General features: G+C 63.2%; 51 protein-coding genes and 1 tRNA gene (1 of these 52 running past the window's edge). 22 read left to right on the top strand and 30 right to left on the bottom strand.

What is annotated here, in order from left to right:
• The 8 genes from JOY50_RS24880 to JOY50_RS24845 form a co-directional block, all read right to left on the bottom strand.
• On the bottom strand, positions 1–476 hold the 5' end (the start) of the coding sequence (locus JOY50_RS24880) for a DUF2955 domain-containing protein (protein WP_132846696.1). 547 nt of this gene lie to the left of the window's left edge; the window shows 476 of its 1,023 coding nt (coding positions 1–476); it begins with the start codon at positions 474–476; the stop codon falls past the left edge of the window.
• Complete coding sequence (locus JOY50_RS24875) at positions 466–1,554, bottom strand: HlyD family secretion protein (protein ID WP_243056020.1); 1,089 nt, start codon at positions 1,552–1,554, stop codon at positions 466–468. The genes JOY50_RS24880 and JOY50_RS24875 overlap by 11 nt, the downstream gene beginning before the upstream one ends.
• Positions 1,551–3,065, bottom strand: coding sequence for an efflux transporter outer membrane subunit (locus JOY50_RS24870; protein WP_132846698.1), 1,515 nt, complete (start codon positions 3,063–3,065; stop codon positions 1,551–1,553). Before JOY50_RS24870 ends, JOY50_RS24875 begins: the two co-directional genes overlap by 4 nt.
• A gap of 3 nt (positions 3,066–3,068) precedes the next feature.
• Positions 3,069–4,166: an AI-2E family transporter gene (locus JOY50_RS24865; protein ID WP_019470995.1), complete on the bottom strand. Its 1,098-nt coding sequence runs from the start codon at positions 4,164–4,166 to the stop codon at positions 3,069–3,071.
• 38 nt (positions 4,167–4,204) lie between these two features.
• Positions 4,205–5,401 (bottom strand): monovalent cation:proton antiporter-2 (CPA2) family protein, encoded by a 1,197-nt coding sequence (locus JOY50_RS24860; protein WP_132846699.1) that lies wholly within the window; start codon positions 5,399–5,401, stop codon positions 4,205–4,207.
• A 36-nt stretch (positions 5,402–5,437) separates the two neighbouring features.
• Positions 5,438–6,256 (bottom strand): polyphosphate kinase 2, encoded by an 819-nt coding sequence (gene ppk2 / locus JOY50_RS24855; protein ID WP_132846700.1) that lies wholly within the window; start codon positions 6,254–6,256, stop codon positions 5,438–5,440.
• 93 nt (positions 6,257–6,349) lie between these two features.
• The gene (gene ycaC, locus JOY50_RS24850) at positions 6,350–6,970 is read right to left on the bottom strand and encodes an isochorismate family cysteine hydrolase YcaC (RefSeq protein WP_016484856.1); all 621 of its coding nucleotides are present in this window, start codon (positions 6,968–6,970) and stop codon (positions 6,350–6,352) included.
• 248 nt (positions 6,971–7,218) lie between these two features.
• Positions 7,219–8,208, bottom strand: coding sequence for a Fic family protein (locus tag JOY50_RS24845; protein WP_138737763.1), 990 nt, complete (start codon positions 8,206–8,208; stop codon positions 7,219–7,221).
• A gap of 37 nt (positions 8,209–8,245) precedes the next feature.
• Between JOY50_RS24845 and JOY50_RS24840 the strand changes: the two genes are divergently transcribed.
• The 5 genes from JOY50_RS24840 (at position 8,246) to JOY50_RS24820 (ending at position 13,298) form a co-directional block, all read left to right on the top strand.
• Positions 8,246–8,413 carry a hypothetical protein gene (locus tag JOY50_RS24840; RefSeq protein WP_165931665.1) on the top strand — a complete coding sequence of 56 codons (168 nt, stop codon included), beginning with the start codon at positions 8,246–8,248 and terminating at the stop codon, positions 8,411–8,413.
• Between the two features lie 25 nt (positions 8,414–8,438).
• On the top strand, positions 8,439–8,828 hold the full coding sequence (locus JOY50_RS24835) for a nuclear transport factor 2 family protein (RefSeq protein WP_243056019.1): 390 nt from the start codon (positions 8,439–8,441) through the stop codon (positions 8,826–8,828).
• A 93-nt stretch (positions 8,829–8,921) separates the two neighbouring features.
• Positions 8,922–10,421 (top strand): cytosine permease, encoded by a 1,500-nt coding sequence (locus tag JOY50_RS24830; RefSeq protein WP_243056018.1) that lies wholly within the window; start codon positions 8,922–8,924, stop codon positions 10,419–10,421.
• Positions 10,422–10,434: 13 nt separating this feature from the next.
• Complete coding sequence (locus tag JOY50_RS24825; RefSeq protein WP_132846704.1) at positions 10,435–11,865, top strand: aldehyde dehydrogenase family protein; 1,431 nt, start codon at positions 10,435–10,437, stop codon at positions 11,863–11,865.
• A 215-nt stretch (positions 11,866–12,080) separates the two neighbouring features.
• Positions 12,081–13,298 carry a DUF3422 domain-containing protein gene (locus JOY50_RS24820; protein ID WP_132846705.1) on the top strand — a complete coding sequence of 406 codons (1,218 nt, stop codon included), beginning with the start codon at positions 12,081–12,083 and terminating at the stop codon, positions 13,296–13,298.
• 28 nt (positions 13,299–13,326) lie between these two features.
• Here the strand turns inward: JOY50_RS24820 and JOY50_RS24815 are convergent, their stop codons facing one another.
• From JOY50_RS24815 to JOY50_RS24805, 3 genes are all read right to left on the bottom strand, one after another.
• Positions 13,327–15,738 carry a DUF3772 domain-containing protein gene (locus tag JOY50_RS24815; RefSeq protein WP_243056017.1) on the bottom strand — a complete coding sequence of 804 codons (2,412 nt, stop codon included), beginning with the start codon at positions 15,736–15,738 and terminating at the stop codon, positions 13,327–13,329.
• Positions 15,739–15,794: 56 nt separating this feature from the next.
• A complete protein-coding gene (ada, locus tag JOY50_RS24810) occupies positions 15,795–16,847 on the bottom strand; it encodes a bifunctional DNA-binding transcriptional regulator/O6-methylguanine-DNA methyltransferase Ada (RefSeq protein ID WP_243056016.1) in 1,053 nt (350 codons plus the stop codon).
• A 183-nt stretch (positions 16,848–17,030) separates the two neighbouring features.
• On the bottom strand, positions 17,031–17,657 hold the full coding sequence (locus JOY50_RS24805; RefSeq protein WP_138737759.1) for a DNA-3-methyladenine glycosylase: 627 nt from the start codon (positions 17,655–17,657) through the stop codon (positions 17,031–17,033).
• A 171-nt stretch (positions 17,658–17,828) separates the two neighbouring features.
• Here JOY50_RS24805 and JOY50_RS24800 point away from each other — a divergent pair, with 171 nt between their 5' ends.
• Positions 17,829–18,344 carry a sigma-70 family RNA polymerase sigma factor gene (locus JOY50_RS24800; protein WP_019471006.1) on the top strand — a complete coding sequence of 172 codons (516 nt, stop codon included), beginning with the start codon at positions 17,829–17,831 and terminating at the stop codon, positions 18,342–18,344.
• A complete protein-coding gene (locus JOY50_RS24795) occupies positions 18,331–19,281 on the top strand; it encodes a FecR domain-containing protein (protein ID WP_243056015.1) in 951 nt (316 codons plus the stop codon). Before JOY50_RS24800 ends, JOY50_RS24795 begins: the two co-directional genes overlap by 14 nt.
• Positions 19,282–19,289: 8 nt before the next feature.
• Here the strand turns inward: JOY50_RS24795 and JOY50_RS24790 are convergent, their stop codons facing one another.
• Positions 19,290–20,447, bottom strand: a complete 1,158-nt coding sequence (locus tag JOY50_RS24790; RefSeq protein WP_132846710.1) for an MFS transporter — start codon at positions 20,445–20,447, stop codon at positions 19,290–19,292.
• Between the two features lie 418 nt (positions 20,448–20,865).
• A complete protein-coding gene (locus tag JOY50_RS24785; RefSeq protein ID WP_243056014.1) occupies positions 20,866–22,080 on the bottom strand; it encodes an MFS transporter in 1,215 nt (404 codons plus the stop codon).
• 190 nt (positions 22,081–22,270) lie between these two features.
• Here JOY50_RS24785 and JOY50_RS24780 point away from each other — a divergent pair, with 190 nt between their 5' ends.
• Positions 22,271–23,191, top strand: coding sequence for a FecR domain-containing protein (locus tag JOY50_RS24780; RefSeq protein ID WP_132846728.1), 921 nt, complete (start codon positions 22,271–22,273; stop codon positions 23,189–23,191).
• A gap of 95 nt (positions 23,192–23,286) precedes the next feature.
• Positions 23,287–23,363 (top strand) — tRNA-Met (locus JOY50_RS24775).
• A 107-nt stretch (positions 23,364–23,470) separates the two neighbouring features.
• Here JOY50_RS24775 and JOY50_RS24770 read toward each other — a convergent pair.
• On the bottom strand, positions 23,471–24,085 hold the full coding sequence (locus JOY50_RS24770) for a LysE family translocator (RefSeq protein WP_132846711.1): 615 nt from the start codon (positions 24,083–24,085) through the stop codon (positions 23,471–23,473).
• A gap of 246 nt (positions 24,086–24,331) precedes the next feature.
• On the opposite strand from JOY50_RS24770, the gene JOY50_RS24765 reads away from it, so the two are divergent.
• Positions 24,332–25,249, top strand: coding sequence for a LysR substrate-binding domain-containing protein (locus JOY50_RS24765; protein WP_138765965.1), 918 nt, complete (start codon positions 24,332–24,334; stop codon positions 25,247–25,249).
• Here the strand turns inward: JOY50_RS24765 and JOY50_RS24760 are convergent.
• The 3 genes from JOY50_RS24760 to JOY50_RS24750 all read right to left on the bottom strand — a co-directional run bounded on the left by JOY50_RS24760 (position 25,189) and on the right by JOY50_RS24750 (position 27,067).
• The gene (locus JOY50_RS24760) at positions 25,189–25,764 is read right to left on the bottom strand and encodes a D-Ala-D-Ala carboxypeptidase family metallohydrolase (protein ID WP_243056013.1); all 576 of its coding nucleotides are present in this window, start codon (positions 25,762–25,764) and stop codon (positions 25,189–25,191) included. The two genes, JOY50_RS24765 and JOY50_RS24760, sit on opposite strands and share 61 nt — an antisense overlap.
• Before the next feature lie 65 nt (positions 25,765–25,829).
• Positions 25,830–26,285 (bottom strand): ribosomal protein S18-alanine N-acetyltransferase, encoded by a 456-nt coding sequence (gene rimI / locus JOY50_RS24755; RefSeq protein WP_016484839.1) that lies wholly within the window; start codon positions 26,283–26,285, stop codon positions 25,830–25,832.
• Positions 26,282–27,067 carry an energy transducer TonB gene (locus JOY50_RS24750; RefSeq protein ID WP_132846715.1) on the bottom strand — a complete coding sequence of 262 codons (786 nt, stop codon included), beginning with the start codon at positions 27,065–27,067 and terminating at the stop codon, positions 26,282–26,284. Before JOY50_RS24750 ends, rimI begins: the two co-directional genes overlap by 4 nt.
• Before the next feature lie 238 nt (positions 27,068–27,305).
• Between JOY50_RS24750 and mksB the strand changes: the two genes are divergently transcribed.
• Genes mksB through mksF form a run of 3 tightly spaced genes read left to right on the top strand, consistent with a single transcriptional unit; the run spans position 27,306 to position 32,120 of the window.
• Positions 27,306–28,595 carry an Mks condensin complex protein MksB gene (gene mksB, locus JOY50_RS24745; RefSeq protein WP_132846716.1) on the top strand — a complete coding sequence of 430 codons (1,290 nt, stop codon included), beginning with the start codon at positions 27,306–27,308 and terminating at the stop codon, positions 28,593–28,595.
• The gene (gene mksE / locus JOY50_RS24740; protein ID WP_016484836.1) at positions 28,585–29,292 is read left to right on the top strand and encodes an Mks condensin complex protein MksE; all 708 of its coding nucleotides are present in this window, start codon (positions 28,585–28,587) and stop codon (positions 29,290–29,292) included. Before mksB ends, mksE begins: the two co-directional genes overlap by 11 nt.
• Positions 29,289–32,120 (top strand): Mks condensin complex protein MksF, encoded by a 2,832-nt coding sequence (mksF, locus tag JOY50_RS24735; RefSeq protein ID WP_028614149.1) that lies wholly within the window; start codon positions 29,289–29,291, stop codon positions 32,118–32,120. Before mksE ends, mksF begins: the two co-directional genes overlap by 4 nt.
• Positions 32,121–32,267: 147 nt before the next feature.
• Here mksF and JOY50_RS24730 read toward each other — a convergent pair whose 3' ends face one another.
• The 5 genes from JOY50_RS24730 to rplU all read right to left on the bottom strand — a co-directional run bounded on the left by JOY50_RS24730 (position 32,268) and on the right by rplU (position 35,955).
• Positions 32,268–32,729: a CreA family protein gene (locus JOY50_RS24730; protein WP_019470641.1), complete on the bottom strand. Its 462-nt coding sequence runs from the start codon at positions 32,727–32,729 to the stop codon at positions 32,268–32,270.
• On the bottom strand, positions 32,726–33,844 hold the full coding sequence (proB, locus tag JOY50_RS24725) for a glutamate 5-kinase (RefSeq protein ID WP_132846717.1): 1,119 nt from the start codon (positions 33,842–33,844) through the stop codon (positions 32,726–32,728). Before proB ends, JOY50_RS24730 begins: the two co-directional genes overlap by 4 nt.
• Before the next feature lie 85 nt (positions 33,845–33,929).
• Positions 33,930–35,156: an Obg family GTPase CgtA gene (gene cgtA / locus JOY50_RS24720; protein ID WP_243056012.1), complete on the bottom strand. Its 1,227-nt coding sequence runs from the start codon at positions 35,154–35,156 to the stop codon at positions 33,930–33,932.
• A gap of 188 nt (positions 35,157–35,344) precedes the next feature.
• The gene (rpmA, locus tag JOY50_RS24715; RefSeq protein ID WP_003247464.1) at positions 35,345–35,602 is read right to left on the bottom strand and encodes a 50S ribosomal protein L27; all 258 of its coding nucleotides are present in this window, start codon (positions 35,600–35,602) and stop codon (positions 35,345–35,347) included.
• Positions 35,603–35,640: 38 nt separating this feature from the next.
• Entirely contained in the window at positions 35,641–35,955 is a 315-nt protein-coding gene (gene rplU, locus JOY50_RS24710; protein WP_003247466.1) for a 50S ribosomal protein L21, read from the bottom strand.
• Between the two features lie 244 nt (positions 35,956–36,199).
• On the opposite strand from rplU, the gene JOY50_RS24705 reads away from it, so the two are divergent.
• From JOY50_RS24705 to JOY50_RS24695, 3 genes are all read left to right on the top strand, one after another.
• The gene (locus JOY50_RS24705; RefSeq protein ID WP_016501544.1) at positions 36,200–37,168 is read left to right on the top strand and encodes a polyprenyl synthetase family protein; all 969 of its coding nucleotides are present in this window, start codon (positions 36,200–36,202) and stop codon (positions 37,166–37,168) included.
• Between the two features lie 185 nt (positions 37,169–37,353).
• Positions 37,354–37,695 (top strand): zinc ribbon domain-containing protein YjdM, encoded by a 342-nt coding sequence (locus tag JOY50_RS24700; protein ID WP_043198767.1) that lies wholly within the window; start codon positions 37,354–37,356, stop codon positions 37,693–37,695.
• 84 nt (positions 37,696–37,779) lie between these two features.
• On the top strand, positions 37,780–38,025 hold the full coding sequence (locus JOY50_RS24695; RefSeq protein WP_016484829.1) for a hypothetical protein: 246 nt from the start codon (positions 37,780–37,782) through the stop codon (positions 38,023–38,025).
• Positions 38,026–38,160: 135 nt separating this feature from the next.
• Here JOY50_RS24695 and JOY50_RS24690 read toward each other — a convergent pair whose 3' ends face one another.
• The 5 genes from JOY50_RS24690 to JOY50_RS24670 form a co-directional block, all read right to left on the bottom strand.
• The gene (locus JOY50_RS24690) at positions 38,161–38,778 is read right to left on the bottom strand and encodes an FKBP-type peptidyl-prolyl cis-trans isomerase (protein WP_132846719.1); all 618 of its coding nucleotides are present in this window, start codon (positions 38,776–38,778) and stop codon (positions 38,161–38,163) included.
• An 85-nt stretch (positions 38,779–38,863) separates the two neighbouring features.
• Positions 38,864–39,169 (bottom strand): DUF6482 family protein, encoded by a 306-nt coding sequence (locus JOY50_RS24685; RefSeq protein WP_243056011.1) that lies wholly within the window; start codon positions 39,167–39,169, stop codon positions 38,864–38,866.
• 128 nt (positions 39,170–39,297) lie between these two features.
• Entirely contained in the window at positions 39,298–39,786 is a 489-nt protein-coding gene (locus JOY50_RS24680; protein WP_016501546.1) for a TIGR00645 family protein, read from the bottom strand.
• A 195-nt stretch (positions 39,787–39,981) separates the two neighbouring features.
• Entirely contained in the window at positions 39,982–40,320 is a 339-nt protein-coding gene (locus JOY50_RS24675; RefSeq protein WP_016484826.1) for a hypothetical protein, read from the bottom strand.
• A 161-nt stretch (positions 40,321–40,481) separates the two neighbouring features.
• Positions 40,482–42,920 carry a Lon protease family protein gene (locus tag JOY50_RS24670; RefSeq protein ID WP_138737564.1) on the bottom strand — a complete coding sequence of 813 codons (2,439 nt, stop codon included), beginning with the start codon at positions 42,918–42,920 and terminating at the stop codon, positions 40,482–40,484.
• A 260-nt stretch (positions 42,921–43,180) separates the two neighbouring features.
• Between JOY50_RS24670 and JOY50_RS24665 the strand changes: the two genes are divergently transcribed.
• The 4 genes from JOY50_RS24665 (at position 43,181) to JOY50_RS24650 (ending at position 46,656) form a co-directional block, all read left to right on the top strand.
• Positions 43,181–43,669: a DUF3015 domain-containing protein gene (locus tag JOY50_RS24665; protein ID WP_016501548.1), complete on the top strand. Its 489-nt coding sequence runs from the start codon at positions 43,181–43,183 to the stop codon at positions 43,667–43,669.
• A 72-nt stretch (positions 43,670–43,741) separates the two neighbouring features.
• The gene (locus JOY50_RS24660; RefSeq protein WP_138737562.1) at positions 43,742–45,595 is read left to right on the top strand and encodes a DUF4105 domain-containing protein; all 1,854 of its coding nucleotides are present in this window, start codon (positions 43,742–43,744) and stop codon (positions 45,593–45,595) included.
• Between the two features lie 138 nt (positions 45,596–45,733).
• Positions 45,734–46,090, top strand: coding sequence for a hypothetical protein (locus JOY50_RS24655; RefSeq protein WP_243056010.1), 357 nt, complete (start codon positions 45,734–45,736; stop codon positions 46,088–46,090).
• A 68-nt stretch (positions 46,091–46,158) separates the two neighbouring features.
• Positions 46,159–46,656, top strand: coding sequence for a GreA/GreB family elongation factor (locus tag JOY50_RS24650; RefSeq protein ID WP_138737560.1), 498 nt, complete (start codon positions 46,159–46,161; stop codon positions 46,654–46,656).
• Positions 46,657–46,788: 132 nt separating this feature from the next.
• On the opposite strand, the gene gdhA is transcribed toward JOY50_RS24650, so the two are convergent.
• From gdhA to JOY50_RS24635, 3 genes are all read right to left on the bottom strand, one after another.
• Positions 46,789–48,129 carry an NADP-specific glutamate dehydrogenase gene (gdhA, locus tag JOY50_RS24645; protein ID WP_019471674.1) on the bottom strand — a complete coding sequence of 447 codons (1,341 nt, stop codon included), beginning with the start codon at positions 48,127–48,129 and terminating at the stop codon, positions 46,789–46,791.
• 220 nt (positions 48,130–48,349) lie between these two features.
• The gene (ettA, locus tag JOY50_RS24640; protein WP_016501553.1) at positions 48,350–50,017 is read right to left on the bottom strand and encodes an energy-dependent translational throttle protein EttA; all 1,668 of its coding nucleotides are present in this window, start codon (positions 50,015–50,017) and stop codon (positions 48,350–48,352) included.
• A 302-nt stretch (positions 50,018–50,319) separates the two neighbouring features.
• On the bottom strand, positions 50,320–50,733 hold the full coding sequence (locus tag JOY50_RS24635) for a hypothetical protein (RefSeq protein ID WP_243056009.1): 414 nt from the start codon (positions 50,731–50,733) through the stop codon (positions 50,320–50,322).
• Positions 50,734–50,980: 247 nt separating this feature from the next.
• On the opposite strand from JOY50_RS24635, the gene JOY50_RS24630 reads away from it, so the two are divergent.
• Together JOY50_RS24630 and glyA are read left to right on the top strand one after the other, a co-directional pair.
• The gene (locus JOY50_RS24630; protein ID WP_138737558.1) at positions 50,981–54,811 is read left to right on the top strand and encodes a bifunctional diguanylate cyclase/phosphodiesterase; all 3,831 of its coding nucleotides are present in this window, start codon (positions 50,981–50,983) and stop codon (positions 54,809–54,811) included.
• Between the two features lie 285 nt (positions 54,812–55,096).
• Positions 55,097–56,350, top strand: coding sequence for a serine hydroxymethyltransferase (glyA, locus tag JOY50_RS24625; RefSeq protein ID WP_234229725.1), 1,254 nt, complete (start codon positions 55,097–55,099; stop codon positions 56,348–56,350).
• The last annotated feature ends 163 nt before the right edge of the window (positions 56,351–56,513 follow it).

The following is a 56,513-nucleotide window of genomic DNA, read 5'->3' as shown; positions in this document are numbered from 1 at the left end:
GCTCCCGCAGGTTCGGGAAACAGCACATGCGCCAGCGCCGTGCCCAGCACTGCCAGCAGCATGCCTTTGGCCAGCGCTTCGACCACCGACAGCGCCAAGGTGAAGTCGCTGGTGCCGGCGGCCGCGATCATGGTCAGGCCGACCACCATCAAGTTCGCCAGCAGGCCGTTGCCGCCCTTCAGCGCGTAGCGCAAGGTGAGGAAAACACCCACGCCCACCAGCAATACCCCGCTCACCGGCGCGTGACGCAACAGCGGAACCAGCAATAGCCCGCTGCCACAGGCGAGCAGTACCAGCACCGCCAAGGCCGGCGCCGCTCGCAGAGGCAGTGGCTGGCTGCGCATGGCCAGCAGCAGCACGGCGAACACCGGTGCCAGGATCGGCACCGGCAAGCCGATGCCAAAACTCACTGCCAGGCACAGCGCCACACCCCAGGCCAGGCGCAGGGCCCGCAAGCGGCGCAACTCAATAGGCATAGGACAACCAGCTCATCAGCCACATGAACAGCCGGCCCAGCAGGTTCAGCGGGTTGCCTTCGCTGGGCAGCGCCATGACCTCGGCCTGCCCGCCTACCCGCAGCCCGCGCTTGTCTGACAGCTGATCACGCTCCAGCTCGACAATCACCGGAAAGCGCTGGGCCGAACGCAGCCACTCGCGGCTGTTCTGCACGGTGGGCAATGTGCCCGGCGGGGTGCCCTGGCCCACGCTCACGCCGTAGCCGATGCTGCGGATACGCCCCTTCAACACGGTGCCGGGCAATGCATCAAGCACTACCAGCACCGGGGTGTCGGGGCGCAGGCGGCCGAGGTTGTTCTCGGTCATGTCGGCACTTATCCACACGTCATGGATACTGATCAGGGTCATCATCGGGCTACCCGCCCCGACATAGTGGCCAACGTCGGTGCGCAGGTCGGTGATCAGCCCGTTGGCATCGGCGCGCACCACGGTGCGAGCAAGGTCCAGGCGGGCCTTTTCCACATTGGCCGCGGCACTGCGCAGCTGGGCGTTGTCATCCTGTGCCCCGCCCTGCTGTTCACGGGCGCGCTGCACTTCGGCACGGGCCGCTGCCACCTGGCTGATGGCCTGGTCGCGGGTGGCCTGGGCGCCTTCCAGGCGGCGCACCGATACCGTGCCGGGGTCCTCATCGATCAGGCGCTTGAGCCGCTCGGCATCCTGTCGCGCCTTGCGCTCGTTGGCCTGAGCGGCCACCAGCGCTGCCTGGGCCGAATCGATGCCGGCGGTACTGGCGCCGATCTGCCGGCGCACCGTATCGAGGTCTGCTTCGGCGCGGGCCAAGGCAATGCGGTACTGCTCCTGGTCCAGTTCGAACAGCACATCGCCCTGGCGCACTTCCTGGTTGTTGCCTACTGCCACGCGCTTGATCTGCCCTGCCACCTCGGCGGCCACCGGTACCACGTAGGCCTGCAGGCGGGCCTGCTGGGTGTATGGCGTGAAGCGGTCGGCCAACAGGTACCAGAGCAGGCTCACGGCGATCAGCAGCAGCACCCAGCGCATGCCGCGATCAGGGGCTGACGGGGGCGTGGCGTCGCTCATTGGCTTTCACCTTGTGCATGTGCGGTGGGGGCTGGCGGGCCGAGCAGGTCGCCCCAATCAGTGCGTTGCTGCATCTGCTGACGCGTGGCCGGGTCGATCGGTGCGCGGCGGGTGTCCCAGCCACCGCCCAAGGCCTTGTACAAGCTCACCAGGCTGCTGACGGCGTTGCCGCGGCTGACCAGGTAGCCATCCTGTTGTTGCAACAGCAGTTGCTGGGCGTCGAGCACGCGCTGGAAGTCGGCGAAGCCTTCGCGGTACTGCGAGCTGGCCAGGTTCAGCGAGCGTTGCGCAGCTTGGGAGGCCTGGTCGCGAATGGTTGCACTCTGCAGCGAGCGCACCAGCCCGCTGGCGGCATCGTCGGCCTCACGGGCGGCTTCGCGCACGCTCTGGTGGTACAACTCGATCAGTTGCTGCAAGCGGGCATCTTCTACCCGCACGGCATTCTTGCGCCGGCCATAGTCGAACGGGTTCCAGATCAGGCTGGGCCCGGCGGCGATGTCGAAGGTATTGGGCAGGTGGCTGGCCGAGACGAAGCTCCAGCCGATGCTGCCCAGCAGGCTCAGCTGGGGATAAAGATCCGCCTCGGCCACGCCGACCAACGCCGATTGCGCCGCCACTGCCTGCTCGGCGGCGCGGATATCCGGGCGGCGCTGCAGCAGGCTGGCAGGTACGCCCTGCAGCACTGCGCGGTCTGGCAGCGGCAGCTGGCCATGGCCGGGCTCCAGCTGCGGCAGCGGCCCGGGTGGGCGGCCCAGCAACGAGCACAGCACGTTACGCAGGGCGTTGAGCTGGTTCTCGAATTCGGGGATGGTGGCCAGGGTTGCCAGGTATTGAGTGCGCGCTTGCTGCCAGTCGAGTTCGTCATTTTCGCCATGGCGGAACAACCGTTCGGTGATCTCCAGGCTGCGCGCCTGGCGCTTGCCGTTCTCTTGCGCGATAGCCAGCCGCGCCTCCGCAGTACGCAGGGCAAAGTAGGTGTCGGCCACTTGTGCACGCAGCAGCAGCATGGCGTCGGCATAGTTGGCCTGAGAGGCGAAGTACACGGCATCGGCGCTTTCTATGGCGCGACTGAAGCGGCCCCAGAAGTCGATTTCCCAGCCAATGTCGAAGCCGACACTGGATTGCCAGAACACCGAGTCGCGCGCAGTGGCAGTGCCGGACTGGTTCTGCTTCAGGTACAGACTCTGCGCACTCAGCTGCTGCAGCTGTGGATAACGCCCGGTCTGCACGATGGCCAACTGGGCGCGGGCTTCAGCAATGCGCAGGCCAGCCACGCGCAGGTTGGTGTTGTTGGCATCGGCCTCGGCAATCAGCGCATCCAGCTTCGGGTCGGCGAATACCGCCCACCACTGGCGCAGGTCGGGTGTTGCGGCGCTGCGCCCTGCCTGCTCCAGCAAAGGCGTGCTCCAGCCGTCCAGCCACGGGTGTTGGGGCTTTTCGAAATCCGGGCCGACTTGGGTGCAGCCGGCCAGCACCATCAGCAACCCCAGGCCATAGCAGTGGTTGGGCATGGTTCAAGCAGCAGGGGGTGCCGGTTGCTCCGGCACCTGCAGCGCTACCCATTGCCAGAACAACACGTAGGTCACACCAAGGATCACCGGGCCGATGAACAAGCCAATGATGCCTTTGACCACCATGCCACCCAGTGCTCCAATCAGCACCACCGGCATCGGTACGTCCACCCCGCGCCCCAGCAGCAGTGGTTTGAGCACGTTGTCGGCCAGCCCGGCGACAAAGGTGTAGATGGCAAAGATGATGGTGGCCACAGTGAAGCCTTCGACGTTGAACACGTAGATGATCACCGGCAGCGTGACCAGGGTGGCGGGTGCCTGGGCAATGCCCAGCATGAGGATGACGATGGCCAGCATGCCGGCCCCGGGCACACCTTTGATCACAAAGCCAACCCCGATCAGCAGCATCTGGATGAAGGCGATGCCGATCACGCCCTGCGCCACCGCGCGAATGGTGGCGGTACACAACTTGGCCAAAGGTTTGCCGCGCTCTTCGCCCGATACCCGCATGGCGATACGCTGCGCGGCGACTTCACCGCGGTCACCGAAGGCCATGATGACTCCGGAAATGATGATCGCACCGATGAACAGAAAAAAGGCCGCACCGGCGCTGGCCGCAGCGCCTAACACCGTAAGCCCGGCACCCTTGATTTGCGGCATCCACTGATTCAGTACGCTGGCCATGTTTTCGGAGGCCGCCAACCATAGCGCATGCACCTTTGGCCCGATCAGTGGCCAGGCGGCCACAGACTCAGGTGGCGTCGGCACGCTCCAGGCCCCGCTCTTGAGCAACGTCACCAGGCTGTCCACCGACTCGCCGATGGACATTACCACCAGGTAGATCGGCACCAGCAGCACCACCAATACCAGTAGCACCACCAGCGTTGCCGCATAGCCATGCTTGAGCCCGGTACGGCGCTGAAGGCGGCAATGCAACGGGTACAAGGTAACCGCCAGGATCACCGCCCACAGCATCAGCTCAAGGAACGGCTGGAACACCTCGAACGCGAATATCACCAAGGCAGCCACCAGGCCAGCCTTGATCAACACATCGAGCAAGCCCCGCGACAGCGCACTGTCCAGCTTGATACCCGGTTGCATGCTGCACCTCCGAACATTCAGTTCGCGTGTGTCTCGATTCAGGGGTCCGTTTCCGGGGTTGCCTGCGCGGGGGGGACGTCGCGCAGCCGCCGCGCCAAAGCCATCATCACCAACGGCACCACGGCCATCGACAGGGTGATGGCCAGTACCAGCAAGTCATGCACCTGTGGCGACAACACCTGATGGTCCCGCGCCAGCTTGAACACCACGAAGGCAAACTCGCCCCCAGAGGCCAGCACCACGCCCAGGCACAGCGCCTGGGATGGGTTGAGGCCTCCGGCCATGCGCCCCAGGCCATACAGCAACGGCAGCTTGATACCCACCAGCAGCAGCGTCAGCCCCAACACCGCCAGCGGCATGCCCAACAGCAGGTGCAGGTCGGCGCTCATCCCCACGCCCACGAAAAACAGCCCCAGCAGCAAGCCCTTGATCGGTTCGACCTGGGTTTCCAGTTCGTGACGAAACGGCGACTCGGCCATCAGCACGCCGGCCAGAAATGCCCCTAGCGCCATCGATACGCCCACGTGCTCCATCAACCAGGCAGTGCCCAGCACCACCAGCAAGGCCGTGGCGGTCGACAGCTCGGGCAGGCCAGAACCCACCGTCCACTTGAACACCGGGGTCAACAGATAGCGACCAAAGATAATCAGCACACCAATGCCCGCAGCCACAGCCAGCAACGGCCAGGCCCCTTCGTCGGCGGTGCTGACATTGCCACCGAGCAGCGGCACCACGGCAATCAAAGGAATGGCTGCGATGTCCTGGAACAACAGGATGGCCACAGCCAGGCGGCCGTGCGGCTTGCCCAGGTCCTTGCGCTCAGCCAGTACCTGTAGGCCAAACGCGGTGGAAGACAGCGCCAGGCCCACGCCCAGCACGATGGCGGCCGGACGCGACTGGTCGAACAGCCAATAGGCCAGTAGCCCAAGCAACACGGCGCTCAGCCCCACTTGCAGCGTACCCACACCGAACAGCGCCCGGCGCATGGTCCACAAGCGCCGGGGCGATAGCTCCAGGCCAATGACGAACAGCAGCATTACCACGCCCATCTCTGAAAGACGCGCCACGTTATCGGGGTTGTTCAGCAGGCCGAGCACCGAGGGGCCGATGAGCATGCCGGCCAGCAGATACCCAGGCACAGCGCCCATCCGCAAACGCTGCGCCAGTGGCACCAGAAGCACCACGGCCAGCAGGAACACCACCGTCGCCTGCAACAGGCTGCCGTCATGTGGCATGAGCTCTTACCCTCGCAGCTCCCCGCAGGGAGGGGTTCAGAAGCGTTCTTCAACGACCTTGAACGGGTAGGCCACAGCCTTGTACTTGCCGATCTTGCCGCGCTTGGGCAGCTTCACCACCTGGTCACGGGTGATGTCCTTGTACGGAATCCGGCTGAGCAAATGGCTGATGATGTTCAGGCGGGCGCGACGTTTATCGTTGGAATGGGCCATGAACCAAGGCGCCCAGGCGGTATCCGACGCGGCGAACATGTCGTCACGCGCCTGGGTGTAGTCATCCCAGCGGGTATACGACTTGAGGTCCATGGGCGAAAGCTTCCACAGCTTGCGGCCATCGTTGATGCGATCCTGCAGGCGGAGGGTCTGCTCCTCGGCGCTGACCTCGAGCCAGTACTTGATGAGGATGATCCCCGACTCGACCATGACCTTTTCGAACACGGGCACACCGGTGAGGAACTTGTCGACGAGTTCGTCGGAGCAAAAGCCCATTACCCGCTCGACGCCTGCACGGTTGTACCAGCTGCGATCGAAGATCACCACCTCGCCCGCTGCGGGCAAATGCCCCAGATAGCGCTGCAGGTACATCTGGGTTTTTTCCCGTTCCGTCGGTGCCGGCAGCGCCACTACGCGAAAAACCCGCGGGCTGACCCGCTCGGTAATGGCCTTGATGGTGCCACCCTTGCCCGCGCCATCACGGCCTTCGAAGACAATACATACCTTCAACCCCTTGGCCACCACCCACTCCTGCAACTTCACCAGCTCCACATGGAGGTGCTTGAGCGCTTTCTCGTACGCCTTGCCGCCCAGTTTTTCTGGCTGTTCCTGGGGGGATTTCTTCCTGGACGGCTTCGACATGACTTTCTCCTGAAGGCGAATGAAGAGTCAGTATGGTCGATTCATGACGGTTTGCCGCTTCGATGCGGGGCTGCGTGCAGCCCCGAAGAGGTACTATTTGGCCAGCTTGTTGTAACTGGTCATCAGGTTGCGGTAGTCCGGGATATGGTTGGAGAACAGGGTACCCAACCCCTCGACGTCGTTACGCCAGTCCCGGTGCAGCTCGCAGGCCACGCCGAACCAGGTCATCAGCTGCGCCCCGGCCGCCTCCATGCGCCGCCAGGCCGAATCACGGGTCAGTTCGTTGAAGGTGCCAGAGGCGTCGGTGACGACGAACACCTCAAAGCCCTCCTCCAGCGCCGACAAGGCCGGGAAGGCCACGCACACCTCGGTGACCACACCAGCGATCAGCAGCTGCTTCTTGCCAGTGGCTTTTACCGCTTTGACGAAATCTTCGTTGTCCCAGGCGTTGATGTTGCCGGGGCGTGCGATGTAGGGGGCGTCAGGGAACTGCTCTTTCAGCTCCGGCACCAGCGGGCCGTTGGGGCCGGTCTCGAAGCTGGTGGTGAGAATGGTCGGCAGCTTGAAGTACTTGGCCAGGTCGGCCAGCGCCAGTACGTTGTTCTTGAAACGGTCGGGGTCGATGTCCCTTACCAGCGAGAGCAGACCGGCCTGGTGGTCGACCAGCAGGACGGCGGCGTTGTTCTTGTCCAGACGCTTGTATTGGAAGGTCACGGTGAACTCCTTGCTTCAGCGGGTTGGGAGTATCAGCGTAGGCAAGGATCAAGGGTGGGACAGACCGTCAGTCGGTTCGCTTGTTGTTGCCTGTACCGGCCTCATCGCCGGCAAGCCAGCTCCCACAAGGTACAGTATCTTCCTTGGGCATCAGGCACGGGGAGATGGCAGAAATGTGGCTGAACATTCGCTGCTGTGAGATGACAGTTGGATAACTGAGGCAGATCTCAATGGGAGCGGGACGTAGCCTACTTGGCAACCCGACGATACTGCTGCTTGGGACTGCGAGGTGAATCGGGATCTGTCATTTCGATCAAGCCAGCAGCCAAGGCCGGGTGCAAATAACTCTTACGGAATGTGGCACGGTGCGAGAGACCCAGCTGATGCATGAGATCACTTGTCTTCAAAGCAACACCAGCGGGCAGCACCTTGAGAAGATTCGCTACTTGGTCGGTTACTTGGTCGGTTACTTGGTCGCTCTCTTTGGCTTCTACAAGCGCACTTAGCAACGCTTCAAGCATGTACTCGACAAACGGGGTAGCTTCAGCAGCCTGGTCAGCCGCAGCCAGCGCTGCGTAGTAAGCGTCCTGCTGCTCACGGATAACGGTTTCGACCGGCAGGTAGGCCATCGCTGGTCGCCACCGGCTAAGCAGCAGGGTTTGCCATAGCCGTCCCATGCGCCCGTTGCCGTCAGCAAACGGGTGGATGAATTCGAATTCGTAGTGGAATACACAGCTGGTAATCAGCGGATGCCAATCGTTGTTCGAGAGCCAATCCAATAAATCGTGCACCAGTGTCGCCACCCGGCTGGCCGGTGGTGCCATATGTAACAGGCGAGAACCCCGATAAATGCCCACACCACCGCGCCGGTAACGCCCAGCGTCGTCTATCAGGCCATGCATCAGCATCCCATGCGCGGCAAGCAGGTCGCTCCAGGACTCGGCACGCCAGTCAGGCATCGCATCGTAGGTAGCAAATGCATTGCGGACCTCCTGAATTTCACGCGGCAGACCTAGAACACGCTTGCCATCCAGCAGCGCGGTTACCTGCTCGACGCTCAGGGTGTTGTTTTCAATGGCAAGCGATGCCTGAATGGTACGAATCCGGTTCCCTCGCCGAAGTTGCGGCGTAAGCGCTGCATTGCGATAGGCAGTCAATAACCCCACTTGCTCACTGACTTCGGCAACCAGAGCCAGAATCCGGGGGGTCACCGTCAGCGGTGGTTGGTAATTGCTCATTGCCTGCAACCTGAAGGGGTGGTGAACGACGCCGGCCATGGAAGAGATCGTCCAAATGCTGGATGCCACAGCTGCAGACACCTTAATCGACACGTTACGCGAGGGTAAAGGAAGCATTGCCATCACTTCACAAATTCCTGAACTGATTATTTGCCTCCAGCGATTTGTCCCCTCTTCAACCACCACCAGAATCGCTTCACCATAATCACAAAAACCGTGAGGCCACTCCCGTGGACCAGACCCTTCAGGTGCGCCAAGCCGCCGCCGACCTCGTTGCGGCGTTTGCCAGCAACGACACCGCCCGCTATTTCACCTGTTTCAGCGAAGACGCCACGTTCCTCTTCCACACCTTGCCGCAATCGCTGCTGTCGCGCCGCGCCTACGAAGACCTCTGGGCGCAGTGGCAGGCCGAAGGTTTTGCCGTGCTTGCCTGCGAGTCGGGCAATGCCCAGGTGAGCCTGCAAGGTGACGTAGCGATCTTCATGCACGATGTGGCCACGCATATCCGCATCGCCGGCGAAGAACACCAGTTGAGCGAGCGCGAGACCATTGTCTTCCGCCGCCAGGGTGACCAGTGGCTGGCCTGCCACGAGCACCTGTCGGTCGTCTCGCCGGCCTGATCACCTTTTTACGCGGCCCTGCCGCCCTGCCATCGCACCCACAAGAAGGCCCGCGCACGCGCAGGCCCACAACAACCGCGCTGGAGCATCACCATGAGCCACTCGACCGGTATCGAGACCAACGGCGTCGAACAGATCCCCGACGATCAACGCGACGCCTCCCCGCTGGACCTGTTTCGCCTGATTTTCGGCGGTGCCAATACCTTCGCCACCGCCGTGCTGGGCAGCTTCCCCGTGCTGTTCGGCCTGTCGTTCCAGGCGGGCGTGTGGGCCATTCTGCTTGGCGTTGGCGTGGGCGCGCTGATTCTTGCGCCGATGGGGTTGTTCGGCGCGCTTAACGGCACCAACAACGCCGTGTCGTCGGGCGCACACTTCGGCGTGCACGGGCGTATCGTCGGCTCGTTCCTGTCGCTGCTCACGGCGGTGGCGTTCTTCTCGCTGTCGGTGTGGAGCTCGGGCGATGCCCTGGTCGGCGGCGCCAAGCGCCTGGCCGGCCTGCCGGAAACCGACCTCACCCTGGGCCTGGCCTATGGCCTGTTCGCGGTGCTGGTACTGGTGGTGTGCATCTTCGGCTTCCGCTTCATGCTGTGGGTCAACAAGATTGCCGTGTGGGCTTCAAGCCTGCTGTTCCTGCTGGGCATCGTTGCCTTTGCCGGGCCGTTCGATGCCGGCTACGCAGGTAGCGTCAACCACGGCCAGGCGGGATTCTGGGCGGCGTTCGTCGGCGCAGCGATCCTGGCCATGAGCAACCCGGTGTCGTTCGGCGCCTTCCTGGGCGACTGGTCGCGCTATATCCCGCGTGAAACGCCCAAGGCGCGCATCATGCTGGCGGTAATTGCCGCCCAGGGCGCAACGCTGATTCCGTTCCTGTTCGGCCTGTGCACCGCCACCTTGGTAGCGACCCAGGCACCGGACTACATCGCCGCCAACAACTATGTGGGTGGCCTGCTGGCGGTGGCGCCAAGCTGGTTCTTCCTGCCGGTGTGCCTGATTGCGGTGATCGGCGGCATGTCCACCGGCACCACTGCGCTATATGGCACCGGCCTGGACATGTCCAGCGTGTTCCCGCGCCTGCTCAGCCGCGCCGGCGCCACGCTGCTGATCGGTGTGCTGGCGATCGGCTTCATCTTCGTCGGCCGTTTCACCTTCAACCTGGTGCAGAGCGTGTCGACCTTTGCGGTACTCATCATCACCTGCACCAGCCCGTGGATGGTGATCATGATCCTCGGCCTGATCACTCGCCGCGGCTTCTACCACGCCGATGACCTGCAGGTATTCACCCGCGGCCAGCGTGGCGGCCATTACTGGTTCCTGCATGGCTGGAACTGGCGCGGCATGGGGGCGTGGCTCCCCAGCGCGGCGGTCGGCCTGTGTTTCGTCAACCTGCCGGGGCAGTTCGTCGGCCCGCTGGGTGACCTGGCTGGCGGCATCGACCTGAGCCTGCCGGTCACCCTGGGGCTGGCCGGCCTGTTGTACCTGGTACTGCTCAACCTATTCCCTGAACCTGCTGGCGTGTATGGCCCCCGGGGCCCGCGTTGGGTGCGTTGCAAAAGCACCGCGCACACGCCTGTGACCACTGCCGAAATGGCCTGACTGGAAACCGACCATGACCAATTCCCACTACATCGCCGGCCGCTGGGTCGAAGGCCAAGGCAGCGACTGCATCAGCGTCAACGACCCTGCGCTAGGGCAACCGTTCGCAGAGTTCATGGCTGCCAGCGTGGCCCAGGTCGACCAGGCCGTAACCGCTGCCCGCAGCGCCCTGCCCGCCTGGAAAACTACCAGCGCGAGCGAACGCGCGGCCTACCTGCGCGGCTTCGCCGAACAGCTCGGGCAACGCCGCGAAGCGTTGATCACCTTGCAAATGCGCAACAACGGCAAGCCGCGACACGAAGCCGAGATCGACCTGGACGACGCCATCGCCACCTTCGGCTACTACGCCGAGCTGGCCGAGCAACTGCCTGCGAAGAATCGCGACGTGCCACTGGCCGCCCCAGGCTTCACCGCGCGCACTCGCCTTGAGCCGGTGGGTGTGGTCGGCCTGATCGTGCCGTGGAACTTCCCGCTGGTGACCAGCGCCTGGAAGCTAGCCCCGGCGCTGGCTGCCGGCTGCACCGTGGTGCTCAAACCATCGGAAGTCACCCCGCTGATCGAACAGGCCTACGGCCAGATCGCCGACGCCCTGGGCCTGCCGGCCGGGGTGCTGAACATCGTCAACGGAAAGGCCGAGACTGGCGCCGCACTGAGCAACCACAACGGCCTGGACAAACTGTCGTTCACCGGCAGCAACAGCGTCGGCAGCCAGGTAATGCGCAGCGCGTCGGCACAGTGCCGGCCGGTGACGCTGGAGCTGGGCGGCAAGTCGGCCATCGTGGTGTTTGACGATTGCGATGTCGATCAGGCAGTAGAGTGGATTGTCGCCGGCATCAGCTGGAACGCGGGGCAGATGTGTTCGGCCACTTCGCGGCTGCTGGTGCAGGACGGTATTGCCGATGCGCTGCTGCCACGCTTGCAGGCGGCACTGGACAACCTGCGGGTTGGCAATCCGCTGACCGAAGAGGTCGACATGGGCCCGCTGACCAGCCAGGCGCAGTGGCTGAAGGTGGCCGGCTACTTTGCCACGGCGCGGGAAGAAGGCTTGCAGTGCCTGGCCGGTGGCAAGGCGTTGGACCGCGACGGCTGGTTCGTCAGCCCTACGCTGTATACCGATGTGCCGAAACATAGCCGCCTGTGGACCGAGGAAATCTTTGGCCCGGTGCTGTGCGCACGCCGGTTTGCCAGTGAGGAACAGGCGATTGCCGAGGCCAACGACAGCCGCTTCGGGCTGGTCGCGACGGTTTGCTCTGCCGACCTGGCGCGCGCTGAGCGCGTGGCCGATGCGCTGGAGGTTGGCCATGTGTGGATCAACTCGGTGCAGGCGGTGTTCGTCGAAACCTCGTGGGGCGGTACCAAGGGTAGTGGCATCGGCCGCGAGCTGGGGCCTTGGGGCTTGTCCGCCTACCAATCGGTCAAGCATGTGACCCGGTGTTTGGGCTGAATTATCAGGGGCCGCTTTGCGGCCCTTTCGCAGGCAAGCCAGCTCCCACCTCGACCGCATATACCTCAAGCTGGGTGCTCCCCTGTGGGACCGGGCGTGCCCGCGAAGAGGCCGGCACAGGTGGAACAAAACTCCGCCCCACGTGACTTTCCCCGCCCGCTGCAAAGTCCCACTTCCTGGTACCCCAACAATCACAACACCAGGCCGGACCACCCATGCACCCTCAACGCACCGCCTTGCACAACGAACTGCACGCCCGCCCGTCGCTGTACTTCGACGGCCCGGCGCATGTCTTCCACCTGGCCTTGCTCGGCGGTGATGCTGCCTGTGCAGCGCTGCTGCAACGCTGCTGCCCGGATGCCCTGGACACCGCTGCCGCGCAAGGCATCACCCGCCTGGATGGCCACCCGTTCAAGTGGGAACGGCACACCGAGTTCTTCACCCTGACACTGGTAGTGCCGTGCGCTGCCGCAGACACCGAATGGCAGCCCCTGCCCCACGTGTTGGCCGAAGCCATCGCCCCGCAGGCGGCGCAGGTGATCAATGCAGTGCAGGTGCTGGTGCGTGACGAACAGGGGCTGGACCTGCCTCGCTATGGTTTCAAAGACCCGTGCGGCTCGTGCGTTGGCGGGGGCGATGCGGTGGTGTGGAGCGATTTCCGCCTGACAGAAGATGGCACCAACCGCTTCCTGTTCATCAATCGCCGCCTCAATGCCTATCGGCAGGGCCGCATGATCCGCCGCCTGCTCGAAATCGAGACCTACCGCATGATGGCCTCGCTGACCCTGGCCACGGCCAAGGCCCTGAGCCACGAACTGGACACTTTCGACAAGACTTTGGTCAGCCTCTCGGAGCGTAGTGCCGGGGGGGACGGCCATGACTCCAAAGGGCTGCTGGACGCCATTGCCCACTTGTCACGCCTGGTGGTCAGCCACACGGTAAAGACCCGCCACCGCTTCGGCGCCACACAGGCCTATGCGCAACTGGTGTTCGAACGCTTGGGCGAGCTGCGCGAAAGCCATGTAGGCGACTGCCAGCGTCTGGGGGTGTTCATCGAGCGTCGGTTCAAACCGACTGTGCGCTATTGCGCGGCTACCGAGCAGCGGCTGGAGCAACTGGCGAAGAACGTGGCAAACCTGGGCGACCTGTTGCAGGCGCGGGTGCAGGTAGAGATGGAAGAACAGAACGCCGAAATCCTGCGCAGCCTCAATGCCCGCGCTGATGCCCAGGTGAAGATCCAGCGGGCGGTAGAGGGGCTGTCGATCATTGCCATCACCTACTACCTGCTGAATTTGTTCAAGCTGCTGTATGGCGGGCTGAATGTGCTGGGGTTGGGGCTGACGGCGCGCGATGGATTGCTGGCCATGGCGCCGCCGGTGCTGCTGGTGTTGTTGGTGATTCTGCTGCGGATCAAGCAGGCCAAGCAGCATTGAATTCGGGGGCGCTACGCGCCCCCGCTCTTTACACCGACTCGTCAGCGGGGCGCGTACCCTCTTGCACCAGCACCATGCTCTGCGGCGAAGACAGCGGAATGCCTTCATCACGCAGGCGACCAAGAATGGTGAACAGCAGGTCGCTGCGGGTACCTGATACCTGCCGCGGCCCCGCCACGTAACCACTGACGCCAATCACCATGCCACTGGTAGTCAGGTCCTTGAACGAAACCGAGGTGGCGGGCGCCTCCAGAATGGCCTCATGCTCGTGGTACGCCGCCAGCAGCAACTCGCGTAACCGGTTGGCATCGGTCTCCAGTGGCAGGGTCAGGGTAATGCCGACCACGCCCAGCGCATTGCCCATGGTCACGTTGCGCACGTTCTGCGAAATGAACTGCGAATTGGGCACGATCACCGTCGAGCGGTCGGACATCTGGATTTCGGTGGCCCGCACATTGATGCGGCGGATATCACCCTCGACACCCGCCAGGCTGACCCAGTCGCCCACCTTGACGGGGCGCTCGGTGAGCAGGATCAGGCCGGAGATGAAGTTTTGCACGATCTGCTGCAAGCCAAAACCGATACCCACCGACAGCGCACTGACTACCCAGGTGAGGCTGGTGAGGTTGATGCGCAGGGTCGACATGACCAGCATGGCCAGGAACAGGAAGCCCAGGTAACCCACCAGGGTCACCAGCGAGGCGCGCATGCCGGCGTCCATGTCGGTTTCCGGCAGCAGGCGATCACTCAGCCAGCGCTTGACCACGCGAATGGCGAACAGGCCGCCGAAGAAAATCGCCAGGGCCAGCAGGATGTCCTGCGGCACGATGTTGAGGTTGCCAAGCAGCTTGCCGCCGGTGCCGTCCCAGTCGCCCAGGCTCATCAGCAGCTCGCTGGGGCTGGTCCCCGACGGCATCAGCGTCAGCAATAGTGCCAGGAACAGCACGATGGTACGGCCGATGCCGGCCAGGATGGTGCTGGCCTGCGCCTGGTGGCGAGGCGCCAGGCCCAAGGTGGAGGCCAGCGCCAAACCACCTGGCTGACGTGGCGACAGCAAGGTTTCGCACAGGTCACCGAAGAAGGTGGTCAGCAGGTACGCACAGGTGACCACCAGGCTGACCCATAGCAATTTGGCGGTGAGGAAGTAGGCGAGCGTCAGGTAGCCGGCGAGCAGAGCCAGCAAGATCAGCGTCAGCCAGATGACCATCACGAACGGGATAAGCCCGGCGAGGCCCGTGGGGCGCTCCAGGTCATGCTTGCGCAAGGTTCGGCGATAACGCAGCAGCGCGCCGGCAAAGATGAATGCCACGACCAGCGCGGTGAGGCCATTGACCGCCACGGTCAGCGCCAGACTGGCGCCGATGACGCTGTTGATGCGCTCCAGGGTCATCATCACCATCAGCGCCAAGGCCAGTACCTTGGGGAACCAACCGAGCGCACTGGCCACTTCGTCATGGATCGACGGCAGGCGCCAGGACGGACGCTGCAGCATCAGCATGGCGCGGCCCAGGCCGGTAATGAAGGCGCTGAACACCACCAGGGTGAGAATGTGGTTGGTGAGGCTGGCGATATCAGAACCTAGATCGGCACTGCTCTCCAGCCCCCAGCGCAGCAGCGATACAGAACCGGCAATGGTACCCAGGGTTGCCAGGCTGACGCCCAGGGCCAAGGCGCTGCGGCGCAAGCGGCCTTCGGGCAACCAGCCGACCATGGCACTGGCCAGCAAACGCTCGAGCACGCGCCGCACCAAGGTCCAGACCAGAATCGCCGCCACCAGGCTGGTAATGAACAGCCAGCGGTTTTCAGCGCTGAAGGCACTGCCGATGGCATCGGCCGCCTCGCCGCGCAGGTCACGCAGACGCGCCACGTCGTCCTGGGTGGGGCGAATGATGCTCTGCCAGAACGCCGGGGTCAGTGGCGAGGCCGCACGGCTGGTAATTTGCGAGTTGAACTGGCTACGGCGCAGGTTGACGATTTGCGTGGAAAGGTCGCGGGCCGACTGATTCAGCTTGGTGGCCTGGTCCTGCTGGGCTACCAGCGCTTTTTTCTCGGCCTCCAGCGCTTTGCGCTGCTGGGTCAGGGTGGCGGCCTCGTCCGGCTGCACCGGGCCGATGACCTTGAGCTTGTCCTCAAGCTTTTCTATGTCGGCGGTGCGCTGTGCACTCAATGCATCAGCCTGGCGCTGAACCTGCATCGCCGCCAGGCGCAACTGCGACAGCAAGTCGTCGTTGGCCTCGCTGGTGACGCCCTGGCGGATCAGGTCCAGCCGGTCGCTCAGCTGTTCGATGCTGGCGTTTTCATCCAGCGCTGGCGCTTCGGCAGCCGCCAGATTGGACAATGGCGTGGCCGGCGCCGACCAGGCCGGGCTGGCAATGGCCAGCATCAGGGCCAGCAGGACCATCAGGCCTGGGCAATAACGGGCAAGGCTGACACGCCTCATCGAAGTATCCTCTTTACAACTCGATTTGGCGGTGGATTCTACGCGGCTTCAGGCAATCAGGAGAGTGCCGTCTCTCGCTTGAGCAGTTGCTGTTTGCGCTCGACACCCCAACGGTAGCCGCTGATGTCGCCGTCCCGACGCACCACCCTATGGCAGGGGATGGCCACGGCGATGTGGTTGGCCGCACAGGCCATGGCCACTGCGCGCACCGCTTTGGGCGCACCGATACGTTCGGCAATGTCGGTGTAGCTGACCCGGCTGCCGGCCGGCACCTCGCGCAACGCCTGCCACACCCGCTCCTGAAACGCCGTACCTTGCACATCCAGGGGCAACGCCAGGCCCAGCGCCGGCGCTTCGACAAAGCCCACCACTTCGGCGACCAACTGTTCGTAGGCGCTATCGCCGCCGATCAGGCGGGCCTTGGGGAACTGGTCCTGCAGGTCGTGCAACAGGGCCTCGGGGTCGTCGCCCAGCAGAATCGCGCAAATGCCCTTCTCGCTCTGGGCCACCAGGATCGCCCCCAGCGAACACTGGCCGAGGGCAAAGTGGATGGTGGCCCCTGCGCCACCGCCGCGGTACTGGCGGGGGCGCATGCCCAGGCGCTGATTGGCGCTTTCGTAGAAGCGGCTGTTGGAGTTGAAGCCGGCATCGTAGATGGCGTCGGTGACTGAACGCTGGCCATCTTCCAGGTGCTCCCGCAGGCGCCGGGCACGGAAGGCGGTGGCATAGGCCTTGGGGGTAACGCCGGTTTCGGCCTTGAACAGGCGGTGCAGGTGGAAGGGGCTGACGGCCAGTAGCGCACTGAGCTGGTCGAGGCTGGGCGCAGGGTCGCTGGTTTCGATCAGGCGGCAGGCGCGGGTGACCAGTTGGCTGTGGCGGGTGGTGCTGGGCTTGCTGATACAACGCTTGCAGGCACGGTAGCCTGCGGCTTCGGCAGCAGCGGGGGTGTCGTAGAACTCGACATTGGTGCGCTTGGCCATGCGTGATTTGCAGCCGGGGTGGCAGTAGACGCCGGTGGTGCGGACGGCGTAGACAAAGTGCCCTGTGGCGGTGGAGTCCCGGGATTCCACGGCTTGCCAGCGTTGGTCGGGGGTGGTGTAGAGATTCATGGGTTAGCATCCAGATAAGTTGTCGCCTGTACCGGCCCTTTCGCGGGTAAACCCGCTCCCACAGGGACTGCACAAGGCTCGAGCATTGGGCAGTCCTGGGACTGCGCAAGGCTCGAACCCGGCAGAGGTACCTGTGGGAGCGGGTTTACCCGCGAAAGGGCCAGTACAGGCGATGCAAAAACCTCAGGCCCGCCACAGGTACCAGGCCGCCACGGTTCGAAACGGCCGCCAGCCGCCGCCCAGCGAGCGCATCTGCGCAGGTGTCGGCGCCTTGTCCAGCCCCTTCAGCCGTCGGTAACCCTCGCGCACGCCAAAATCATCTACTGGCAGAATGTCTGAACGCTCCAGGCTATAGATCAGCAGCATCTCCACCGTCCATCGCCCTACCCCGCGCAAGGCTACCAAGCGTTCGATCAGTGCTTCGTCGGCCATGGCCAATGCCTCTTCCCGCGTCGGCACCAGGCCTTCCAGCCGTGCCTGGGCAATGCCTTGCACCGTGGCCATCTTGCTTGCCGAGAACCCACAGGCGCGCAGGGTTTCCGGGCTGACCGTCAATAGCTGCTGTGGCGTCGGGAACGCAACCTCCGGGAACAATGCCAGCAACCGGCCAAGGATCGCTTCGGCAGCCCGGGCATGCAGTTGCTGGTAGGCGATGGCCCGCACCAATGCCTCGTAGGGCTCACGCCCCGGCGTGGCCTGGTGCAGGCAAGGGCCGATTGCAGCAATGTGCCGCGACCAGTCCGGGTCGAGTGCTGCCAGGTATTCAGTGGCCTCGCAGTAGGCCTCGGGCGAAAGGTCGGCCAGAATCATGACGCCTCCAACAGGTTGAGTGCAGGCCCAGCTTAGCTCAGCCGTTCATCGGGTAAACGCCGGTTCTTGCGCGGCGAATTCCTGGCATACCATTGCCCTGCGCCGCGTTCCCCGCATAGAATTGAGAACTATTCACAATCGCACAGTTCACAGGGCCGGGCCTTCGCTACGATGCAGATCAACGACACGCTCAAGCCGACCGAGGTCGCTCTGCTCTACCAGGCCCACCACAGCTGGCTGCGCGGCTGGTTGCGCAACCGGGTAGGTTGCAGCGAGCATGCCGCCGACCTGGCCCAGGATACCTTCGTGCGGCTGTTGCGGGCCCGCCAGGCTTCACCACTGAAAGAGCCACGCGCCTATCTCAGCAGCATCGCCCGTGGCCTGATGATCGACCAGTTCCGCCGTCGCGCACTGGAACACGCCTACCAGCAAAGCCTGGCCCACCTACCCGAAGCCGAGGTACCCAGCGAAGAGCACCGCCTGGTCATTCTCGATGCCCTGGGCCGCCTCGACCGTGCCCTGCACCAGCTCAAGCCGCGTGTTCGCCAGGCGTTTCTGCTGGCTCAACTGGATGGCTTGAGCATCGTGCAGATTGCTCAGCAGCTGGAAGTGTCGCGGGCCACCGTCGAACGCGACCTGGCCAAAGCCCTGGGCGTCTGCTACCGGTTACGTTATGCCGATGCATGAGCCGGCGCAGGCGCAGGTCGACCAGGCCATCGACTGGCTGGTGAAGCTGCGCTTCGACCGCCCCAGCGCACGTACCGAGCAGCAATTCCAGCACTGGCTGGCCAGCCACCCGCACAACCCGCTGGCCTGGCAACGGGTCAGCCAACTCGGCGACGAACTGGCCGGGCTGCCCAAGGACCTGAGCCGGCGCACCCTGGACGGCAGCCAGCGCCAGCGCAGCAGCCGCCGTGACCACCTCAAGTTACTGAGCCTGCTGGCCGTGGGCGGCAGCCTGGGCTGGGCCACGCGCGAACCTCTGGGCCTGCCGCAACTGCTGGCCGACAGCAGCACCGCCACGGGTGAACGGCGCCAGTGGCAAGTCAGCGATGGCAGCCATGTACAGCTCAACACTGCCAGCGCCATCGACCTGCATTACAGCGCCGAGCAACGCCAGTTGGAACTGGTACGCGGCGAGGTCAGCCTGGACAGCAACCCCAACGATACCCGTCCGTTCTACATCGACACCCGCATCGGCACGCTGACCACCCTCAACGGCCAGTTGCTGCTGCGTGAAAACAACCAAGGCCTGCTGCTGGCAGTGCGTCGTGGTGAAGTTACGCTGTTCCCCACCTCGGCCACACCGCGCCAGGTGCATTCGGGCGAAACGGTACAGATTGGGGCCAATGGCAGTGTCCACACGGTGGCGCTGCACAGCGACCCTTGGGGCTGGACCGACGGTGTGCTCAGCGTGCAGCAGATGCCACTGGGCGAGTTTGTCGCAGAGCTCGCCCGCTACCGCCCGGGCCTGTTGCGCTGCGCCCCTGAGGTGGCGAACTTGAAGGTGTCAGGCACCTATCAGTTGGCCAATACCGGTCAGATCCTGCAGTTGCTCACCCGCAGCCTGCCGGTACGTGTCGACTACAAAACGCGCTACTGGGTAAGCATTGGCGCAGCCTGAAAAGCACATCATTCCGCCACGGCGCGCATGCGGCCCGCGCGTCGGTACGATTGCCGGGCAAAACACACGAACAACCCGGCCATCAGCGCCAGCGCCATGGGCAGGCCATGCGGGGCCACATCCATCGCCGCACCACTCACCAGCGGGCCGATCAGGCTACCAACGCCCCACAACAACCCCACGCTGGCATTGGCAGTGACCAGATCCTGGCCTTTGAAACGTTGCCCGATCAGCACCAACGCCAGGGTATAAATGCCCCCCGCAACCGCGCCCAGCACCACCAGCAGCGGCCACAGCAGCCAGGTCATGTTCAGCAGCCACGGCAGGCCGATGCCAATCGACATCGCCACCAACCCGCACACCAGGTGCAGCCCGGTGCGCTCCACCCGATCGGCCAGCCAGCCCAACGGCAGCTGGAACAGCATGTCGCCGGCAAACACCACCGTCACCATCAGCGCCGCCACGCCTACGGCAAAACCATGGCTGGAGGCGTACACCGGCAACAGCGACAGCACCACGGCATCGAAGAACGAGAAGAACAGCACCGCCACACACAGCGCAGGTGCCACGCGGAAGAAGCCGGCCAGGCCGAAGCTCTTGTCGCCTTCTTCATGCTCGACATGGTCATTGGGTACGGTCAGCACGATGCACAGCAACGCCAGGCCATAGCAGGCGGTGACCACACCGGTGATCCACGGGCTGTTGGCGCCCAGCAGCGCGAGCATGGCCGGGCCGAGCACCTGGAAGCCGGTAAAGCTGGTGGCATAAAGGGCCATGATCTTGCCGCGATTGTGCTCAGGGCACAGCTCGTTGACCCACGACTCGCCGAGGATGATGGCGATGCCCATACCCAGCCCCAGGCCCAGGCGCAGCAGGGCCAGCAACCACATCGAGCCGAAAGCCGATTCGAGCAAGGCGATGCTGACGGTGCACAGGCTGAAGCTCAGCAGGTAGATGGTGCGCCGGGTGAGGTGCCGGCAGCAGGCGTCGACCAGAAACGCCGAGAGCATCATGCCCGCAGCGGGGATGGCCGAGATGATGCCGATTTCCAGGGTACTGGCCCCGGCCTCATGCAGGCGCAACGACACCAGCGGCAGGCTGGCCCCCAGGCTGAAGCCCACGACAGAAACGGCGAACAACAGGCCCGCCAGCAAACGCATGTTCATGTACCACTCCTTGCAAACCAGAAAGACGTGCAGACACAGGCGCGCACGCCGGGGCGGCGAGCGACGCAAAAGCGCAGATCAGTTCAGGCGAGGTGTGGCGAGAAGGTGAAGGCAAACAGCACGCTGCGGCGACGCTTGAGCACCGTATCGCTCGGCCACGCACGACGCAGGGCCTGGAGCGCAGGCTGGCGGGCATGTGGGAGGGACGGGTTACGGCGCATTGCTTTGGCTACTTTGTAGAAGGTTGAAAAGAGGCGGCACTCTAGGCGAAGGGTATCAGGCAGTCAATTGTCGGGGGCCGCTGCGCGCGCCATCGCCGGCAAGCCAGCTCCTGCAGGTTTTGCACATGACTCAAGGTATGTACAGCCGAGGTGGGAGCTGGCTTGCCGGCGATGGGCTGCAAAGCAGCCCCATATAATCAGCGCTTGCCGGTACTTGGCAAGAACACCGCCAGCAACCCGAACAACGGCAGGAACGAGCATAGCCCGTACACATACTCGATACCGCGCAGGTCCGCCACATACCCCAGCAGCGCCGCGCCAATGCCGCCAAAGCCGAACATCAGCCCGAAGAAGATCCCGGCGATCATGCCCACGCTACCCGGCACCAGCTCCTGCGCATACACCACGATCGCGGAAAACGCCGAGGCCAGGATAAAGCCGATCACCACGCTCAGCACGGTGGTCCAGAACAGGTCGGCATATGGCAGCGCCAAGGTGAACGGCGTTACCCCCAGGATCGAGAACCAGATCACGGCCTTGCGCCCTATGCGGTCACCGATCGGGCCGCCAAAGAACGTGCCCGCCGCCACTGCACCCAGGAACAGGAACAGGTGCAACTGCGAGCTGGCCACCGACACATCGAACTTCTCGATCAGGTAGAAGGTGAAGTAGCTGGTGAAGCTGGCCATGTAGAAGTACTTGGAGAACACCAGCAGCCCCAGCACGATCAGCGCCGCGATCACCCGATTGCGTGAAATGCCATGGGTGGCCTGCACCGCCTTGCGCGCCTTGGCCTGGTTGAGGTGCTCCTTGTACCAGCTACGCAGCATCAGGGTTACACCGAGGAAGAACAACCCTGCCAGGCCGAACCAGGCCACGTGGCTCTGGCCGAACGGAATGACGATGGCCGCGGCCAGCAGCGGGCCCAGTGCGGAACCGGTGTTGCCGCCAACCTGGAAGGTCGATTGGGCCAGGCCGAAGCGCCCGCCCGAGGCCAGGCGTGCAATACGCGAGGTTTCCGGGTGGAACGTCGACGAGCCAATCCCCACCAGCGCCGAGGCCAGCAGAATCATCGGGAAGCTGCCGACGAAGGCCAGCATCACGATACCCACCAACGTGCACAAAGTGCCCAGCGGCAAGAGGTTCGGCGTTGGCCGGCGGTCAGTAAAAAAGCCGACCCAGGGTTGCAGCAGCGAAGCGGTGATCTGGAACGTCAGGGTAATCAGGCCGATCTGGGCGAAGCTCAGGTCGTAATTGGCCTTGAGCATCGGGTAGATCGCCGGCAGCACCGACTGGATCAGGTCGTTGATCAAGTGCGCCAGGGCGCAGAAGCCGATGATGCGCATTACCAGCGGCGTCGCTTGGCTCGCCGCTGCGCTGGTGGACGCCGTGGAGGCGCTACTGGTGGCCATGTGCCTGAATCTCCGTCCGCAGTTTGGGATCCGATTATCGGGAAACAAATAGATACATAGCTACCTTTTTTATCCCTCCGTCGTCACGTACTTGAAAATGGTTCTCAATATAATTAGCATCCTTAATCCAATCCCTGTCATCGTTGGGCGAAACGGCCCCTCTCGTGAGCAGACTGAACCCATGAGCCCGATGCCCGCCAAGCAGCTGCAGCCCGACCCACAGCAAGAAGCGCTGGAGTGGTTTTCGCTGTTGCGCCAGCCCGGTTGCGACGAAACCCAGCGCCAGGCATTCGCAGCCTGGTGCCAGGTCCAAGAGAACGCCCACGCCTACGCCGAGCTGGAGACATTCTGGCAACAGCTGCAACCACCCGCCCGCCCTCGCCCACGGCAGGTCACTGTGCGTCGCAGCCACCTGGGCAAATGGATGGCGCTGGTGTTCCTGCTCGGGTTGGGCGCCGCAGCCTACCTGTACTGGCCGCTGATGCAGCGCCTGGCCAGCGAACTGCACACCGATGTGGGCGAGCGGCGCAGCACACGCCTGGCGGATGGCACGACCTTGAACCTGGACAGCGCCAGCGCCATGAACGTCAACCTGCGCGGCCGCACTCGCCAGCTGCACTTGGTGCAGGGCCAGGTGTACCTGGACGTCGTGCTCGACGGTCGGGCCATGGAAGTGGAAGTTGGTAACGCACGCATCCAGGTGTTCGGCACCCGCCTGCAGGTAGCCCGCCATGCCGGTCATGATGAACTTGTGGTACTCAGTGGCAAGGCCATGGTCACCCAGGGGGGTGAACAGCGCATGGTCTCTGCAGGCGAGCGGGTCACCTTCAATGACACACGCATCGACCCGGTGCAGAAGGCTGACCTGAAAACCGCAGACAGCTGGCGCAACGGCCGCCTGAAAGCCACCGACATGCCATTGGGGCAGGTGCTGGGGCGCCTTGCCGGCTATCAGGGGCAGCGCGTGTGGATGATGGATGAACAGATGGCCCACCGACGCGTTAGCGGCGATTTCAACCTCGACCGGGCTGGCGAAAGCCTGCAATCACTGGCGGCGGCCCAGCATCTGCAGCTTCAGGGCGTGCTCGGGCACTGGCTTGTGGTGCACTGAAACCAAGCCCGGCCGCTAAGTTTTTGAAAGCGTGCAAATTTTTTTTGAAATGAGTGTTGACAGAGGGTCCGTTCAAGAGAATAATGCGCGCCATCGGCTACATAGCTCAGTTGGTTAGAGCATAGCATTCATAATGCTGGGGTCCGGGGTTCAAGTCCCTGTGTAGCCACCAAACAAGACGAAGGGCTTACCGCAAGGTAAGCCCTTTTTCTTTGCCTGCGAAAAAGCCCCCACGCTTTAGGGTTGAGCAAACAATGGCACGGAGCACGCAGTCGCCCGTCAACGTATTCCGGTCACCCCCACTGCGAGACCAAGGCCAATCAGCGCCAGCCCGATGACGCGGTCTACCAGCACTTGCCTGTCGATCATCGCCTTGCGCAATACCGCACTTGAGAAAAACACCGCCACCAGGCTAAACCACAGCCAATGGGCAAAGGACATGAACGCGCCGTAGGCAAAATCCAGCGCCAGCGGGCTGCCTGGCTGCACCACCTGGGTGAAAGCGCTGATAACGAACAACATGGTCTTGGGGTTCAGGGCATTGGTCAGAAAGCCCGTGCGCAGGGCGTGCAGCACGCTGCCGGCGGGTTGACTGCCGCCCTCGAGGTGGATGCGCTGAGTGTTGGTAAGCGACTTGTAGCCCAGGTAGATCAGGTAACCCGCACCGAGCACTTTCATGACCAGGAACAGCGCCGGGCTCTGGCTGATGATCACGGCAATGCCCAGCACCGTGTACAGCACGTGCACCTGCACCCCCAACGCGATGCCGACCGCGGCGGCCAGCCCGGCCCTGCGGCCTTGGGCATAACTGCTGCGGGTGACCATGGCGAAATCGGCGCCAGGGCTGATGACGGCGAGCAAGGTGAACAGGGCGACGGCGATGATTTCGGTCATGCTGATGGCTCTCGATAGGCGATGAAAATGCACAGGCCTGGGGATTATCGAGGGCTTATGAACCAGGAAAAATCGATTTATAGTGAGGCATATCTGATAGTTTTTTTCACAGAATAATAACGCCTGCGCCGGCCTCTTCGCGGGCACGCCCGCTCCCACAGGGATCCCACCGCACCGGAAAAAAGCACATTACCTGTGGGAGCGGGCATGCCCGCGAAGAGGCCGGCGCAGGCAAAAAGGGATGCCATGAAGCTGCCGCCACTCAACGCCTTCCGCTACTTCGACATCGCCGCCCAGACCGAGAGCTTCGTGCGCGCCGCCGAGCACTTGCACGTCACCCACGGCGCGGTCAGCCGCCAAATACGCCTGCTTGAAGAAAGCCTTGGCGTGGCGCTGTTCGAGCGCCGTAACCGGGCCATTTTCCTCACCTCCGCCGGCCGTGCCCTGCAAGGCACCACCCAGGCGATCTTCGAACAGCTCGAGGGCGCCGTGCAGCGCTTGCAACAACAGGCCCGCGACAATGTGCTGGTGCTGTCCTGCGAGCCGACCATCGCCATGCGCTGGCTGATCCCGCGCCTGCCCCGCTTCCATGCCGACCACCCCGACCTGCAGCTGCACCTGGTGGCCGCCGGCGGGCCGCTGGACTTCGCCCGCAGCGGTGTCGACCTGGCAATCCGCCGCGACGACTTCCACTGGGACAAACAGCTGTTTAACCAGAAAATCTGTGACGAATGGATCGGCCCGGTGTGCCACCCCTCCTCCCCCACCCAGCTCGACGGCCAACGCCTGCTGCACAGCACCACCCGCCCCGCTGCCTGGCCCACCTGGCTGCGCCTCAGCGGCCAGCAGGCGCGGCACAACGAACGCAGCGACTACGAACACTTCTACCTGACGATCCAGGCCGCCAGCGCCGGCCTGGGCCTGGCCATGGCCTCAGCCCTGATGGTGCGCGATGAACTCGACAGCGGGCAGCTGCAGGCACCGTTCGGTTTTGTGCGCGATGGCTCGGCTTATCACCTACTTAGCCAACAGCCCCTGGACGACAGCGGCAAGCGCCAGCGCTTCGCCGAGTGGGTAATGGGCGAGTGCCAGCGCTGCCTGGCTCACTTGGGTTTGACGCAGAACGACGACCCCGCGCTGCCATCGCCGCCCCAGGTGCGATAGCCAGCGGTATCCAGATGGATGCGCCCCGACGGGTAGCGCCCCAGGCCCATGCTCCACGCCTGGCCATGCTGCTGCCAGAAACGGCACAGCGGGTTAGGGTCGGCCCAGGCCGGCAGCAGGATATCGACGGCGAAGGCGCGGGTATGGGCACTGTTGGCAGCACCGCCTGCACACCTATTGAGACGTGGGTCGCGATAGGCCGAAACCACCTCGAACTGGCGCAGGATCCCTTGGTCGTCGAGCGTCTTGATCAGCGAAAGGGTCGAGCGTACAGCCGGCCAGTTGCTGGCAGGCGGCACGGCGAAGGGAGAGGCGTGGCACAGCTTCCAGTCAGAGGCCGAACGCAGCAGTTGGTGGATAGGCACTACACCGTAAAGACGGGCATCCACCAGCATTTCACGAAAGGGACGGGTTTGATGGTCGCCGGCCCACTGGGCGAACATCCACAGGTCGCGTTGGTCGGCGTGGGCAGTGCCCGCTATCAGCAGGCCTGCCGCCAGAAGCAGTTTTTTCATTCTTCATCCATCCCTGCATAGAGAACAAAGAAAGCTGCGCGCTGGATGGCACCGACTATGCCAGGTCAATCCTCAAGCAGGGTGCAGGCCATCACCAAGGCGTCTTCACGGCCACCGGCAATTGGATAATAGTCGCGGCGGCGGCCGATTTCGTTGAAACCGTAGCGCTCGTACAGACGATAGGCCGACTGGTTGCTGGCGCGAACTTCCAGGAAGCATTCGCGGCCATTGAGCTGGTAGGCCCGGGCCATCAGGTGCTCCAGCAGGCGCAGGCCCAGGCCGCGCCCCTGGTTTTCAGGTTTGACGGTGATGTTGAGCAGGTGCGCCTCGTCGATGATCACGTTGATCACACCATGGCCGACCTGCTGCTGGCCATCGAACATCAGCCAGACTTCGTACGACTTGAGAGCATCCTGAAAGATCCCGCGGGTCCAGGGGTGACTGAACGCGGCATATTCGATCTTAAGTACGGCTTCCAGATCCGCCTCGGTCATCGGGCGGAAACTGATCGATTCACTCATTCAACGCTCTTCCAGCGCGCCATCAGCTGGCGCATGGCTTTCCAGACGTCCGCCTTGCGCTGCGGCTCGTCCATCAACAGTTCAAGGCCCGGCAGCGCCCAGGCAACGCCCAGGCCGCCCAGCTCAAGGGTTTGGTAATAGGCCTCGGCATCGGCATTGGCGGCAAAGCGCAGTGCCGGCAAGCCGATCAGCCACAGGCAGGTACTCGGGGCGTCCTCCAGGCGCGCCTGGACAAAGCCCTGGACGAAGTCGCGCGCGGCTTCGGGGCCCTGGTCCATGTTGCCGCGTACCAGCAACGGCCAGCGCACCGGTTCGCCGATGATCTGCGGGGCGTCAGGCAGGCCGGCGGCGCGCAGCATGTCCTTGAGCAGCAGGTAGGACGGGTCGCGGCTCTGAAACGGCTGGCCGGTGGTCAGTTCGACCAGCAGCAGGCAGCTGCCAGCGCGCAGCAACTGCAGCGAGAAGCGCGGTGGAGGCACCGGGGCCGGCCGTGGCGGTGCGGGCTGCTCCTCGGCCTCGACGGGCTTGGCGGCAGGCTTGGGCGCACTACCCGGGCGCGGGATCTCGATTTTCGGCCGCTCACCGGAGCGGGCCTGGGGGCTGGCGGGCGTTTCGTTTGCAGCCGGTGCCGGCCTGACTTCGAAGTCGATGTCCTCGACCGGCGCCACCGGCAATAGCAGCTCGGGGCGCGACGGTGCGGCGAACGGCAGTTCGGCGCGCGGCAGCCAGTGCACCACTTGCATGGCAGAAAGGTAGGCGCGGCGACGCGGTTCGGTCAGCAAGGGGCGGATATCCGAGGGGCTCAAGACAGTTGGGCATTCTAACGTGTACGCCTTGGGTTTTGCAGCGCCTATCAGACCGAGCGCCGCGCGGGCGGCGCGCGATCTCCACACCACCACAAAAACAACGCCATACACCCACAAACAAAAAGGTTATCTCTCATTACAGACCAAGGGGTGAAAACCTCCCCCCCGGATGCAGTACAATCGCCCCCTTTTTCTTGGCAACGAGTCGAAGCCAATGATCGAACCCAAGCGCGTCCTGCGCGCCCTAGCCGAACACTGGGCCCTGATCGAGCCGCTGTGCGAGCGTTTCGACCAGGGCACCCTGAGCCTGGTCGAGTTGCGCCAGCATGTGGGCCGCCAGCAGCTCGAAAGCACCCCGCAGGACATCACCCAGCTACTCGACGTGTGGATCCGCCTGGATATCCTGGTCCCGGTGGCCAAGAGCCCGAACCGCTTCGAGCTCAACGCGCAGATCCACGACTTCCTCGCCTACCTGCGCCGCGAACACCGCCTGGGCCTGTGCCTGGAGATCGAAGCCTACCTGCGCCACCTCGAACGCCTGGCCGGCCATATCCAGGACGCCTTCGACAACCGCGACAGTGACGACCTGGCGCGCCAGCTGCGCCTGCTCGACATGCGCGTACGCGATGTGCTGAAAAAGCTCGATAACGACGAACAGGCACTGGTTGCCGTGGCCGAGCGGGCCAAGACCAGCAACCGCCAGATCCCGCTGCGCCAGCGTTATGCCGAAGTACTGGCCACCTGGGACGAATACGTCGAGCCGATGATCCAGCTGGTGAACGCCGACGGCGCCTTCGAACAAGGCGTGCGCAAGGTTGAGACCGTGCTGCTGAAGCTGCTGGGCGAACAGGCGCGCCTGGGTCACCTGGTCGATGACGACATGCTGCTGCGCACCCACGCACGCATCCTGGAAATGCAGACCAGCGCCCAGCTGACCCTGCGCCACGCCCGTGAATTGCTGCTGCCGCTGCGTGAAGAAGCCCGCCGACACAACGCCGTGACCCGTGGCGCCGCGCTGGCCTTGTCGGTGATCCGGCGCAAGGGCATCGACGCCGTGCCGCAGGCGGCCATGCCGATGTTCACCCGCCCGCAAAGCACCTTCCTCGGCAGTGCCAGCCAGGTCGAGGCCTATGTGTACGCCCTGGCGCGCTTCGAGCCCAAGCCGGCGCGCTTCCCCAAGGCCCACAAGACCCAGTCCGGCGCCCTGCCCCGTGCACCACGCACGGTCAAGGAAATGGCCGAACGCTGCGAACAGGCCCTGCCACTGCCCGACCTGATGGTCTGGCTGCTGGAACAGGAACCCGAAGGCGCCACCGACGAACTGCTGTACTGGTTCTCGCGCCTGTCGCGGGAAAAGCGCTTCAAGCGCGAACGCCTCGAGCGCCGCGAATACACCACCCAGGAACACCTGGTCAGCCTGCGCTCGTACGCCCTGACCTCCAGCCGCGAAGACGCCACCAGCGCGCCTACCGAACCCAACGCGAGCCCAGCCCATGCATCTTGATCTTTCCGAACTGTCCCAGCTCGCGCCGATCTTCCGCGAGCTGTTCAAAGGCTTCCACGTCAGCCGCCGCGACCCCGAGCTGTACGCCCAGCTGTCGAACTTCCAGGACCAGTACCGCACCTTGTTCAAGGCCCTGGGCTTCGAGCTGGTGTGCGATACCCGCGGCTTCTATTACTTCGTGCCGGACATGACCGCCGCGCAGGTCAACAAGACCGCGCAGCGCTTGTCGCTGTTCACCTTCATCCTGGTCGAGCACCTGGCTGACCAGGGCCGTGACCCAATGGCCGTGCTGGACGGCGGCAGCATCGGCCGCGACGAACTGCCCTCGCTGCTGGACAAGTACCGCGACCTGTTCCTGCAGGCCGAAGTGCAGACCGTGGACGAGTTGGAAGAAAAAATCCTGCGCCGCATGACCCAGCTCGGCTTCGCCCATGAAGAAGGCGGCATCTACCGCTTCCTGCCGCCAATGCACCGCTTCCTCGATGTGTGCCTTTCGGTGCAGCAGGACCGCGACCTGGCCGCCACCCTGCACAGCGTGCTGCCGCTGCCGACCCCGGTGCTGGTCGAGGAAGAAAGCCCCGAAGAACTCAACCGCACCGACGACCCGCTCGACCTCACGCCCTTCGAGGGCGAGGAAAGCGAAGAGGACGCCCTGGCCCGGGCCATCCGCGAAGAGCAACAGGAGATTGACGCATGAGCCAGGAACGCTACGGCATCCGCCGCTTTGCATTGCTCAACACCGCCGGCTACAGCCTTGGCCTGTTCCCGCTGGAGCATCCGCTGTCGGTATACGGTGCCAACAACCTGGGTAAATCGGCGTCGATCAACGCCCTGCAGTTCCCGATCCTGGCGCGTATGTCGGACATGAGTTTCGGCAAGTACAGCCTCGAACAGTCGCGCCGCTTCTACTTCGCCAGCGACACCTCGTACATTCTCTGCGAACTGAGCCTGCCCCACGGCCCGCACGTGATCGGTGTGGTCGGCCGCGGCCCGGGCGGCGGTTTCGGTCACCAGTTCTTCGCCTACAAAGGCGAACTGGACCTGGCCCATTACCAGAAGAACGACACCTGCCTGCGCCAGAAAGAGCTGTTCACCAATCTGGAGCGGCTGGGCATCAAGGCCTATGAGCTGAAGCCGGACGAACTGCGCCGCCTGCTGGTTGGCGGCCACACCTCGGTGCCGCTCGACCTGACCATGATCCCGCTGCGGTCCACCAGCGAGCAAAGCCTGAAAACCTTCCGCGCGCTGTTCATCAACCTGCTACACATGCGCGAAATTACCGCGGCCAAGCTCAAGCAGCTGTTCCTTGATGCCTTCGAGCACAGCCTGCGTTCGGGCAGCGTCGACTACATTGCCGCGTGTGAGGAAGCCTTCCGCGACGTGCGCCGCATGGAGCAGGACTACAACGCCCTGGTCGCTGCCGGCCCATTGGTCGAGGCCCTGGCCGGTGGTGTCGCCCAGCGCGACATTCTGCGCGGCAAGCTGCATCGCATTTCGCCGGTGCTCGATACCCTGCTGGGCACCTGGCAGGAATACGCCATGGCGCGCAAGGAAGAGCTGGTCATCCAGTCCGAGCACTATCGCGGCGAGCAGGACCGCCTGCAGAACGACCAGCGCGGTGGCACTCAGGAGCTGATGCGCCTGGAGCGTGAAATCACCGGTATCCAGCGCTGGCTGGGCGAGCTGTCGGTGCTCAAGCACCGCTTTGCCCTGGTCGATGACGTCAAGGTCCTGGAGCAGCAACTGCTGGCAGCCAAGGATGCCCACGACGAACTGGCCGGCGCCCTGGCGCAGTCTCGCCAGTTCAGTGCCGAAGACCTGGACGAGCGCGTACGCGACCTGGAAAAACGCCTGAAGCAGGTCAAGCAGCAGCTGGACCACGCTGACAACAACAGCTACGCCCGCCTGCGCGAAGAGTTCTCGCAGCAGGACGTCGACCGCCTGATGCGCCTGTTCAACGGTGCACTGTTCAGCCTGCCGCTGGGCGACCGTGGCATCGAGCTGGACGACAGCGCCCTGTGGGTAAAATCGCTGGAAGCGGTGCTGGACGGTTTCAAGGGCGAGCGTTTCGAAGCCCCGGGCCTGTCCATCGACCTCACCCACATCGACCCACCGGCGCTGCAGGCCCTGGCCGACCGCGCCGCCCTGCGCGACCAGAAAGAGCGCCTGGAAAAAGAGCTGAAGCAGCTCAAGACCCAGCAGGCTGTAACCGCCGACCGCACCGCTTCGAAGGCGCAGACCGAAACCCTTTACCAGCAAGTGCTGGACGCGCAGAAGGCGCTGGAAGACTTCCGCCGCAGCGAAACCCTGGCCGCCGAAGAGCCCGAGAAGCTGGAACAGCTGTCGCAACTGGAAGCCGCCCAGGACGAACTCAAGCGCTCCAGTGATGCCTTCACCGAGCGCGTCCAGCAGCTGTCGGCCAAGCTGCAGCTGGTCGGCCGGCAGATCGGTGACCTCGAGTCCAAGCAGCGCACTCTGGAAGACGCCCTGCGCCGTCGCCAGCTGCTGCCGGCCGACCTGCCCTACGGCACCCCGTTCATGGAAGCCATCGACGACTCGATGGACAACCTGCTGCCCCTGCTCAACGACTATCAGGACAGCTGGCAGGGTCTGCAACGGGTAGACAACCAGATCGAGGCGCTGTACGCCCAGGTGCGCCTCAAGGGCGTGGCCAAGTTCGACAGCGAAGACGACATGGAGCGACGCCTGCAACTGCTGGTGAACGCCTATGCACACCGTACCGAAGAAGCCCTGACCCTGGCCAAGGCCCGCCGCGCGGCGGTCACCGACATCGCCCGGACCCTGCGCAATATTCGCAGTGACTATGACAGCCTCGAGCACCAGCTGGCCCTGTTCAACCGCGAGATCAACAAGCGTCAGGTCTCCAACCTGGAGAGCTTCCGCGTGGTGCTGGCGCCGAACAAGGAAGCGCTAAAACACATCGACCAGATCATCCACAGCGCCGGCCAGTACGAAGAAGGCGAAACCCTGTCGGTGTTCGACCTGACCCAGAGCGCCGAACAGGACAACAAGAACGAAGAGGCCAAGGAGTACCTGGCACGCCTGGTGGCGGCCAACCACAACCAGCTGGGCCTGAAAGACCTGTTCGAGCTGGCGTTCGAGATCACCAAGGTCAACGGCCAGCCGATCATCCACGCCGACATCGACGGCGCCGCGTCCAACGGCACCACCATGACCATCAAGGCGCTGACCAACATGTACTTGTTGCTGCACCTGATGGACCGCGACCTGGCCGGGCGCATTCGCCTGCCGTACTACCTGGACGAAGCAGCGGACATCGACGAACGCAACCAGGCCGCACTGCTTGAGACCAGTTTGCAGCTGGGCTTCGTACCGATTCTGGCGAGTGTGAAGCCACAGGTATCGGCGCACGTGGCAATCGACCTGGAAGGCGGCAGCGGGCCGAACGGCATCTACATCGACGAGGCGGACTGGAAGTTCATCAGCCGGCTGGATGAGGTGAAGAAGGTTGTGCGTGAGGATCAGGCCGAGGAACTGGCCTGACATTTGTGTATGGGGCCGCGTTGCGGCCCATTCGCCGGCAAGCCAGCTCCCACAGGTACTGCACAAGGCTCAAGGTCTGCGCAGCACCTGTGGGAGCTGCCTTGCCGGCGATTGGAGGCCGTAGGCCTCCCGCGATTCAACAGGCTATCAATGAGCCCAAGGCAGGATCGGAATCGCGGTCACCGCGTTCTGCGGGCTGCCTTCGATCATGCGGTCGCTGTACACCAGGTACACCAGCGTATTGCGCTTCTTGTCGAGAAAGCGCACCACCTGCATGGTCTTGAACACCAGCGAGGTGCGTTCCTTGAACACTTCCTCGCCGTCTTTCAACTCACCCTTGAAGTTGATCGGCCCGACCTGACGGCAGGCAATCGACGCCTCCGCACGGTCCTCCGCCAGCCCTAGGCCACCCTTCATGCCGCCAGTCTTGGCCCGCGACAGGTAGCAGGTCACGCCCTCGACCTTGGGGTCGTCAAACGCTTCGACCACGATGCGGTCGTTCGGCCCCAGGAACTTGAAGACAGTGGACACCTGGCCGACTTCCTCGGCCCCGGCCAGCATTGGCAGCGCCAGTGCCGCCACGGCAATTACCCGCTTGAACATGCTCATACCAGCACCAGATTGTCGCGGTGTACCAACTCGGGCTCCGCGCTATAGCCAAGGATCGACTCGATGGTATCGGACGACTGACCAATAATCTTCTGCGCCTCCAGGGCGCTGTAGTTGGCCAACCCGCGGGCCACTTCAACACCGTCCGGGCCAACGCACACCACCATCTCGCCACGGCGGAAGCTGCCCTGCACGGTCTTCACGCCAACCGGCAGCAGGCTCTTGTTGGCCTGGCGCAGCGCCTGCACGGCGCCGGCATCCAGCACCAGGGTGCCACGGGTTTGCAGGTGGCCAGCCAGCCACTGCTTGCGCGCAGCGAGCATGCCGCGCTCTGGCGACAGCAAGGTACCCAGGCGCTCGCCCGCCTTGAGGCGGTCCAGCACGCGCTCGATGCGGCCACCGATGATGATGGTGTGGGCACCGGAACGGGCAGCCAGGCGCGCGGCGCGCAGCTTGGTCTGCATGCCGCCACGGCCCAGGGCACCACCGGTACCGCCGGCCACGGCATCCAGCGTCGGGTCGTCGGCACGGGCTTCGTAGATCAGCTGGGCTTCGGGGTTGTTGCGCGGGTCGGCGTCGAACATGCCATCGCGGTCGGTGAGGATCACCAGCAGGTCGGCCTCGACCAGGTTGGCCACCAGCGCCGCCAGGGTGTCGTTGTCGCCGAAGCGGATTTCGTCGGTGACCACGGTGTCGTTCTCGTTGATCACCGGCACCACGCCCAGGTCGACCAAGGTGCGCAGGGTGCTGCGGGCGTTCAGGTAGCGCTTGCGGTCGGACAGGTCGTCATGGGTCAGCAGGATTTGCGCGGTGTGCTTGCCGTGCTCGCCGAAGCTCGACTCCCAGGCCTGCACCAGGCGCATCTGGCCGAGCGCGGCAGCCGCCTGCAGCTCGTTCATCGCGCTCGGTCGCGTGGCCCAGCCCAGCTGGCTCATGCCGGCAGCCACGGCCCCGGAGGAGACCAGTACCAACTCCACGCCTGCCTCACGCAGCGCGACCATCTGCTCGACCCAAACGGCCATGGCACCGCGGTCGAGGCCTTTGCCATCGGCGGTCAGCAGAGCACTGCCAATCTTCACGACCCAGCGCTTGGCGCCCGTCACCTTGCTTCGCATCTTCTTCCAACCTATGTCGAATCTGTAGATACCGTGGATACAAAAACGCCGCTCCAGAGAGCGGCGTTTAGTGTACTGCAACCGGTCAGTCGCGCACGTAAATGATTTCCGGACCGTCTTCGTCGTCCTCGAAATCATCGTCCCAAGCGTCATCGTCGCCGATGTCGTGCACGCTCTTGACGCCAGTACGGCGCAAGGTACGCGCGTCGTCCAGGGCCTGCAGCTGGGCACGGGCTTCGTCTTCGATGCGCTGGTCGAGGTCAGCCAGTTCTTCGGCGTAGGCCGGGTCGTTGGCCAGGCGGTCGGCGCGGTCTTCGAGGTAGCGCATCAGGTCGTGGCTGAGCTTGTCGGTACCCTGCTTGGAGATAGCCGAGATCACGTAGACCGGGCCTTCCCACTCCAGGCGGTCGATCACCTCCTGCACACGCTCATCGCGCTCGTCGTCCATGACCATGTCCGACTTGTTCAGTACCAGCCAACGCTCACGCTCGGCCAGCGACGGGCTGAAGCGGGTCAGCTCGTTGACGATCACTTCGGCCGCATCGGCCGGGCTGCTTTCGTCCAGCGGCGCGATGTCCACCAGGTGCAACAGCACACGGGTACGCGCCAGGTGCTTGAGGAAGCGGATACCCAGGCCGGCACCTTCGGAAGCGCCTTCGATCAGGCCGGGGATGTCGGCGATGACGAAGCTCTTCCAACGGTCGACGCTGACCACACCCAGGTTTGGCACCAGGGTGGTGAACGGGTAATCGGCCACTTTCGGCTTGGCGGCCGAGACCGAGCGGATGAAGGTACTTTTGCCGGCGTTCGGCAGGCCCAGCAGGCCAACGTCGGCCAGCACCTTCATTTCCATCTTCAGGTCGCGCTGGTCGCCCGGCTTGCCTGGCGTGGTCTGGCGCGGTGCACGGTTGGTACTGGACTTGAAACGGGTGTTGCCCAGGCCGTGCCAGCCGCCTTGGGCGACCATCAGCTTCTGGCCAGGGGTAACCAGGTCACCGATCACTTCCTGGGTGGAAGCATCAATCACGGTGGTACCGACCGGCACGCGCAGGAACAGGTCTTCACCCTTCTTGCCGGTGCAGTCGGTGCTGCCGCCATTGGAGCCGCGCTGGGCTTCGTGGTGACGGGTGTAGCGGTAGTCGACCAGGGTGTTCAGGTTTTCGTCGGCAACCATGTACACCGAGCCGCCGTCACCGCCGTCACCGCCGTTAGGGCCACCGTTCTCGATGAACTTCTCGCGACGGAAGCTCATGCAACCGTTGCCGCCGTCACCGGCCTTGACCCGAATCGATACTTCGTCAACAAACTTCATTAAAACCGCCTCTCGTCGGTAGACGAGTTGAATGACTCAAAAACATGAGGCTCTTGCAAAAATGAGCGCGGCGGCCCCGTACGACCGTAGAAACCAACGCCGGCAACCCAGACAAACAGCTTTGCAAGAGGCTCACCACAAACGAAAAAGCCCCGTCGCATGACGGGGCTTCTGGAGCGACGTCGCGATTAAGCGGCGACGATGCTCACGTAACGGCGCATGAACTCGCCTTTCTTCTCGAACTTGATCACGCCTTCGATCTTGGCGAACAAGGTGTGGTCCTTGCCCATGCCAACGCCGTAGCCAGCGTGGAATTCGGTGCCGCGCTGACGGACGATGATGTTGCCTGGCTTGATAACCTGGCCGCCATACATCTTCACGCCAAGGCGTTTAGATTCTGAGTCGCGACCGTTACGAGTACTACCACCAGCCTTCTTGTGAGCCATGGTTCAATTCTCCAAATAAATTCAGGGGATCTAGGGGATTAAGCCTGGATGCCGGTGATTTTGATCTCGGTGAACCACTGGCGGTGGCCCATACGCTTCATGTGGTGCTTACGACGACGGAACTTGATGATGCGAACCTTGTCGTGGCGGCCTTGCGAAACGACTTCGGCCACTACTTTAGCGCCAGCAACAACTGGAGCACCGATGGTGACTTCTTCACCGTTGGCGACCAGCAGAACGCGATCGAAAGTCACGGATTCGCCAGTGGCGACTTCCAGTTTTTCGATCTTGAGGAATTCACCTTCAGCGACTTTGTACTGCTTGCCGCCGGTAACGATTACTGCGTAAGACATGGTATTTCTCCGATAATCCTGCTCACCCAGCGCTTTATATGATGAGTATTGGCTGGCATGGCTGCACAAGGCTGGAACGGCCCGGCGCAATTGCGTAAGGCAGGTGCTGCCCAGGAAGTTAGGGTGCGCGATTGTACGCAACCCTGGTTTTGCTTGCAAGTGCCGCCCCCGGCCCGCTGGCACCGCGCCTTGACACACCGGTACCCGCGACCTAGCATGCCGCGCAACCTCACTGGAGCAGCCGATGCAACCCCAAACCTTCTACCGCGCGGTGGCTGATGATTTCAGCGCCGTCGACGAGATCATCAAGAAGCAGCTGACCTCGCGCGTGCCGCTGGTATCGAAGATCGGCGACTATATCACGTCGGCCGGTGGCAAGCGCCTGCGTCCCCTGCTGGTACTGCTGTGTGGCAAGGCCCTGGGCCGCGAAGGCGACGACCTGCGCCTGCTGGCTGCCACCATCGAATTCCTGCACACCGCCACCCTGCTGCACGACGACGTGGTCGACATGTCCGGCATGCGCCGTGGCCGCTCCACCGCCAACGCCCTGTGGGGCAACGCGCCGAGCGTGCTGGTGGGCGACTTCCTTTATTCGCGCTCGTTCGAAATGATGGTCGAACTGGGTTCGATGCCGGTCATGCAGATCCTGTCCAAGGCAACCCGCGTGATTGCCGAAGGTGAAGTGCTGCAGTTGTCGCGGGTACGCGATGCCAGCACCACCGAGGAAATCTACATGGAGGTCATCCGCGGCAAGACCGCGATGCTGTTCGAAGCCTCGACCCACAGCGCCGCTGCGCTGGCCGAAGCCACCGACGAGCAGCGCGAAGCCCTGCGCACCTTCGGTGACCACCTGGGCGTGGCCTTCCAGCTGGTCGACGACCTGCTGGACTACAAGGGCGACTCGCAAACCCTTGGCAAGAACGTCGGTGACGACCTGGCCGAGGGCAAGCCTACCCTGCCGCTGATCTACACCATGCGCGAAGGCACTGCCGAGCAGGCTGCGCTGGTACGCCAGGCGATCCAGAAGGGTGGCCTTGAGGATCTGGAACAGATTCGCGTGGCGGTCGAAGCATCGGGCGCGCTGAAGTACACCGCAGAGCTGGCGCGCGACTATGTGAAGCGCGCCATTGCCTGCCTCGAAGTGCTGCCAGCCAGTGAATACCGGGATGCCCTGGTTGAGCTGAGCGAGTTTGCGGTCGCGCGTACCCACTGATCCGAGTCACCTCCATTCGCGGGCTTGCCCGCTCCCACAGGATGAGTACAGCCCTTGAGGTTGGTGCCATCCCTGTTGGAGCGGGCAAGCCCGCACTGCGTTTTGTCCGGACATAATCACTTCTGGAAAAATACCTTTTACAATGTGGGTTTTTAACCGCCCGTCTGTTTGTTTGAGGAACCGAAGTGAGCACTTTGCCAGCCTGCCCAAAATGCAATTCCGAGTACACCTATGAGGATGGCACTCAGCTGATCTGCCCTGAATGCGCCCACGAGTGGTCCGCCAGTGGCGACGCCGAAGCGGCCAGCGACGAGGCGGTGAAGAAGGACTCGGTCGGCAATATCCTGCAGGACGGCGACACCGTCACCGTGATCAAGGACCTCAAGGTCAAGGGTTCGTCCCTGGTGGTGAAGGTCGGCACCAAGGTCAAGAACATCCGCCTGTGCGACGGCGACCACGATATCGACTGCAAAATCGACGGCATCGGCGCCATGAAACTGAAGTCCGAGTTCGTTCGCAAAGTCTGATTACACAAAAAAAAGCCAATAGGCGCTTGCTATTCTGATAATAAGAATTATTCTCATTGGAACTGGTATCCAAGGAGAATAGCCATGACTTATCTGATTGACGCTTGGCTTGACCGCCCTCACCCCTACCTGCGCATTCTTCATCGCGAAACCGGCGAAGTGTGCGCGGTGCTTGAAGAAGAAGCGCTCGACGAACTGCGTGACCAGGGCGACCTGGACATGAGCGGGTTGAATTCGAGTGAACCGGGGGTGCTCAAGGAGCTGGTGCGCAACCTGTTTCTGTTTTGCTATGCGCGGGCATTGCGCCCGATGGGAACAGACTGGAACTGAGGGCCCTGGCGAGGGCTTCGCCCTCGATCGCGGCGCAAGGCCGCTCCTACAGGGGACGCATCCCGCCGAGGGATCGCATATTCCTGTAGGAGCGGCCTTGTGCCGCGAATGGGCCGCAACGCGGCCCCAGCGGTATTACAGAACGTCGAGCAGCTCGACGTCGAACACCAGCACGCTGTGCGGCGGGATGCTGCCAACGCCTTGGGCGCCGTAGGCCAGCTCGCTCGGGACGTACAGGCGCCATTTGCTGCCGGCATTCATCAGCTGCAGGGCTTCGGTCCAGCCAGCAATCACGCCACCAACCGGGAATTCAGCCGGCTGGCCACGCTCGTAGGAGCTGTCGAACACGGTGCCGTCGATCAGGGTGCCGTGGTAGTGCGTACGCACGTTGTCTTCGCGGGTCGGCTTGGCGCCTTCACCTGCGGTCAGTACTTCGAACTGCAGGCCCGAAGCCAGGGTGGTGATGCCTTCACGCTTGGCGTTTTCGGCGAGGAATTCCTTGCCAGCGCCAGCAGCAGCTTCTGCCTTGGCAGCCGCTTCGGCTTGCATGATGTCGCGGATCACTTTGAAGCTGGCCGACAGGTCGGCCTCGCTGACGCGGCTGTCGGCGCCGTTGAAGGCGTCGGTCAGGCCGGCCAGGATGGCTTCCAGACTAACACCTGGTGGCGGGTTGTCGCGCAGCTGGCCGCCCAGCTGACGGCCGATACCGTAGCTGACGCGCGTTTCGTCGGTAGACAGATTGAGTTCGGACATTGTCGTGCTCCACTGCAGGGCGCAGTGCAGCCGCGCCCTTGATGAAAAGGGCGAGCAGCCTAGCACACTGGGAAGCTGCGAGCAGCTACCAGGCCGAACGCTGGGAAATCGGCACCTTGAGGTCTTCTTCGGGGTGCGAACCCATGCCGCACATCTCGTCCTGCACCGACCAGTGCACCAGGTTCATCGAGACCATGGGGATGGTTTGCAGCAACTTTCGGGCGTCCTCCACCGAGTGCACGCGCAAGCGCTCGCCACGGGTGTCAGACAGCGGGTGGGCGCGGCCTTTGAGCCGGGCTTCAACGAGATAATCGCCGCCTTCGATGGCGATCAGGTTCACTTCGTCGACATGGCCAGCCCTGGCCTCGAGATTGAGCTGATGCAGGTTCATGTAAGCACCTCGCGATGAGAACCACGCATGAGTGCTCATTTTTCGTACAGGCGAGCCTAAAGCACAAGCCAGAAACGACACCGCCCGTCCGTTTTGCAACAGACGGGCGGTGCAGGCAACAACCGGGCTCAGTGCTTGGTCAGCTTGTCCAGGTAGCCCATGCAGAACGCAGAAACCACAAAGGTCATGTGGATGATCACGTACCACATCAGGTAGTCGGTGGAGATGTTCTGCGCATCCATGAACACCCGCAGCAGGTGAATGGACGAAATCGCCACGATCGACGCAGCCACCTTCATCTTCAGCGACGAGGAGTCCATCTTGCCCAGCCAGTTGAGCTTTTCCTTGCTGTCGTCGATGTCCAGCTGCGAGACGAAGTTCTCGTAGCCGGAGATCATCACCATCACCAGCAGGCCACCCACCAGCGACATGTCGATCAGCGAGAGGATCACCAGGATCAGGTCAGCTTCGCTCAGGGCAAAGACGTTAGGCAGGACGTGGACCACTTCCTGGAAGAATTTCAGCGCCAGGGCCAGCAGGCCGAGGGACAGGCCGAAGTAGATGGGGGCGAGCAGCCAGCGCGAGGCATACATCGCGTTTTCGAGAATACGTTCCATGGAGGGTTTGGGACTCGTCAGGTGACTAAAAAAACGACAGCGAGTATAGCCAGCCACCTGTTACAGCAAAAGCCCAGTGAATGGGGGCTGCTTTGCAGCCCATTCGCAGCGCAAGGCTGCGCGTACAAGGGACCGCGATTTCCTGTAGGAGCGGCCTTGTGTCGCGATGGGCCGCAAAGCGGCCCCGGCAATGGTTCAGGTCTCAGGATGAAACTGGTAATCCCCCAGGTTCCGGCACCGCTCGCCGTTGATCCGCCGCAACTGCGCCTGCAGGTGCAAGCACCAGATCTGCGGGTCTTCGGATACCTGATAGCCATGCAAGGTCAGGCTGTCGACAATGGCGTTGAGCACCGATTCGGCCACCAACGGCCCATGAAACGGCCCTTGAGCCTTGATCGCGGAAGGTTGCTCACCGGCCATGCCGGCGGCGAACAGCAACGTCCACATGCCGTTGTCCCCGGCCAGTGGTCGAATACTGCATTCGATGCGGGTCACCAGGCCCAGGCACTGGCGTGTGAGGCTGAGGTTGCGCATGGCCGCGTCCCCTCCAATAAGCCTTGTTCAGCCTGAACACCAGGCTGTTTCCATCCTGAACGCTGATACTGTCCTTAAGTTCCAGCATAGAATAACAGTACCGGAAGATGGAATACCGGCGCTGAACGGTAGCACATCGCCGCCAGCGCCGGTTTATTGACTCAGGCTGGCTTGGCCTGGGCAATCACCTCTTCCAGGCGTTCCTTTTCTGCCTTCTCGATGTCTTCCTCGCTGATCATTTCGGCGATTTCACGCAGCCGTTCCACCACACGGGCGTTTACGCTGCCCTCGGTAAACTGGCCTTGCTCATCGTGCACCCCGGCCTCCTCGCCCACCAGCAGGCTCAGTGCCTCATCAGCCTGGCTGACCGCATAAACGTGGAACATACCGTTCTCCACGGCCTGCAGCACGCGCTCGTCGAGCATCAGGGTGGCGACGTTGGCACGCGGGATGATCACCCCCTGCTCGCCGGTCAGGCCACGCGCCTCGCACAGGCGGAAGAAGCCCTCGATCTTCTCGTTGACCCCACCCACGGCCTGCACTTCACCAAACTGGTTGATGGAACCGGTGATGGCGAAGCACTGCTTGAGCGGCGTGCGCGACAAGGCCGAGATCAGCGTGCAGGCTTCGCCCAGCGAGGCGCTGTCACCGTCCACATAGCCGTAGGACTGCTCCAGGGCGATGCTCGCGGAAATCGCCAGCGGGAACTCCTGGGCATAGCGGCTGCCCAGGTATCCGGTGAGGATCATCACACCCTTGGAGTGGATCGGCTGGCCAAGGTTGACCTCGCGTTCGATGTCGACGATGCCGCTGCCACCCGGGTACACGGTTGCAGAGATACGCGCCGGCATACCAAACGCCGAGTCGCCGACTTCCAGTACGGTGAGGCCGTTGCACTTGCCAATGGCCGCACCTTCGGTGTCGATCAGGATGATGCCGGCCAGCATGTCGTCCAGCACCCGTTGCGAAACACGCCCGGTGCGGGTGGCCTTGGCTTTGAGCGCACGTTCGATGTGCCCGGCGTCGGTCATTTCGTCACTGGCCAGCTGACGGATGAAATCGGCTTCGCTGACCAGCTGGAACAAGTCGCCGATACGCGCTGACAGGCGTGACTGGTTCTCTGCCAGGCGGGCGCTGTAGGTGGCCAGGCGGGCTACCGCGTCACTGGTCAGCGGCGCCATGCCCTCTTCGTTGGTGCGGGTGCGCAACAGCTGGGCGAACTGCTCCAGGTTTTCGTCAACCATGGGCATGTCTTCGTCGAAGTCCACCAGCACGCGGAACATCTCCTGGAAGTCCGGGTCGTGGTCCTGCAATGCGTAGTACAGCTGGCGCGAGCCGATAATCACCAGCTTCACGTTCAGCGGCAGCATCTGCGGCTGAAGGCTGACGGAGGCAACACGGCCCAGCTCACCGATCGGTGACTCCATCTTCAGCTTGCGCGACTGCAGGGCACGCTTGAGCGCATCCCACACGAACGGCTCGCCCAGCATTTTCTCGGCTTCAAGAATCAGGAAGCCACCGTTGGCACGGTGCAACGCGCCTGGGCGCAGCTGGCGGTACGAGGTGTACAGCGCGCCTTGGTCGGTGCTGTATTCGATACGGCCGAACAGGTTGTCGTAAGTTGGGTGCGGCTCGAACACTACCGGCGCGCCACCGGCGGCATGGTGGCCGACCACCAGGCTTGGGGCGTACTGCTCTTCCAGCAGCTTGCGCGCAGCGGCGTCGGTCTTGCTGTCGTCGACCAGTTGCTCGACCACGGTGCGCAGCAGGTTCAACTGCACCGACTGCAGGTAGGCGCACACCGCGGCGTTCTCGGCGTACTTTTCCGACAGCGGCGCCAGCAACGGCTGCAAGGCCAGGGTGATGGTTTCTTCGTTGAGCTGGCGCAGCTGGTTGTTCGACTCGCGCTTCCATTGCGGCAGGCTGGCCAGCTCTTCGTTCAGCTGTTCCTCGAGCAAGGCAATGTCTTCGTGGAACTGCTCGCGCACTGCTTCCGGCAACTGAGCGAACTCGGCTTCGTCCAGCGCCTTGCCGTCAGCCATCGGGGTGAAGGCGACGTTGCTGGCGTCGCGGTACAAGGCCACGTCCTTTTCCAGCGAGGCCCGCTCGATCACATCCAGGGCGCGGTCATAGCGCTGGTTGAAGGCACGGTCGATGGCGCCTTTCTTCTGTTGGTACGACGGGTGCTCGAACACTGCCGGGAAGGTGGACAGCAGGTTGTCGATCAATCCGCCCATGTCGCTGATGAACTCGGCGGCGCTGCCAGACGGCAGCTCCAGCGCGCGGGGTTCCCGGGTGTCGTCGAAGTGGTTGACGTAGACCCAGTCGGCCGGGGTCTGCTGGCGCTTGCCCTCAGCCTTGAGGTAGCGCTTGACGAACGAGAAGCGCCCGGTGCCGGGCTCACCCATCACGTACACGTTGTAACCGGGGCGCGGCATGGCCACGCCGAACTGCAGGGCCTCGACAGCACGTTCCTGGCCCAGTACTCCGCGAAACGGCTCCAGATCGTCGGTATGGGTAAAGGCAAACTGCTCGGGGGAGAAACGCCGGGTCAGGGCTTCAGGCGCGAGACGCAGGCGCGCAGCGACAGGATCGGGCATTGGGTTTCCTTACTTCGGCGGGCAGATGAGCAGCATTCTGGCGCTGCCCCAGCGCGCCTTGCAAGGCTCTACGGGACTTTATATCGCGGCAGGTCGCAGCCCGTGCAGGTCATGTCACAGCAAATTTTTCGCAATCAACAACGCAACCTTTAGATCGTGCCTAAACTCCAAGCTGCGCGGGTGGGTGAAAAGCTTTCCCGACCTGGCAACCGAGTTGCCAGAAACCCTGACCCTTGGTTAAGACAAAGAGAACAAATGCTATGAAACGGATTCTTCTGGGTACTCTGTTCACCGTGGTCTCGCTGAACGCCATGGCCGAAGCGCCAGGCGGCCCGAACTGCGGCTGGGGCAACATGCTGTTCGAAGGCCAGCGTGGCACTCCGGCACACTTCCTGGCTTCTACCACCAACGGCACTTCCGGTAACGCCACCTTCGGCATGACCTCCGGCACCAACGGCTGCTCGACCAAGGCTTCGCTGACCTACGGCGGCAAGTCCTGGTTTGCCATGAACGGCATGATGAACGAGCTGTCCGAAGACATGGCCATGGGCCAGGGCGAAGCACTGACCACCTATGCCGTAGTGCTTGGCGTGGCCCCGGAAGACCGCGTCTACTTCAACTCGGTTACCCACCAGCACTTCAACCAGATCTTCAGCAGCGCCGATGTCACTGCCGAAACTGTCCACACCAACACCCTGGCCGTTCTGAAGAGCGACCCACGCCTGGCCAAATACGCTACCGAGGCCTAAGCACTGCTGTTCCCGCCCCCCACGGGGGCGGGTTTCGCCTTTTTCGGCATCGTGAAGAAGTAGTTGCCCGATATGCTCAAACGCCTCGCTTCCCTGGCGCTGTGTGCCTGCGCCCCTGTTCATGCCGCGCCCGTGCTGGATCAAGGCCGTCTCCAGCAACTGGCCAATACTCCTTACTGGCTCGCCATTGGTCACTACGAAACCGCCAAGCTCGGCGGCTGGCGTAGCTATGTGGACGATGATGCCTTCTTCCTCGCCGAGGACGGCGCGCACCACCCGGATCAAGAACTCAAGGCTACGGTCGATGCGCTGTATGCCCCGGCCAGCCTCGGCGACAAGCACGCGCAGTGCGTATTCCCCGCCCGCACCCGCTGGCTGCGCGAGCAGCTCGACCTGCAGGGCCTGCCACAGCCGGACTGCCAGGAATTCAAGACCTGGTACCAGTCGATCGACCCGCACAGCGCCGCGTTGATCTTTCCGGCGGCCTACCTGAACAGCCCGTCGTCGATGTTCGGCCATACCCTGCTGCGCATCGACCAGTCCAGCACGCGCAACGACGACACCACGCTGCTGAGCTACGCGATCAACTTCGGCGCCTACATCGAAGGCAGCGACAACAGCATCCTGTACGCCTGGAAGGGCCTGATGGGCGGCTACCCAGGGCTGTTCGCGCTGATGCCCTACCAGGAAAAACTGTCCGAATACCGCAGCCTGGAAAACCGCGACCTGTGGGAATACCAGCTGGACCTCACCCCCGAAGAAACCGGGCGCATGGTCGAGCATGTGTGGGAACTCAAGCAGATCCAGTTCGACTACTTCTTTTTCGACGAAAACTGCTCGTATCGCCTGCTGGAGCTGCTGCAAGTGGCCCGGCCGAGCCTGGACCTGACCTCGCAGTTCCCGCTGACCGCCATCCCGACCGATACGGTCAAGGCCGTAAAACAGTCCGGCCTGGTCGCCAGCGAGGTCTACCGCCCTTCCCGCGAACGTGAATTGCTGGCCCGTGCAGAGCCGCTCGACCACAACGAGAAGCGCCAGGTACTGGCCGTGAGTGCCAACACCGCACAGTTGCAAAGCCCCGAATTCAAGGCCCTGCCCCGCGAACGCCAGGCGTTGGTACAAGACGCCGCCTATCGCCTGGAGCGCTACCGGGCCAATGGCCAGGAACGCGACCCAGGGCAAGCCAAGCGCAGCTTCGAGCTGCTGCGGGCGATCAACAGCAACCCGCCGCCGCCCTTGCAGATCGAGCGCCCCGGCCTGCCCGAGGATGGCCATGACTCACGCACCTGGCAACTTGGCGTGGGCACCCGTGAAGACCGCGCATACGCCGAGTACGGCCTGCGCATGGCCTACCACGACTTGAACGACAACGCCTACGGCTTCCCGCTGGGTGCGCAAATCGAGATCCTGCAGCTGAAGGTGCGCCAGTACGAGGGTAATGACTGGCAGGTGCAGCGCCTGGACCTGGCCACCATTCGCTCGCTGACACCCCGTAACGAGCTGCTCAAACCCTGGTCGTGGCAAGTGGCCGGCGGCCTGGAGCGGGTGCCGGGCAAGCATGATGACGAGGTGCTGGTAAGCCACGTGAACGGCGGCGCCGGTGGCACCTGGCAACTGGCCGACGGGTTGCTGGGTTTTGCCCTGGGTACGGTGCGGGTCGAGCACCACAACGACTTCGCCCAGTTCATCGCCCCGGCGGCAGGGTTCAATGGCGGCCTGCTGTGGCGCAACGGCTTGGGCAACATGACGCTGGAGGCCAAGGGTGATTACTTCACCAATGGCGAAGTGCGGCGCAGTGTGAGCCTGAACCAGCAGTGGGAGATCAGCCAGAACCTGGGGCTGCGGTTGAGCGCTTCGCGCGAGTTCAGCCACCTGGCTACGGCGCAGAACGAAGTGATGCTGGAACTGAAGTGGTATCACTACTAGCTGGTCGGGCCTGCGCGCTTTTTGTAGGAGCGTCAGACTGGAAACTGTGTATCGAACCAACTCTTTGACACTGTTTTGACATGTCCCCGACAAATCGCCGCCTAGACTTTCCACTATCTACGGGAGGGTCTGGTGGTCATGTCGCGGTACTGGTTCGGCGTGTGCGTTGCGTTGTTGCTGTCAGGTTGCGAAACCACCCACGAGCAGATGCTCAACCAGGGTTATCCCCCTGCCTATGCCGATGGCTTCCAGGATGGCTGCAGCAGCGGCCGGCAGGCGGCCGGGCTGATGGTGGGCGGCTTCAGCAAGAACGTGCCGCGCTACCTGCACGAGCGCCAGTACGAAACCGGCTGGGACGACGGCTTCCGCCAGTGCCATGCCATGCAAAACAGTGAAGAACAGCGCGAGTACCACGAGCGCTTCTGGGACCAGCGCGACCGCGATTGGGAGCAGGAAAAGGACCGCGGCGCCGCCAAGGCTTATCGCCACAACTGAGTCGCAAACGGACATTCCTTGAAACCGGCGGCCTGCCATGATGGTCTCCTGCACATAGGAGGCCCTGCATGAGCCGAGCATTCGTCAACGAAGACCAGGCTGCCGCCCAGGCCGACCAGCCGGTGGAGCGACGCGTCAGCGAACAACCCAACTACGTCACCGCCAACGGCCTGCGCCAGTTGCAAACGCGCGTGGCCGAGCTGAATGCCTTGCGCAGTGAACTGCAGGCGCAGGGCGAACGTGGCGACAAACAGCGGCTGGCCGATACCGAGCGGGACCTTCGTTACTTCAGTGCGCGGGTGCAGAGTGCCCAGGTAGTGCCGGCAGCCAGTTCACGCAGCAAGGTGCAGATTGGTAGCCGGGTGCGGTTTGTCGATGCGCAGGACCAGGAGCAGGTGGTGCAGTTGGTGGGCGAGGATGAAGCGGATGCTGGGCGGGGGTTGATCAACTGGGGTTCGCCACTGGGGCGGGCGTTGCTGGGTGCTGGGCCTGGAGATGAGGTGGTTTGGCGGCGGCCGGTGGGGGATCAGGTGATTGAAGTGGTCGGGATCGAGGGTGAGCCCTGAAGGGGCCGCCGTGCGGCCCATCGCCGGCAAGCCAGCTCCCACAGGGACATCACAGGGCTCGAGTGCTGCAATGTCCCTGTGGGAGCTGGCTTGCCGGCGATGGGCTGCAAAGCAGCCCCAAAACACTTCAGGTCAGACTACGCCCTGGGCCAGCATCGCATCAGCCACTTTCACAAAGCCTGCGATGTTCGCACCTTTGACGTAGTTGATACGGCCATCGGCCTCTTCACCGTAGTGCACGCAGGCATGGTGAATCGACTGCATGATGTTGTGCAGCTTGCTGTCCACTTCACCGGCAGTCCACAGCAGGCGCATGGCGTTCTGCGACATCTCCAGGCCCGACACGGCCACGCCGCCGGCGTTGGAGGCTTTGCCCGGGGCATACAGGATGCCAGCGTCCAGGAAGATATCCACAGCTTCGAGGGTGGTCGGCATGTTGGCGCCTTCGGCCACGCAGATGCAGCCATTGCGCAGCAGCGTGCGGGCGTCTTCGGCGCCCAGCTCGTTCTGCGTGGCGCACGGCAAGGCGATGTCGCACGGCAGGCTCCACGGGGTCTGGCCCTTGCGGAACTCAAGGCCGAACTGCCCGGCCAGCTCGCTGATGCGGCCACGCTTGACGTTCTTCAGCTCCATCAACGCGTCCCATTGGGCATCGGTCAGGCCGGCTTCGGCGTACAAGGTGCCTTCGGAGTCGGACAGCGAGATCACCTTGCCGCCCAGGTCCATCACTTTACGCGCCGCATACTGGGCCACGTTGCCCGAGCCGGAAACCGCCACGCGGCGGCCGTCGATACGCTTGCCCTGGCGCTTGAGCATTTCTTCGGCGAAGTACACGCAGCCGAAGCCGGTGGCTTCCGGGCGGATCAGGCTGCCGCCGTAGGTCATGCCTTTACCGGTCAGCACCGACGTGAACTGGTTGGCCAGGCGCTTGTACTGGCCAAACATGAAGCCAATTTCGCGGGCACCCACGCCGATGTCGCCGGCCGGTACGTCGCAGTCAGCACCGATGTGGCGGTACAGCTCACTCATGAACGCCTGGCAGAAGCGCATCACTTCGGCGTCGCTCTTGCCTTTCGGGTCGAAGTCCGAGCCGCCCTTGCCGCCGCCCATGGGCAGCGAGGTCAGGGAGTTCTTGAACACCTGCTCGAAGGCCAGGAACTTCAGCACGCTGAGGTTCACCGACGGGTGGAAGCGCAGGCCGCCCTTGTACGGGCCGATGGCGCTGCTCATCTGGATGCGGTAGCCGCGGTTGACCTGCACCTTGCCCTGGTCATCGACCCATGAAACGCGGAACAGCACCGCGCGCTCAGGCTCGACCATACGCTCGAGGATGCCCGATTGCAGGTAGTGGGGGTTGGCTTCAAGGAATGGCCACAAAGTGCGTAGCACCTCTTCCACCGCCTGGTGGAATTCCGGTTGGCCGGGGTCACGCTGTTGCAGGCGTGCAAGGAAATGGTCGACAGATTCGATCATGGTAGACATCTCACCAAGAGGATTGGACTTATTGGTTTTTTTCGAATGTACCAAGAAGCAATCGCACTGGAATAGGGCGAAATGTCGTTTTTTTGAAATTATTTGGTGCGTTTTATATAAGTGTATACAAAGCGCGGGCTTGATCTGCTGTTATCCCGCTTGAGCCAGGCACAAAAATGGGGCCATCAAGGGCCCCATTCTTGTGCATCAGACATCCGGCTTACTGGGCCAGTTTCTTGTGCCGTACACGGTGCGGCTGGGCAGCAGCATCGCCCAGGCGCTTCTTGCGGTCAGCTTCATACTCGGTGTAGTTGCCTTCGAAGAACACCACGTTCGAGTCGTCTTCGTACGCCAGGATGTGGGTAGCCACACGGTCCAGGAACCAACGGTCGTGGGAAATCACGATCGCAGCGCCCGGGAAGTCCAGCAGGGCTTCTTCCAGCGAACGCAGGGTTTCGACGTCGAGGTCGTTTGACGGTTCGTCGAGCAGCAGGACGTTACCGCCCTCCTTCAGGGTCAGGGCCAGGTGCAGGCGGCCACGCTCACCACCGGACAGGTCCTTGACGAACTTCTGCTGGTCGCCACCCTTGAAGTTGAAGCGGCCAACGTAGGTACGCGACGGGATCTCGTAGTTGCCGATGCGGATCTGGTCGGAACCGTCAGAAATCTGCTGGAACACGGTCTTGGCGCCGTCCAGGTCTTCGCGGCTCTGGTCCACGCAGGCCAGTTGCACGGTTTCACCGATCTCGATGCTGCCCGAGTCCGGCTGTTCCTTGCCCATCAGCATGCGGAACAGGGTCGACTTACCGGCACCGTTACCACCGATCACGCCGACGATTGCGCCTTTAGGCATGGCGAACGACAGGTTGTCGATCAGCACGCGGTCGCCGTAGCCTTTGGAGACGTTCTTGAACTCGATGACTTTGTCGCCCAGGCGCGGGCCAGCCGGGATGTAGATCTCGTTGGTCTCGCTGCGTTTCTGGAATTCCTGCGACTGCATTTCTTCGAAGCGCTGCAGACGGGCCTTGGATTTGGACTGGCGAGCCTTGGCGCCTTTGCGCACCCACTCCAGTTCCTCTTTCATGGCCTTCTCGTGGGCGCTCTGCTGCTTGGATTCCTGCGCCAGACGGTCCGACTTGGCTTCCAGCCAGCCCGAGTAGTTGCCTTCGTACGGGATACCGGCGCCGCGGTCCAGTTCCAGGATCCAGCCAGCGACGTTGTCGAGGAAGTAACGGTCGTGGGTAATGGCTACCACGGTGCCCGGGAAGTCGTGAAGGAAACGCTCAAGCCACGCCACCGAATCGGCATCCAGGTGGTTGGTCGGTTCGTCGAGCAGCAGCATGTCGGGGGCCGACAGCAGCAGGCGGCACAGGGCCACACGGCGCTTTTCACCACCGGACAGGTGCTCGATTTTTGCGTCCCAGGCCGGCAAACGCAGGGCGTCGGCGGCGACGTCCAGCTGACGCTCCAGGTTGTGGCCGTCGGCGGCCTGCAGGATGGCTTCCAGCTTGGCCTGCTCGGCGGCCAGCTTGTCGAAGTCGGCATCCGGGTCGGCGTAGGCGGCGTAGACCTCGTCCAGGCGGGCCTGGGCGTCCTTGATCACGCTGACCGCTTCCTCGACCACTTCACGCACGGTCTTGGTCGGGTCCAGTTGCGGTTCCTGTGGCAGGTAACCCACGTTGATGTCGGGCATCGGACGGGCTTCGCCGTCGAATTCCTTGTCGACGCCCGCCATGATCCGCAGCAGGGTCGATTTACCGGCGCCGTTCAGGCCGAGCACGCCAATCTTGGCGCCCGGGAAGAACGACAGGGAAATGTTCTTGAGAATTTCCCGCTTCGGCGGCACGACCTTGCTCAGCCGATGCATGGTGTAGACGTATTGAGCCAAAACCAAGCCCTCTAATTCAGATAGGTAAAGACATCGACGATCGCCCAGGCAGCATGGCCAGGGGGATGCGTGTTCGGGTGTCATTGAACAAAGTCGACCATTCTACGCCAACGCGCGGCGTTGCATAGGAGGGGTCGAGAGTGGGGTGGGATCGGTGTTGTCCCTGGGGGGAATTTGTTGCCTTTGCCGGCCTCTTCGCGGCTAAAGCCGCTCCCACAGGTACTGCATTGCCCTTGAAGGCGGTGATATCCCTGTGGGAGCGGCTTTAGCCGCGAAGAGGCCGGCACAGCAGCCGAGATGGCTCAGACGTGACGCTGTTTGGCCTTGCCCCGCGGCAACCGGCAACGGTCGCCCTGCTCGGCCAGACGCGCGGCCCAGGCGGACTTCACGCTGAAGCCGCCGCTGCGGGCAGGTTGCTGCTCGGCCACATTGGCCGGTTTGGCCGGTTTGGCAGCCGCAGGCGCAGTGCTGACCACCTTGGCAGCAGGCTTGACCGCCGCCTCTGCCGGCGTTGGCGCTGCTGCCGCCTTGGCGGTCTTGCGCAGTTCAGCCAGCGATGGCGCTTTGCTCTTGGCGCTGGCGGCAGCTTCAGGTTTGACCAGCGAGCGCTGGCAAGACTTGCAGGATACGTCCTCGGTCACGGCAGTGCTGACAAGGGTCTGACTGCTGCGCCCACAGGCGGAATCGAGGCCATTGGAGGAAAAGTGAGTAACCAAAACCGAACATCTCCGATGCGTTGTCATGTATAGCGGGCGCTATTCTCGCACAGGTTGCAGGGGCTTGCCGAACCACCGGGCCGGCACCATCGGTCAACATGGCTGGCACTTTGCCATAATCCTAGGCATGCTAGCCGGTTTCGGGTGTCCGGCCTTATAGTGCGCCACCGTTGTGCGCCACCAGACACCGGCATACACCGTGCATGATGCTTCCCTGCCATCGCCAGCCCAATCGCAGGATCAACGCTTGACCAACCTTACTCATCCGTCGACATTGCGTACCGCGCCACAGGCGCCCGCCGCTACCCTGCGCGGGTCGGTCAAGGGTGCGCTGGCGATGCTTGCCCTGATCCTGCTGGGCCTGCTGCTGTGGCAGCTTTTTGCCCAGTTCAACCACACCCAGGCCGACCTGCGCAAACAAAGCCTGGACGCCACCGCGGAACTGGCCGACCACCTGAGCCTGAACATGGCGTTCAAGGCGCAGCAGGCGGTAAATGTGGTGCAGCCTTACGTCAATCCGCCGACGCCCGACGCCCTGCCGGGCCTTGTGCATACCTTGCGCGAGCGCCTGCCTGCCCTGCAGAGCGTGGCCTGGCTGGACAGCGCAGGGCAACTGCGCGGCGACAGCCTGGCCGGCAGCCCTGACCGGAAGTTGCTTGACGAGTTGCTCACACTGAACCAGGGCCGCCCGTACTTCTTCACCAACTCCGCCGACAACCGCACCCTCTATCTGCTACTGCGTCAGTCCCCCGAGCAGGACCGTGGCTTCTGGCTGCTGCGCCTTTCGCCGGACTACTACCGCACCCTCACCGTCCACCTCGATGGCGCCGGCCACCCCCTGTGGCTGTTGGAAAACAGCCGCAGCGGCGAGGTACTGCAACGCCACGCGCCGGCCGACACCGGCAGCGAGCCGCTACAGAGCGTGATGCTGGCCTTTATCGACAACAGCACCTGGCAGCTGCGCGGCCTGTTCGACGCCCAGCTGACCCAGCAGAAACTGCTGCCTGCACTGATCGGCAAATGCCTGCTGGTGCTGTTCTGCGCCCTGCTGCCAGTGCTGGCCCTGATCAACATGCGCCGCCGCCAGCGCGCGCTGCAGGAGGACCGCCGGCGCTACCAGGAAATTTTTGAAGGCACGGGCGTGGCCTTGTGTGTGCTCGACCTGTCCAGCTTGCCCAGCCAGCTCGACCGCTACCACCTGCGCAACCGCGCCGCGCTCAAGCACAGCCTGGCCCTGGACCCGAACCTGCGCCGCTCGCTGCTGCTGGAGCTGAAAATCACCGAGGTCAACCAGGTTGCGCGCCAGTTGCTGAACATCAACTGCCACGAAGGTGCCTGGCAGCGGCTGATCGACGGCACGGGCGATGGCCGCGACAGCATCGGCATGCAACTGATCGACGCGCTGATCGAACAACGGCCACTGCTGGAGCTGGAAGTACGCCTGACGGCGCCGCTGGGCGGCGAGCTGCACCTGTGGCTGATGGCACGCCTGCCGCAGCAGCGCCGCGACTACCAGGCGGTCATTCTCAGCATCAGCGACATCACCAGCCGCAAGCAGGTAGAGCTGTCGCTGCTGGAGCGCGAAAGCTTCTGGTCGGACGTGGTGCGCACCGTCCCCGACCAACTGTACGTGCAGGACGTGCTCAGCCAGCGGATGATCTTCAGCAATCGCCACCTCGGCCAGACCCTGGGTTACGACCGCACCGAGCTTGCACAAATGGGCGACCGCTTCTGGGAATTGCTGCTGCACCCCGAAGACGCCGCGCACTATCAGGCCCTGCGCCAGCAACAGCGCGATAGCGGCCATGACCACCCGCTGCACTGCCAGTTACGCTTTCGCCACCGTGATGGCGGCTGGCGCTGCTATGACATCCGCGAGCAGGTGCTGACCCGAGACGCCGAAGGCCTGGTAACGCGCATCATCGGCGTGGGCAAGGACGTGACGGTGCAGATAGAGGCCAGCCAGTCGCTGCGCGACAGCGAACAGCGCTACCGCATGCTGGCCGAAAGCATCAGCGACGTGATCTTCTCCACCGACAGCCTGCTCAAGCTCAACTATGTCAGCCCTTCGGTGCAGAGCGTGCTGGGCTACCAGGCCGACTGGATTTTTGCCAACGGCTGGCAGTCGATCATCGCCAACCCGGCCCAACTCACCGGCATCTACAGCCTGATGGAGCGCGTGAGCAAGGCCATGAGCGACCCGGTTCAGCTCGCCCAACTGCGCAGCCAGCTGCCGACCCAGCTGTTCGTGTTCGACTGCCTGCGCGGCGATGGCCGCAAGATCCCAATCGAGCTGCGCCTGGTGCTGGTGTGGGACGACGACCAGCGCTTCGAGGGTGTGCTTGGGGTAGGCCGTGACATCAGCCAGCAACGCCGCGCCGAAAAAGACCTGCGCATGGCCGCGACGGTGTTCGAGCATTCCACTTCGGCCATTCTCATCACCGACCCGGCCGGTTATATCGTGCAGGCCAACGAGGCGTTCAGCCGCGTCAGCGGTTACGCCGTCAGTGAAGTGCTCGACCAATTGCCGGGCATGCTCACCGTCGACGAACAGCAGGAAGGCCACCTGCGCTATGTGGTCAAGCAACTGCACCAGCGCGGCAGTTGGGAGGGCGAGGTGTGGCTCAAGCGCCGTGACGGCGACCACTACCCGGCCTGGGTCGGCATTACTGCGGTACTGGACGACGAAGGCGACCTGGCCAGCTACGTGTGCTTCTTCACCGACATCAGCGAGCGCAAGGCCAGCGAACAGCGCATCCACCGCCTGGCCTACTACGACGCCCTCACCCACCTGCCCAACCGCACGCTGTTCCAGGACCGTCTGTACAACGCCCTGCAGCAGGCCGAGCGGCAGAAGGCGTGGGTAGTGTTGATGTTCCTCGACCTCGACCGTTTCAAGCCGATCAACGATTCCCTCGGCCATGCCGCCGGCGACCGCATGCTCAAGGACATGGCCCTGCGCCTGCTGGCCTGCGTGGATGACGACGACACTGTGGCGCGCATGGGCGGCGACGAGTTCACCCTGTTGCTGCAACCGCGCGCCAGCCGCGAACTGGCGCTGAACCGCGCCATCCACGTGGCCGAGAACATCCTCGGCAGCCTGGTGCGGCCGTTCGTGCTGGAAAACCGCGAGTTCTTCGTTACTGCCAGTATCGGCATCGCCCTCAGCCCGCAGGACGGCAGTGAGCTGAGCCAGCTGATGAAAAACGCCGACACCGCCATGTACCACGCCAAGGAACGCGGCAAGAACAACTTCCAGTTCTACCAGGCCGAGATGAACGCCAGCGCCCTGGAGCGCCTGGAGCTGGAAAGCGACCTGCGCCACGCCATGGAGCAGAACGAGTTCATCCTTTACTACCAGCCGCAGTTCAGCGGCGACGGCAAGCGCCTGACCGGCGCCGAAGCACTGCTGCGCTGGCGCCACCCCACCCGGGGCCTGGTGCCGCCGGGCGACTTCATCCCGGTGATCGAGGAACTGGGCCTGGTGGTGGACGTGGGCGACTGGGTGCTGCGCGAGGCCAGCCGCCAGCTCAAGGCCTGGCACAAGGCCAAGGTGCGGGTGCCGAAGGTGTCGGTGAACATTTCGGCACGGCAGTTCTCCGACGGCCAGCTGGGCACGCGGATTGCCAACATTCTTGAAGAAAGCGGCCTGCCACCGGCCTGCCTGGAGCTGGAGCTGACCGAAAGTATCCTGATGCGCGAAGTGAACGAGGCGCTGCAGATTCTGGCCAGCCTGAAAAACCTCGGCCTGAGCATTGCGGTGGATGACTTCGGCACCGGCTACTCATCGCTCAACTACCTCAAGCAGTTCCCCATCGACGTGCTGAAGATCGACCGCACCTTCGTCGACGGCCTGCCCGAGGGCGAGCAGGACGCGCAGATAGCCCGGGCGATCATCGCCATGGCCCACAGCCTCAACCTGGCGGTAATCGCCGAGGGCGTGGAAACCCACGAGCAGCTGGAGTTCCTGCGCGAGCATGGCTGCGACGAAGTGCAGGGCTACCTGTTCGGGCGGCCGATGCCAGCACACCAGTTCGAGGCGCAGTTCTCCAACGAAACGCTGTTCATGTTCCATTGATGCGGTACCTGCACTGGCCTCATCGCCGGCAAGCCAGCTCCCACAAGTGATGCATCAGCCTCAAGGCCAGCGCAAATCCTGTGGGAGCTGGCTTGCCGGCGATGGGGCCATATGCGCCCCAAAAAAATGGACTTGAGAGTCAGCTCCGGCACCCGCCCAGCCCAGACACGGCGCGGGATGCAACATGAGCCCCATTGGTCCGCGACTTGATGCCACTTCATATGCCAGCTGCGAATCAATCGGTTAGAATGCCCCCCCAAACTACCCCGATCCTTGAGGACCGCCATGTTCAGCCGTGATTTGACCATTGCCAAGTACGACGCCGAGCTCTTCGAAGCCATGCAGCAAGAAGCCCTGCGCCAGGAAGAGCATATCGAGCTGATCGCTTCGGAAAACTACACCAGCCCGGCAGTCATGGAAGCTCAGGGCTCGGTCCTGACCAACAAGTACGCCGAAGGCTACCCGGGCAAGCGTTACTACGGTGGTTGCGAGTACGTCGATATCGTCGAGCAACTGGCCATCGACCGTGCCAAGGAACTGTTCGGCGCCGATTACGCCAACGTCCAGCCGCACGCTGGATCCCAGGCCAACGCCGCTGTCTACCTGGCCCTGCTGTCGGCCGGTGACACCATCCTGGGCATGAGCCTGGCCCACGGTGGCCACCTGACCCACGGTGCTTCGGTAAGCTCGTCGGGCAAGCTGTACAACGCCATCCAGTACGGCATCGACGGCAACGGCCTGATCGACTACGACGAAGTCGAGCGCCTGGCGGTCGAGCACAAGCCGAAAATGATCGTTGCCGGCTTCTCGGCCTACTCGCAGGTTCTGGACTTCGCCCGCTTCCGCGCCATTGCCGACAAGGTCGGTGCCTACCTGTTCGTCGACATGGCCCACGTTGCCGGCCTGGTTGCCGCTGGCGTGTACCCGAACCCTGTTCCGTTCGCCGACGTGGTCACCACCACCACCCACAAGACCCTGCGCGGTCCACGTGGCGGCCTGATCCTGGCCCGTGCCAACGCCGACATCGAGAAGAAGCTGAACTCCGCTGTCTTCCCAGGCGCCCAGGGCGGCCCGCTGGAGCACGTCATCGCCGCCAAGGCCATCTGCTTCAAAGAAGCCCTGCAGCCTGAGTTCAAGACTTACCAGCAGCAAGTCGTGAAAAACGCCCAGGCCATGGCCAGCGTATTCATCGAGCGTGGCTTCGACGTGGTGTCCGGTGGCACCCAGAACCACCTGTTCCTGCTGTCGCTGATCAAGCAGGAAATCTCCGGTAAGGACGCTGACGCCGCTTTGGGCAAAGCCTTCATCACCGTCAACAAGAACTCGGTACCGAACGACCCACGTTCGCCGTTCGTCACCTCGGGCCTGCGTTTCGGCACCCCAGCCGTCACCACCCGTGGTTTCAAGGAAGCGGAGTGCAAGGAACTGGCTGGCTGGATCTGCGACATCCTGGCTGACCTGAACAACGAAGCGGTGATCGACGCCGTACGTGAGAAGGTCAAGGCCATCTGCAAGCAGCTGCCGGTTTACGGCAACTGATTGGCGCCAGCCTGAAGTGAAAAAGCCCGGCCCTGTGCCTAATGCCAGTCAGTTAAGACTGAGACATTGACCTTTATCCCTAAGGCCGCAAAATCCGATGCTTGGAAACGAGCATCGGATTTTTTTATGCGCCTGTCACAAGCCCTGTCCCTCACTCACGAAA

The sequence above is a fragment of the Pseudomonas sp. BP01 genome, from assembly GCF_022760795.1.
Classification (GTDB): Bacteria; Pseudomonadota; Gammaproteobacteria; order Pseudomonadales; family Pseudomonadaceae; genus Aquipseudomonas; species Aquipseudomonas putida_Q.
This window is presented reverse-complemented; position numbering and strand designations above follow the sequence as displayed.

Coding starts and splice junctions, on each gene's coding strand:
- JOY50_RS24820 (WP_132846705.1), top strand. CDS start 12,081: ATGCACCCTCAACGCACCGCCTTGCACAACGAACTGCACGCCCGCCCG.
- rimI (WP_016484839.1), bottom strand. CDS start 26,285: ATGAGTGAATCGATCAGTTTCCGCCCGATGACCGAGGCGGATCTGGAA.
- JOY50_RS24760 (WP_243056013.1), bottom strand. CDS start 25,764: ATGAAAAAACTGCTTCTGGCGGCAGGCCTGCTGATAGCGGGCACTGCC.
- ada (WP_243056016.1), bottom strand. CDS start 16,847: ATGAATCTCTACACCACCCCCGACCAACGCTGGCAAGCCGTGGAATCC.
- JOY50_RS24655 (WP_243056010.1), top strand. CDS start 45,734: ATGTCGCGGTACTGGTTCGGCGTGTGCGTTGCGTTGTTGCTGTCAGGT.
- JOY50_RS24860 (WP_132846699.1), bottom strand. CDS start 5,401: ATGCCACATGACGGCAGCCTGTTGCAGGCGACGGTGGTGTTCCTGCTG.
- JOY50_RS24795 (WP_243056015.1), top strand. CDS start 18,331: ATGCCGATGCATGAGCCGGCGCAGGCGCAGGTCGACCAGGCCATCGAC.
- rpmA (WP_003247464.1), bottom strand. CDS start 35,602: ATGGCTCACAAGAAGGCTGGTGGTAGTACTCGTAACGGTCGCGACTCA.
- JOY50_RS24815 (WP_243056017.1), bottom strand. CDS start 15,738: ATGAGGCGTGTCAGCCTTGCCCGTTATTGCCCAGGCCTGATGGTCCTG.
- gdhA (WP_019471674.1), bottom strand. CDS start 48,129: ATGATCGAATCTGTCGACCATTTCCTTGCACGCCTGCAACAGCGTGAC.
- mksF (WP_028614149.1), top strand. CDS start 29,289: ATGAGCCAGGAACGCTACGGCATCCGCCGCTTTGCATTGCTCAACACC.
- JOY50_RS24790 (WP_132846710.1), bottom strand. CDS start 20,447: ATGAACATGCGTTTGCTGGCGGGCCTGTTGTTCGCCGTTTCTGTCGTG.
- proB (WP_132846717.1), bottom strand. CDS start 33,844: ATGCGAAGCAAGGTGACGGGCGCCAAGCGCTGGGTCGTGAAGATTGGC.
- JOY50_RS24875 (WP_243056020.1), bottom strand. CDS start 1,554: ATGAGCGACGCCACGCCCCCGTCAGCCCCTGATCGCGGCATGCGCTGG.
- JOY50_RS24830 (WP_243056018.1), top strand. CDS start 8,922: ATGAGCCACTCGACCGGTATCGAGACCAACGGCGTCGAACAGATCCCC.
- JOY50_RS24825 (WP_132846704.1), top strand. CDS start 10,435: ATGACCAATTCCCACTACATCGCCGGCCGCTGGGTCGAAGGCCAAGGC.
- rplU (WP_003247466.1), bottom strand. CDS start 35,955: ATGTCTTACGCAGTAATCGTTACCGGCGGCAAGCAGTACAAAGTCGCT.
- JOY50_RS24660 (WP_138737562.1), top strand. CDS start 43,742: ATGCTCAAACGCCTCGCTTCCCTGGCGCTGTGTGCCTGCGCCCCTGTT.
- JOY50_RS24650 (WP_138737560.1), top strand. CDS start 46,159: ATGAGCCGAGCATTCGTCAACGAAGACCAGGCTGCCGCCCAGGCCGAC.
- JOY50_RS24840 (WP_165931665.1), top strand. CDS start 8,246: ATGGAAGAGATCGTCCAAATGCTGGATGCCACAGCTGCAGACACCTTA.
- JOY50_RS24705 (WP_016501544.1), top strand. CDS start 36,200: ATGCAACCCCAAACCTTCTACCGCGCGGTGGCTGATGATTTCAGCGCC.
- glyA (WP_234229725.1), top strand. CDS start 55,097: ATGTTCAGCCGTGATTTGACCATTGCCAAGTACGACGCCGAGCTCTTC.
- mksB (WP_132846716.1), top strand. CDS start 27,306: ATGATCGAACCCAAGCGCGTCCTGCGCGCCCTAGCCGAACACTGGGCC.
- JOY50_RS24685 (WP_243056011.1), bottom strand. CDS start 39,169: ATGAACCTGCATCAGCTCAATCTCGAGGCCAGGGCTGGCCATGTCGAC.
- JOY50_RS24800 (WP_019471006.1), top strand. CDS start 17,829: ATGCAGATCAACGACACGCTCAAGCCGACCGAGGTCGCTCTGCTCTAC.
- JOY50_RS24865 (WP_019470995.1), bottom strand. CDS start 4,166: ATGCAACCGGGTATCAAGCTGGACAGTGCGCTGTCGCGGGGCTTGCTC.
- JOY50_RS24845 (WP_138737763.1), bottom strand. CDS start 8,208: ATGAGCAATTACCAACCACCGCTGACGGTGACCCCCCGGATTCTGGCT.
- JOY50_RS24665 (WP_016501548.1), top strand. CDS start 43,181: ATGAAACGGATTCTTCTGGGTACTCTGTTCACCGTGGTCTCGCTGAAC.
- mksE (WP_016484836.1), top strand. CDS start 28,585: ATGCATCTTGATCTTTCCGAACTGTCCCAGCTCGCGCCGATCTTCCGC.
- JOY50_RS24675 (WP_016484826.1), bottom strand. CDS start 40,320: ATGCGCAACCTCAGCCTCACACGCCAGTGCCTGGGCCTGGTGACCCGC.
- ppk2 (WP_132846700.1), bottom strand. CDS start 6,256: ATGTCGAAGCCGTCCAGGAAGAAATCCCCCCAGGAACAGCCAGAAAAA.
- cgtA (WP_243056012.1), bottom strand. CDS start 35,156: ATGAAGTTTGTTGACGAAGTATCGATTCGGGTCAAGGCCGGTGACGGC.
- JOY50_RS24670 (WP_138737564.1), bottom strand. CDS start 42,920: ATGCCCGATCCTGTCGCTGCGCGCCTGCGTCTCGCGCCTGAAGCCCTG.
- JOY50_RS24690 (WP_132846719.1), bottom strand. CDS start 38,778: ATGTCCGAACTCAATCTGTCTACCGACGAAACGCGCGTCAGCTACGGT.
- JOY50_RS24805 (WP_138737759.1), bottom strand. CDS start 17,657: ATGATTCTGGCCGACCTTTCGCCCGAGGCCTACTGCGAGGCCACTGAA.
- JOY50_RS24680 (WP_016501546.1), bottom strand. CDS start 39,786: ATGGAACGTATTCTCGAAAACGCGATGTATGCCTCGCGCTGGCTGCTC.
- JOY50_RS24730 (WP_019470641.1), bottom strand. CDS start 32,729: ATGAGCATGTTCAAGCGGGTAATTGCCGTGGCGGCACTGGCGCTGCCA.
- JOY50_RS24785 (WP_243056014.1), bottom strand. CDS start 22,080: ATGGCCACCAGTAGCGCCTCCACGGCGTCCACCAGCGCAGCGGCGAGC.
- JOY50_RS24780 (WP_132846728.1), top strand. CDS start 22,271: ATGCCCGCCAAGCAGCTGCAGCCCGACCCACAGCAAGAAGCGCTGGAG.
- JOY50_RS24695 (WP_016484829.1), top strand. CDS start 37,780: ATGACTTATCTGATTGACGCTTGGCTTGACCGCCCTCACCCCTACCTG.
- JOY50_RS24770 (WP_132846711.1), bottom strand. CDS start 24,085: ATGACCGAAATCATCGCCGTCGCCCTGTTCACCTTGCTCGCCGTCATC.
- JOY50_RS24765 (WP_138765965.1), top strand. CDS start 24,332: ATGAAGCTGCCGCCACTCAACGCCTTCCGCTACTTCGACATCGCCGCC.
- JOY50_RS24870 (WP_132846698.1), bottom strand. CDS start 3,065: ATGCCCAACCACTGCTATGGCCTGGGGTTGCTGATGGTGCTGGCCGGC.